General features: G+C 73.9%; 45 protein-coding genes and 1 pseudogene (2 of these 46 cut by a window edge). 29 read left to right on the forward strand and 17 right to left on the reverse strand.

All coding sequences use genetic code 11. From position 1 onward, the window contains the following. The 3 genes in view from WMF43_RS38915 to WMF43_RS38925 are tightly spaced (each overlapping or abutting the next) and all read right to left on the reverse strand, a layout consistent with a single transcriptional unit that may run on beyond the window. On the reverse strand, positions 1-317 hold the start of the coding sequence (locus WMF43_RS38915; RefSeq protein WP_437672753.1) for a hypothetical protein. Its footprint begins 1,009 nt before the window's first position; only the first 317 of its 1,326 coding nucleotides appear in the window; the start codon lies at positions 315-317; the stop codon falls past the left edge of the window. Beyond that, positions 314-2,413: a TonB-dependent receptor gene (locus WMF43_RS38920; RefSeq protein WP_437672755.1), complete on the reverse strand. Its 2,100-nt coding sequence runs from the start codon at positions 2,411-2,413 to the stop codon at positions 314-316. Before WMF43_RS38920 ends, WMF43_RS38915 begins: the two co-directional genes overlap by 4 nt. After that, a complete protein-coding gene (locus WMF43_RS38925) occupies positions 2,410-2,940 on the reverse strand; it encodes a hypothetical protein (protein ID WP_437672757.1) in 531 nt (176 codons plus the stop codon). The genes WMF43_RS38920 and WMF43_RS38925 overlap by 4 nt, the downstream gene beginning before the upstream one ends. A gap of 384 nt (positions 2,941-3,324) precedes the next feature. On the opposite strand from WMF43_RS38925, the gene cobT reads away from it, so the two are divergent. The 5 genes from cobT (at position 3,325) to mxcH (ending at position 9,975) form a co-directional block, all read left to right on the forward strand. Then, positions 3,325-4,458 (forward strand): nicotinate-nucleotide--dimethylbenzimidazole phosphoribosyltransferase, encoded by a 1,134-nt coding sequence (cobT, locus tag WMF43_RS38930; protein ID WP_437672759.1) that lies wholly within the window; start codon positions 3,325-3,327, stop codon positions 4,456-4,458. Next, positions 4,455-5,225 (forward strand): adenosylcobinamide-GDP ribazoletransferase, encoded by a 771-nt coding sequence (locus WMF43_RS38935; protein ID WP_437672760.1) that lies wholly within the window; start codon positions 4,455-4,457, stop codon positions 5,223-5,225. The genes cobT and WMF43_RS38935 overlap by 4 nt, the downstream gene beginning before the upstream one ends. A 17-nt stretch (positions 5,226-5,242) precedes the next feature. Beyond that, positions 5,243-5,866: a histidine phosphatase family protein gene (locus WMF43_RS38940; protein WP_437672762.1), complete on the forward strand. Its 624-nt coding sequence runs from the start codon at positions 5,243-5,245 to the stop codon at positions 5,864-5,866. Between the two features lie 176 nt (positions 5,867-6,042). Beyond that, positions 6,043-7,251, forward strand: a complete 1,209-nt coding sequence (locus WMF43_RS38945; protein ID WP_437672764.1) for an MxcI — start codon at positions 6,043-6,045, stop codon at positions 7,249-7,251. Positions 7,252-7,314: 63 nt separating this feature from the next. After that, positions 7,315-9,975, forward strand: coding sequence for a TonB-dependent siderophore myxochelin receptor MxcH (gene mxcH, locus WMF43_RS38950; protein ID WP_437672766.1), 2,661 nt, complete (start codon positions 7,315-7,317; stop codon positions 9,973-9,975). A 39-nt stretch (positions 9,976-10,014) separates the two neighbouring features. Here the strand turns inward: mxcH and WMF43_RS38955 are convergent, their stop codons facing one another. Continuing rightward, a complete protein-coding gene (locus tag WMF43_RS38955; protein ID WP_437672767.1) occupies positions 10,015-14,883 on the reverse strand; it encodes an nSTAND1 domain-containing NTPase in 4,869 nt (1,622 codons plus the stop codon). A 361-nt stretch (positions 14,884-15,244) separates the two neighbouring features. Here WMF43_RS38955 and WMF43_RS38960 point away from each other — a divergent pair, with 361 nt between their 5' ends. After that, entirely contained in the window at positions 15,245-15,781 is a 537-nt protein-coding gene (locus tag WMF43_RS38960) for an FHA domain-containing protein (RefSeq protein WP_437672769.1), read from the forward strand. 217 nt (positions 15,782-15,998) lie between these two features. After that, positions 15,999-17,123, forward strand: coding sequence for an arginase family protein (locus WMF43_RS38965; RefSeq protein WP_437672771.1), 1,125 nt, complete (start codon positions 15,999-16,001; stop codon positions 17,121-17,123). Positions 17,124-17,147: 24 nt separating this feature from the next. Here WMF43_RS38965 and WMF43_RS38970 read toward each other — a convergent pair whose 3' ends face one another. Continuing rightward, on the reverse strand, positions 17,148-18,728 hold the full coding sequence (locus tag WMF43_RS38970; RefSeq protein WP_437672773.1) for an ATP-binding protein: 1,581 nt from the start codon (positions 18,726-18,728) through the stop codon (positions 17,148-17,150). A gap of 104 nt (positions 18,729-18,832) precedes the next feature. After that, on the reverse strand, positions 18,833-19,708 hold the full coding sequence (locus WMF43_RS38975) for a sulfurtransferase (RefSeq protein ID WP_437672775.1): 876 nt from the start codon (positions 19,706-19,708) through the stop codon (positions 18,833-18,835). A 211-nt stretch (positions 19,709-19,919) separates the two neighbouring features. Between WMF43_RS38975 and WMF43_RS38980 the strand changes: the two genes are divergently transcribed. The 8 genes from WMF43_RS38980 to WMF43_RS39015 all read left to right on the forward strand — a co-directional run bounded on the left by WMF43_RS38980 (position 19,920) and on the right by WMF43_RS39015 (position 27,774). Continuing rightward, the gene (locus WMF43_RS38980; RefSeq protein ID WP_437684182.1) at positions 19,920-20,330 is read left to right on the forward strand and encodes a hypothetical protein; all 411 of its coding nucleotides are present in this window, start codon (positions 19,920-19,922) and stop codon (positions 20,328-20,330) included. Between the two features lie 361 nt (positions 20,331-20,691). Beyond that, positions 20,692-20,865 (forward strand): hypothetical protein, encoded by a 174-nt coding sequence (locus WMF43_RS38985; protein ID WP_437672776.1) that lies wholly within the window; start codon positions 20,692-20,694, stop codon positions 20,863-20,865. 96 nt (positions 20,866-20,961) lie between these two features. After that, positions 20,962-21,960, forward strand: a complete 999-nt coding sequence (locus WMF43_RS38990) for an MvdC/MvdD family ATP grasp protein (protein WP_437672778.1) — start codon at positions 20,962-20,964, stop codon at positions 21,958-21,960. Positions 21,961-21,984: 24 nt separating this feature from the next. After that, positions 21,985-23,055 (forward strand): TIGR04500 family putative peptide maturation system protein, encoded by a 1,071-nt coding sequence (locus WMF43_RS38995; protein WP_437672780.1) that lies wholly within the window; start codon positions 21,985-21,987, stop codon positions 23,053-23,055. Between the two features lie 39 nt (positions 23,056-23,094). Continuing rightward, the gene (locus WMF43_RS39000) at positions 23,095-24,003 is read left to right on the forward strand and encodes an efflux RND transporter periplasmic adaptor subunit (protein ID WP_437672782.1); all 909 of its coding nucleotides are present in this window, start codon (positions 23,095-23,097) and stop codon (positions 24,001-24,003) included. Between the two features lie 29 nt (positions 24,004-24,032). After that, the gene (locus WMF43_RS39005; RefSeq protein WP_437672784.1) at positions 24,033-24,980 is read left to right on the forward strand and encodes an efflux RND transporter periplasmic adaptor subunit; all 948 of its coding nucleotides are present in this window, start codon (positions 24,033-24,035) and stop codon (positions 24,978-24,980) included. A 13-nt stretch (positions 24,981-24,993) separates the two neighbouring features. Continuing rightward, positions 24,994-27,177, forward strand: coding sequence for a peptidase domain-containing ABC transporter (locus WMF43_RS39010; protein WP_437672786.1), 2,184 nt, complete (start codon positions 24,994-24,996; stop codon positions 27,175-27,177). Positions 27,178-27,363: 186 nt separating this feature from the next. Continuing rightward, positions 27,364-27,774, forward strand: a complete 411-nt coding sequence (locus WMF43_RS39015; RefSeq protein ID WP_437672788.1) for a hypothetical protein — start codon at positions 27,364-27,366, stop codon at positions 27,772-27,774. A gap of 138 nt (positions 27,775-27,912) precedes the next feature. Here the strand turns inward: WMF43_RS39015 and WMF43_RS39020 are convergent, their stop codons facing one another. Further along, on the reverse strand, positions 27,913-28,743 hold the full coding sequence (locus WMF43_RS39020) for a hypothetical protein (RefSeq protein ID WP_437672790.1): 831 nt from the start codon (positions 28,741-28,743) through the stop codon (positions 27,913-27,915). A 951-nt stretch (positions 28,744-29,694) separates the two neighbouring features. Between WMF43_RS39020 and WMF43_RS39025 the strand changes: the two genes are divergently transcribed. Continuing rightward, positions 29,695-31,239 (forward strand): helicase HerA domain-containing protein, encoded by a 1,545-nt coding sequence (locus tag WMF43_RS39025; protein ID WP_437672792.1) that lies wholly within the window; start codon positions 29,695-29,697, stop codon positions 31,237-31,239. 195 nt (positions 31,240-31,434) lie between these two features. Here the strand turns inward: WMF43_RS39025 and WMF43_RS39030 are convergent, their stop codons facing one another. The 5 genes from WMF43_RS39030 to WMF43_RS39050 all read right to left on the reverse strand — a co-directional run bounded on the left by WMF43_RS39030 (position 31,435) and on the right by WMF43_RS39050 (position 36,825). Further along, positions 31,435-32,922, reverse strand: a complete 1,488-nt coding sequence (locus WMF43_RS39030) for a serine/threonine-protein kinase (RefSeq protein ID WP_437672794.1) — start codon at positions 32,920-32,922, stop codon at positions 31,435-31,437. A 225-nt stretch (positions 32,923-33,147) separates the two neighbouring features. Beyond that, on the reverse strand, positions 33,148-34,806 hold the full coding sequence (locus WMF43_RS39035; RefSeq protein ID WP_437672795.1) for a DUF2254 family protein: 1,659 nt from the start codon (positions 34,804-34,806) through the stop codon (positions 33,148-33,150). A 93-nt stretch (positions 34,807-34,899) separates the two neighbouring features. After that, on the reverse strand, positions 34,900-36,015 hold the full coding sequence (locus WMF43_RS39040; RefSeq protein WP_437672796.1) for a hypothetical protein: 1,116 nt from the start codon (positions 36,013-36,015) through the stop codon (positions 34,900-34,902). 202 nt (positions 36,016-36,217) lie between these two features. Continuing rightward, a complete protein-coding gene (locus WMF43_RS39045; protein ID WP_437672798.1) occupies positions 36,218-36,562 on the reverse strand; it encodes a hypothetical protein in 345 nt (114 codons plus the stop codon). Continuing rightward, complete coding sequence (locus WMF43_RS39050; protein WP_437672800.1) at positions 36,550-36,825, reverse strand: hypothetical protein; 276 nt, start codon at positions 36,823-36,825, stop codon at positions 36,550-36,552. The genes WMF43_RS39045 and WMF43_RS39050 overlap by 13 nt, the downstream gene beginning before the upstream one ends. Positions 36,826-37,172: 347 nt before the next feature. On the opposite strand from WMF43_RS39050, the gene WMF43_RS39055 reads away from it, so the two are divergent. The 3 genes from WMF43_RS39055 to WMF43_RS39065 all read left to right on the forward strand — a co-directional run bounded on the left by WMF43_RS39055 (position 37,173) and on the right by WMF43_RS39065 (position 40,574). Then, the gene (locus WMF43_RS39055) at positions 37,173-37,976 is read left to right on the forward strand and encodes a tetratricopeptide repeat protein (RefSeq protein ID WP_437672802.1); all 804 of its coding nucleotides are present in this window, start codon (positions 37,173-37,175) and stop codon (positions 37,974-37,976) included. 73 nt (positions 37,977-38,049) lie between these two features. Then, positions 38,050-39,477 (forward strand): protein-disulfide reductase DsbD family protein, encoded by a 1,428-nt coding sequence (locus WMF43_RS39060; RefSeq protein WP_437672804.1) that lies wholly within the window; start codon positions 38,050-38,052, stop codon positions 39,475-39,477. 134 nt (positions 39,478-39,611) lie between these two features. Beyond that, the gene (locus tag WMF43_RS39065; protein ID WP_437672806.1) at positions 39,612-40,574 is read left to right on the forward strand and encodes a hypothetical protein; all 963 of its coding nucleotides are present in this window, start codon (positions 39,612-39,614) and stop codon (positions 40,572-40,574) included. A 40-nt stretch (positions 40,575-40,614) separates the two neighbouring features. On the opposite strand, the gene WMF43_RS39070 is transcribed toward WMF43_RS39065, so the two are convergent. Genes WMF43_RS39070 through ribF form a run of 3 tightly spaced genes read right to left on the reverse strand, consistent with a single transcriptional unit; the run spans position 40,615 to position 45,232 of the window. Next, positions 40,615-41,643 carry a hypothetical protein gene (locus WMF43_RS39070; protein ID WP_437672807.1) on the reverse strand — a complete coding sequence of 343 codons (1,029 nt, stop codon included), beginning with the start codon at positions 41,641-41,643 and terminating at the stop codon, positions 40,615-40,617. A 57-nt stretch (positions 41,644-41,700) separates the two neighbouring features. Further along, positions 41,701-44,178: a tetratricopeptide repeat protein gene (locus tag WMF43_RS39075; RefSeq protein ID WP_437672809.1), complete on the reverse strand. Its 2,478-nt coding sequence runs from the start codon at positions 44,176-44,178 to the stop codon at positions 41,701-41,703. Between the two features lie 52 nt (positions 44,179-44,230). After that, positions 44,231-45,232, reverse strand: coding sequence for a riboflavin biosynthesis protein RibF (gene ribF, locus WMF43_RS39080; protein ID WP_437672811.1), 1,002 nt, complete (start codon positions 45,230-45,232; stop codon positions 44,231-44,233). 163 nt (positions 45,233-45,395) lie between these two features. Here ribF and WMF43_RS39085 point away from each other — a divergent pair, with 163 nt between their 5' ends. The 6 genes from WMF43_RS39085 (at position 45,396) to rplI (ending at position 49,445) form a co-directional block, all read left to right on the forward strand. Further along, positions 45,396-46,340, forward strand: coding sequence for a ribose-phosphate pyrophosphokinase (locus tag WMF43_RS39085; RefSeq protein WP_437672812.1), 945 nt, complete (start codon positions 45,396-45,398; stop codon positions 46,338-46,340). A gap of 164 nt (positions 46,341-46,504) precedes the next feature. Beyond that, positions 46,505-47,212, forward strand: a complete 708-nt coding sequence (locus WMF43_RS39090; RefSeq protein ID WP_437672814.1) for a 50S ribosomal protein L25/general stress protein Ctc — start codon at positions 46,505-46,507, stop codon at positions 47,210-47,212. 124 nt (positions 47,213-47,336) lie between these two features. After that, entirely contained in the window at positions 47,337-48,008 is a 672-nt protein-coding gene (pth, locus tag WMF43_RS39095; protein WP_437672816.1) for an aminoacyl-tRNA hydrolase, read from the forward strand. Positions 48,009-48,118: 110 nt separating this feature from the next. After that, positions 48,119-48,658: a 30S ribosomal protein S6 gene (gene rpsF, locus WMF43_RS39100; protein ID WP_437672817.1), complete on the forward strand. Its 540-nt coding sequence runs from the start codon at positions 48,119-48,121 to the stop codon at positions 48,656-48,658. A 3-nt stretch (positions 48,659-48,661) separates the two neighbouring features. Beyond that, entirely contained in the window at positions 48,662-48,982 is a 321-nt protein-coding gene (gene rpsR, locus WMF43_RS39105) for a 30S ribosomal protein S18 (RefSeq protein ID WP_061611043.1), read from the forward strand. 10 nt (positions 48,983-48,992) lie between these two features. Further along, positions 48,993-49,445 carry a 50S ribosomal protein L9 gene (gene rplI, locus WMF43_RS39110; protein WP_437672819.1) on the forward strand — a complete coding sequence of 151 codons (453 nt, stop codon included), beginning with the start codon at positions 48,993-48,995 and terminating at the stop codon, positions 49,443-49,445. 35 nt (positions 49,446-49,480) lie between these two features. On the opposite strand, the gene WMF43_RS39115 is transcribed toward rplI, so the two are convergent. Next, positions 49,481-50,416 (reverse strand): carbohydrate kinase family protein, encoded by a 936-nt coding sequence (locus tag WMF43_RS39115; protein ID WP_437672821.1) that lies wholly within the window; start codon positions 50,414-50,416, stop codon positions 49,481-49,483. 454 nt (positions 50,417-50,870) lie between these two features. On the opposite strand from WMF43_RS39115, the gene dnaB reads away from it, so the two are divergent. Beyond that, a complete protein-coding gene (gene dnaB, locus WMF43_RS39120) occupies positions 50,871-52,376 on the forward strand; it encodes a replicative DNA helicase (RefSeq protein ID WP_437672823.1) in 1,506 nt (501 codons plus the stop codon). Positions 52,377-52,623: 247 nt separating this feature from the next. Further along, positions 52,624-55,470, forward strand: a complete 2,847-nt coding sequence (locus WMF43_RS39125) for a hypothetical protein (protein WP_437672825.1) — start codon at positions 52,624-52,626, stop codon at positions 55,468-55,470. Positions 55,471-55,528: 58 nt separating this feature from the next. On the opposite strand, the pseudogene WMF43_RS39130 reads toward WMF43_RS39125, so the two are convergent. Beyond that, positions 55,529-55,672 (reverse strand): annotated as a pseudogene (locus WMF43_RS39130) (AAA family ATPase); the annotation flags it as partial. A gap of 429 nt (positions 55,673-56,101) precedes the next feature. On the opposite strand from WMF43_RS39130, the gene WMF43_RS39135 reads away from it, so the two are divergent. Together WMF43_RS39135 and WMF43_RS39140 are read left to right on the forward strand one after the other, a co-directional pair. After that, on the forward strand, positions 56,102-57,034 hold the full coding sequence (locus WMF43_RS39135) for a hypothetical protein (RefSeq protein ID WP_437672826.1): 933 nt from the start codon (positions 56,102-56,104) through the stop codon (positions 57,032-57,034). Positions 57,035-57,476: 442 nt separating this feature from the next. Continuing rightward, a protein-coding gene (locus WMF43_RS39140; RefSeq protein WP_437672827.1) for an L-threonylcarbamoyladenylate synthase crosses the window boundary here: on the forward strand, positions 57,477-57,671 show its start. It continues 795 nt past the right edge of the window; 195 of the gene's 990 nt are visible here — the first part of the coding sequence; it begins with the start codon at positions 57,477-57,479; the stop codon falls past the right edge of the window.

Below are 57,671 nucleotides of genomic sequence, written 5' to 3' on the forward strand. Positions count from 1 at the left end.
GGCGTCGTCGGGGTGACGACGTCCCCCGAGAGCGGCGAGGAGAGGCCGGGCGCGATCGAGCCCGACGAGATGATCGACGCGGAGAGCACCGCGCCCTCCCAGCTCATCAGGCCGACGTCCGTGGACTGGTAGTCGCTGCTCACGACGACGGCGCCGCGCCCGCACGGCCCCTCGACGACGTCCGTGCCGCCGGTGCTCGGCGGCGGCTCAGGCGCGTTGCACCCGAGCAGCGCGGAAGCCGCCCCCGCGACGAGGATCTTCACCGAGGGAGCCGCGAGGGCGGCGCCCAGCTTGAGGTCGAACCGAGACGTCTTCACCACCACACCTCCGTCGCCGCGTGGACGCTCCGCCCGGGGAGCTCGAGGTTGAGCAGATCGAAGGTCCTCGCGGCGAAGACGTTCGTGATCGCGACGCGCGCCGACAGCCGCCGCCGGAGCGCGAGGACCGCGAGCTCGACGTCGGCCGTCGCCTGCTCCGGGAGCGGCCGGAGCCCCGCGGGGTCGCCGACGCGCGAGGCGCGGTAGAAGAGCCGCGCCGAGAGGGACGCGCGGTCGATGCCGAGCCGCGCGGGCTCCGCGTACAGCTCCACGGACGGCGCCGCGACGAGGCGCGCCTGGAACGGGATGAGGTCGTTCGCGAGCGAGCGGCCCGGCGAGGTGTCCCTCGGATCGAGCGCGGTGAGCGCGAGCCCGGCGCGGACGTGATCGAGCGCCGAGGCGGAGGCCGCGAGCTCCAGGCCGAGGACGCGCGCGCTGCCCACGTTGTAGGGCCGCAGCACGCCGACGAACGCCGGGCGGTACGCGACGAGCCCCGACGCGAAGCGCGAGAAGCCGAGGAGCTCGCAGGAGAGCTCGGCGCGCGCGCGCGGCGACGCCGCGGCGAGGCGCACCCCGAGCTCGGCGGAGAGGCCGCGCTCGGGCGCGAGCTCCGGGTTGCCGATGACGATCGGCGAGCTGCCGTGGAGCTCGCCGAGCACGGGGACACGCACGTAGCGGCCGAGGTTCCCGAAGACCGAGACGGCGCCGTCCGCGAGGCGGAGGCGGGCGCCGAGGCGGCCGCTCGGCTCGAGCGCGCTGGCCGGACCGCCGGCGCCGGCGTGGCGCGTCCGGTGGAGCTCCACGGCGCCGAGGGCGTAGCCCTCGAGCGAGGCGATCGGCGCGTAGCGCAGGCTCGCCGACGCGCGGTACGTCGCGCGCGAGGCGCGGAGCGGCGCCTTGCCCGCGCGGTCGATGGCGAGCAGCTCGCGCTCGTAGGCCGCCGAGGCGGACAGGGAGACGTGGTCGGCGGGGCGGTAACGGAGGGCGGCCTGCTCGGCGCCGCGCGCGCCGGCGCTGGCGACGACCGGCGAGAGCAGGCCGAGCTCACCCCGCGGATCGCGCACGACCTGGCGCGAGAGGATCGCCGAGCTCGTGAGCTCGAGGCGGCACCGGTCGACGCCGCCCTCGGCCGGGCGGGCGCAGGGGGTTACCGCAGAGGCCGCGCCGAGCCAGCGCTGCACGTGGGACCGCGCCGCGCGCGCCGGGGTCTCGGAGAGGCCGGTCGCGCCCTGGTCGCGCGCGAAGCCGTTCACGATCGCCGTGATGCTGCCGCCCCAGGGCAACCGGTAGCGGCCGATGCTCCAGAGGTCGTAGGCGTCGGTGTCGGCGTTCGGCCTCGGCAGCGCGCGCCCCAGGCGGCTGTCCGTATAAAGGTAGTCGTTGTCGGCGGAGCGCCGGCTGAGCGCGACCAGGGCGCCCGCGCGCTCGTCGCCGAGGCCCACCGACGCCCACGCGGAGCGCTCGCCGAAGCTGCCCGCGCCGAGCCCCACGGAGGCCCGGGGCGCGCGCGGCAGCGCCGGCTCGAAGAAGATGGCGCCGCCGATCCCGAGGCGGTCGGCGTGCTCGGGCGCGTTGCCCCGGTAGACCTCGACGCGCTGGATCATCCAGAGCGGCACCATGGAGAGATCGGCGGTGCCGGTCACGTCGTCGTTGAGCCGGACGCCCGCGAGGTACACCGGCGTCTCGGCGCTGCTCGCGCCCCGGAGGGACGCGGTCGCGAGATCCGACGAGGCGCCGGTCCGGGAGACCTGCAGGCCGGGCACGCGGCTCAGCACCGCGGGCGCCGCGGCGCCCGGCGCGCGGAGGTCGTCCTCGCGGATCACATAGGACGCCGCGGTCGGATCGCGCGCGGCGACGGTCGACGCGTGTTGCCCCGCGACGTGCACCTCGATCGCCCGCTCGCGCGGCCTCGCCCGCTCCGGTGCGGCCGGGGCGGCAGCGCGTCGCTCTCGGGGCTCGCCGCCCGCCGCTCCTTCGCGAGCGCCGGCGACCGCCGCTCCCTCGCGGTCGCCGGCGGCCGCCTCCTGGGCGCGCGCGCGCGGCGCGACGCCGGCGGCCACGAGCGCCGCGCAGGCGAGCGCCGCGGGCCGCCTCACGGACACAGCGCGTGGACGATGCCCACCGCGTCGAGGTCGAAGACGTCGGGCAAGTCGGCGCGGTCGGTGATCCGCACGAAGCGGGCGAGCGAGACGCCGATCTCGGCGAGATCGAACGGATCGCCCCCGGCCGACGACGGGTCGAGCGGGTCGATGTCGTTCTCCTCGGGGTTGGCGTGCACCGGGCGCCACCCGGCGCAGCTGCCGTACGGGGGCCCCTCGGCGGTGCACGGGAACGCCGACCAGGCGGCGCCGTCCTCGCTCACCTCGACGGTGGCGAGCTCGGCGAAGACGGTCGCGGCGTCCCCGCCGCGCGTGAAGGCGTTCTCGAACACGAGGAAATCGGCCCCGGGGCCGTCGATGATCGCGTTGCCCTCGAAGGCGAGGACGATGGAGCCGCCGTTCCCCAGCGAGAGCACGTCGAGCGAGCCGCCGCAGCAGCCCGCGCCCTTCGGCGGGCCGAGGACGATGTCCGGGAACCGGTCCTGGCCGAACACCTGCCCTGATCCGAGGCAAGCGGACACCACGCCGGTCGCGAACCGCGCGCCCGGTCCATCACACGAGGCCGGGCCTTCGCCGGGAGCTTCGCCTTGGCCGCCCGCGAGGCAGGAGCCGCCTCCTCCCCCGCCCCCGCCAGCATCTCCCTCGGAGGGGTCGTCGCGAGGGGTCTCGACACCGCCGCACCCGGACAGGACATCAGCGGAGAGACAGAGACAGACGAAGAGGAGGCGCCGCGACCTCCCGACCCCCGCCCGGACAGGCGGGCGCCGCGCGCCGGCTGCCCTGGAGGGTCTCTCTCTCCCTCTTCGATGCTCCTGCAAAAGACCTCTTCGGCGGGTGGTCGCTATCATGGGCCTCCGGGACGGTCAACGGACTTCCCGGACCTCGGGCGGGAGAGTAGAGAGCGGAGGATGGCTTTCTCGCCTACCTGGGAGTTCCCGGAACCCGACGCGCGCGCGGCGGCCGCGGCGCGCGCGCGGCAGGACACGTTGACCAAGCCGCGCGGCAGCCTCGGGACGCTCGAGGAGCTCGCCGTGGAGCTCGCCGCGATCCAGGGCGGGCCGCCCGCGAGCCGCCCGGCGGCAGCGGTGTTGTTCGCCGCCGATCACCCGGTCACGCGACACGGCGTCTCGGCCTACCCGCCCGAGGTCACCGCGGCGATGGTGGCGAACTTCGTCTCCGGCGGCGCCGCCGCGAGCGTGCTCTGCCGGCACCTCGGGGTCGAGCTGCGGATCGTGGACGTCGGCGTCGCGCACCCCTACGCGCCCGCGGCAGGCGGCGACGCCGGCGGCGGCGCCGCGCGGCTGCGGCGCGATCCGGTCGCCGACGACCCGATCGGCGACCTGCGCGTCGAGGACGCGCTCTCGGAGGCCGTCTACGAGCGCGCGCTCCGGGCCGGCGCCGCCGAGATCGACGCGCTCGGGGGCGACACGCGCGTGGTCCTCCTCGGCGAGATGGGCATCGGCAACACCACGGCCGCGGCCGCGATCGCGGCGCTCCTCCTCGATGTCCCCGCCGAGGACGTCGTCGGGGCGGGGACGGGCGTCGCGGGCGCCGCGCTGTCGCGCAAGATCGAGGTCGTGCGCGACGCGACCCAGCGCGTCGTCGCCCAGACCGCGCGGGACGCCCAGGCCGCGCGGGACGCCCAGGCCGCGCGGGGCGCCGACCCGCACCGGGTCGTGCGGTCGGTCGGCGGAAAGGAGATCGCCGCGCTCGTGGGCGCCGCGGCGCGGGCGATCGAGCGGCGCATGCTCGTGCTCGTCGACGGCTTCATCGTCTCGACGGCGGCGCTCGCGCTGGTCCGGATGGACGCGCGGGCGCGGCGGGGCATGCTCTTCGCGCACCGCTCGGCGGAGCGCGGCCACGCCCGCGTCCTCGCGGCGCTCGACGCCCGCCCGCTGCTCGACCTCGGGATGCGCCTCGGCGAGGCGAGCGCCGCGCTCGCGGCGCTGCCGCTGCTCGACGCCGCGTGCGCGCTGCACGCCGGCATGGCGACGTTCGCGAGCGCGAGCGTGCCCGATCGCGCCCCGCCCGGGACTCCATGAGGGCGCCGCCCGTCCTGCGCGGCGCCCGGGCAGCGACGACGTTCCTCACGCGCGTGCCGGTCGGCGGCTTCCCCTACGCCGAGGCGGACTGGCGCTGGGCCGCGGCCTGGTTCCCGTTCGTGGGCGCCGGCCTCGGCGCCGCGCAGGCCGCCGTGTGGCTGCTCGTCGACCGGAGCGGCGCGCTCGTGGCGGCGAGCGTGACGGTCGCGCTCGGCCTGCTCCTCACCGGCGCCTTCCACGAGGACGGCCTCGCGGACACGGCCGACGCGCTGGGCGGCGGCGCCGACCGCGCGCGGGTGTTCGAGATCCTGAAGGACAGCCGCGTCGGGTCCTTCGGCGCCGCGGCGCTCGTCGTGGTGCTCGTGTTGCGCATCGCCCTGCTCGCGCGGCTCGACGCCGCGGCGCCGGTCGCGCTCGTGCTGACGCAGTGCCTCTCGCGCACCCCGCCGATCTGGCTGATGGTCGCGCTGCCCTACGCGACCCCGAGCGCCGTCTCCCGCAGCCGGCCGGTCGCGCAGGCGGCGCTGCCGCAGGCGCTCGTCGGCTCGGTCTGGCCCGCGCTGGCGCTCGCCGCGGCGCACCTCGCCGGCGCCCTCTCCGCGGCGGAGGCGGCGGCCATGCTCGCCGGCGCCGCGGCCGTCTCCGTCGTCTGCGGCCTGCGCTTCCGCGCCCGCGTCGGCGGCATCACCGGCGATTTCCTCGGCGCGACGCAGCAGATCGCCGACTGCGCGGCGCTGCTCGCCCTCGCGATCGCGCGGGGCGGCTGAGCCGCGGGCGGGCCGCCATGGATCTCCTCGCCCACGGGCTCGTCGCGTTCCGCCACGCCCCGGTGCCGCTCGCGGGCGTCTGTTACGGCCGCCTCGACGTCGCGGCGGAGCTCTCTCCGGCCGGCGCCGCGGACGTGATCGAGCGCGCGCTCGAGGACCTCGGCCATCGGCCCGGGGTGGTCTGGTCGTCGCCGCTCTCCCGCTGCGCGCTCCCCGCGGCTGAGCTCGCGGCGCGCCTCGGGGTGCCGCACGCCGTCGACGATCGACTGCTCGAGATCGCCTACGGCGCCTGGGAGGGGCGCGCCTGGTCGGACATCGAGCGCGACGACCCGATGGCGTACGCCGCGTGGCTCGACGGCTGGGAGCGCATCGGGCCGCCCGGCGGCGAGTCGGCGATCGAGGTCGAGGCCCGGGTGCGGTCGTTCTGGCGCGCGCTCGCTTCGACGTCCGGCGCGCGCGGGCCAGCGTCCGCGGCGTCCCCGCATCTCCTGGTCGCGCACGCGGGCGTGCTGCGGGCGCTCCGCGTCGTCGCCTGCGCCGTCCCCTGGCACGAGGCGATGAGCGCGCCGGCCCCCCACCTCGCGGCCGAGCGCTTCCCCCTCCCTCCGCCCGCCGTCTCGCTGCCGGACACGGACACGTGAGGAGCGCGAGCTTCCCTGGAGACGACTCCGCAAGATCCGCGATAACGACAGTGATGACACGCACGTGAGCGACGTGGGCTTGACGTGCCCTTGTGGCACCTGATACACGAGACTGTCCTGCGCTGTTCTTGGTGGGGGAACTCAATACATCGGGTGTGGGGGCTCGAATGAAGCAGATGACGCCCAGTCTCGTCCGCGTGGCGCTCGCGGCGATCGCGCTCTCCTCGGCGCCGCTCCTCGTCGTGGGCTGCGGAGAGGCTGAAGAGGCCGCGGTCCCTGGTGTTCAGACACGTTATGTCGTGGCGAGCACGATCGTCGGAGGCGAGGAGACCACGACCTACGTGAGCTTCATGAGCTCGCTCGATGTCGAGCAGATCGATCTCGGGGACGCGCAGGAGTTCGCCGGGTGGGCCACGATCGCCACGGTCGGCGGGATGCTCTTCGTCAGCGATGGCGAGGCGCCGACCGTCACGCGTTACATGGCCGGCGCCGGCGGCGCCCTGGAGGAGGCCGGCCAGCTCAGCTTCCTCAACCACGGTATCCCGACGGCCCCCTTCTACCAGAACTACTTCGCGAGCCCGACGAAGGCTTACATGCAGGTCCAGACCAGCGAGCGGGTGATCTGGGATCCGACCGCGCTCACGCTCGGAGACACGCTGCAGATCGCCGGGCCGCCCCCGGAGCGAGATGGACTCACGCTCCGCGCGAGCCTCGATCGCGGGGTCGGCGTGCGGGAGGGGCGGGTCATCGCGCCGCTCTACTGGTCCGACAACGACTATTACCGCTTCTCGCCGGAGTCACAGCTCGCCGTGATCGACTCCGAGGCCGACAAGGTGCGCGCGGTGCTCGACGCGCCCTGCCCAGGGCTGGACGTCGCGACGGAGGACGAGGCAGGAAACCTCTACTTCAGCAACTGGATATTGAGCGTGACCGGGCCGCTCTTCGAAGAGGACGCGCCCGCGAACTGCGTGGTCCGCGTCGCCGCGGACAGCGAGACGATCGACGAGGGCTGGGCGCTGGATCTCGCCGAGCTCACCGGCGGCCGCCAGACCGCCGCGTTTCGTTACGTGTCCGACGGCGTCGCGCTCGTGGCCGTGTTCTACGACGAGCGCCTGGGCACGGATGTCCCCCCTGCGTCCGCGGCGGCCACGCCCAACTGGCGCCTCTGGCGCGTCGACATGAACCGCCGCACCGCAGAGCCGGTCGAGGGGCTCGACTTCGTCGCGGGGGGTTATTACTCGTTCCGCATCGACGGGCGCACGCTCGTGCTGGTGCCGGCCGCCGACTACTCGTCGACCACGGCCTACGAGATCGGGCCCACGGGACCGGCGCAGCCGCGCTTCTCGGTCCCGGGGTGGGCGTTCCAGATGGTCCAGCTCGACTGAGAGGGCAGCGGTCGCTCCCTGGTGCTCCACGACCGGACCTGCAAGACCAGACCTCGACGGGCCATGACGAGGACGGCCGTCGGGCTCCTCTCGCTCGGCGCGCTGATCGGCGCCGGCCCCCGCGCGGTCGCGCAGGCGCCTCCCGCGCCGCCCTCTGCGAGCCCCGGCGCGCCGGACGGCGACGCGAACGCGCCCCCCGGGCGGGTCCAGGCGCCGCGGCTGCTGGAGGGCGCCGAGGCGGCCTACCCCGACGCCGCGCGCGCGCTGCGGATCGAGGCGACGGTGGTGCTGCGGCTGACCGTCGGCGCCGACGGCGCCGTCCAGGGCGCGGAGGTGGCCAGACCCGCAGGGAACGGCTTCGATGAGGCGGCCCGCGAGGCGGCGCTCCGCCTGCGCTTCACCCCGGCGACGCGCGACGGACGGCCCATCAAGGCGCGCATCCTCTTCCGCTACGAGTTCCGGCAGCCGCCCGAGCCCGCGCCGTCCCCCGCGCCCGCCCAGGCCGCGCCCGCGCCCGCCCAGGCCGCGCCGCCCTCGCCGCCTCCCGCCACTCCCGCCACTCCCGCCAGCGCGAGGCCACCCGAGCCCCATCCCCGGCAAGCGCCTGTCGAGGTCACGGTCCGCGGACGCCCGACCGAAGCACAGCAGCTGGTGCAGTCGGCAGAGGCCGTCACCGTCGTCGACACACGCCGCGCGCAGAAACACTCCTCGGATCTGGGGGAGATCATGGCCCGCGCGCAGGGCGTCTCCGTTCGCCGCTCGGGAGGGCTCGGCTCGGTTGCGCGCTTCTCGCTGAACGGACTCCAGGACGACCAGATCCGCTTCTTCGTGGACGGCGTGCCGCTCGAGCTCGCCGGCTACCCGTCCGGCATCGCCAACATGCCGGTGAACCTCGTCGAGCGGGTCGAGATCTACCGCGGGGTCGTTCCGGCCCGCTTCGGCGCGGACGCGCTCGGCGGCGCCGTCCACCTCGTGAGCGACCGGCGCGATGACACGCGCCTCTCCGCGTCGTACCAGGTCGGCTCGTTCGGGACGCGCCGCGCGACCGCCGCCGGTCGCTACCGCCACGATCCCACCGGCCTCGTCGCGGGCGGCAGCGCGTTCTTCGACGTCGCCCGGAACGACTACGACATCCATGAGCGGAAGGTCGTCGACGATCGCGGTCGCATCCGGCTCATGACGGTCCCGCGCTTCCACGACGGCTACCGCGCCTACGGCGGCTCCGTCGAGGCCGGCGTCGCCGACAGGCCCTGGGCAAAGCGGCTGTTCCTGCGGGGGTTCGCGTCGACGTACGACAAGGAGCTCCAGCACAACGCCGTGATGGAGGTGCCGTACGGCGAGGTGACCTACGGCGAGACGATGGCCGGCGCGACGCTGCGCTACGAGCAGCCGCTCCTCCCGGGCCTGGAGCTCGACCTCATCGGCAGCTACGCGCACCGCACCACCGACTTCGTCGACAGGAGCGCGTGGGTCTACGACTGGCTCGGCCGGCGCACGAGCCGCCGCGACCCGCCCGGCGACGTCCTGCCCGGCGAGCTCGACGGGACAGCGCACGATCGGACGCAATGGCAGCACAGCGGGCTCGCGCGCGCGACGCTCACCCTTCACCTCGCGCCGGGGCACGCGCTGCGGCTCAGCGTCGCCCCGACGTTCACGACGCGCACGGGCGACGAGCGCGCCCAGCCGGATCCGGGCGAGCGCGATCCGCTCACCGCGCGGCGGGAGCTCTTCACGCTGGTGGGCGGCGTCGAGCACGAGGCCAACGCCTGGCCCATGGCGGGCACGCCGGCGGGCGAAGCGCGCGACGCGGCCCGCGACGACCGCGTGCAGAACATCCTGTTCGCCAAGGTTTACGTGATGCATGCCTCGTCGGAGGACGTGCCGCCCGGCGGCAGCGCCTTCCGGCTCCTGACGCGCGACACAGTCCATCTCGGCGCCGGAGACAGCCTGCGGTTTCGCTTCTTCGAGTGGCTCTACGCCAAGCTCTCCTACGAGCTCGCGGCGCGGCTGCCCTCGCCCGACGAGATGTTCGGCGACGGCCTGCTCGTCAAGCCGAACCTCGAGCTCCAGCCAGAGACGAGCCACAACGTGAACCTCGGCCCGCGCCTCGAGCTCCGGCGGACGCCCTTCGGCGACGTCACCGCCGAGCTCAACGGCTTCCTGCGCGAGAGCGAGCGCCTCATCTTCCGCGCCTTCATCGGGAACCAAGAGCGGCTGTACTCGTTCCAGTTCCAGGACATCGCCCGGGCGCGGGCGCTCGGCGTGGAGAGCCAGCTGGGCTGGGTGTCCCCGGGTCGCTGGGTGAGCCTCGACGGCGGCATCACGCTCCAGGACGTGCGCAACACCTCGATCGAAGGCCGGTTCGTCGCCGTCGACGGCGCCCGCCTGCCAAACCGGCCGTGGCTGTTCGCGAGCTGGGGCGCGCGCTCCCGCATCCCCCGGCTGATCGCGCGAGGCGACGAGCTCGAGCCGTTCTACGTCGGGCGCTACGTCCACGAGTTCTTCCGCGCGTGGGAGACCCGTGGCGCCAGGGAGTCGAAGGACACCATCCGTTCGCAGCTCACCCACGGCGTCGGCGTCAGCTACTCGCTGCGCGCGGGGCCCGCGCGCTTCTCGACGACCCTCGAGGTCCAGAACCTCACCGACGAGCGCGTCTACGATTTCTTCGGCGTACAGCGGCCTGGCAGGACGCTCTCTCTGAAGGTGACGGGGGAGACAGGCTGAAGAAACGTCCCACGAGGCCTCCGCGTGCCAGCCGGCCCCTCAGCGGGAGGCGCTTGCCGCCTGGGCCTTGCGCACGCGCTCCTCGCAGCGCGCAAGGTCGTCGCGGGCCACCTCCGCCGGTACGTCCAGCAGGTGCATCCGCGCCTCGACCGGCGGGCAGTAGGTGGTGGCGCTCCAGAGCCTCGGGTCGCCCGGATCGCGCAGCGGATCGAGATCGCCGCGCCACACCCACAAGGCATTGTCGTCCGACGCGGCGACGATCTGGGTGCCATCCGGGCTGAACGCCGCGGAGTTGAACTTGGAGCCCGATCCACGCAGCACCAGGGGCTCGCCGGTCCCGTCGGCGTTCCACACCCGCACCGTGAGATCCGCGGACGAGCTGACGATCCGGCGGCCGTCGGGGCTGAACGGCCTGCCCCCGCTCACGCTGGCGGCCGCCTCATGTCCGCGCAGGACGAGCGGCTCGCCCGAGCCGTCGGCGTTCCACACCCGCACCGTCCTGTCGTCTGATGCGGAAACGATGCGCCGCCCGTCGGCGCTCCACGCCGCCCAGGTGACCGTCTCGTCGTGTCCGCGCAGGACGAGCGGCGCGCCCGAGCCGTCGGCGTTCCACACCCGCACCGCCTTGTCCCACGATGCGGTCGCGATGCGACGGCCGTCGGGGCTCCACGCCGCCGAGTAGATGGCCATGGCGTCTCCGCGCATGACGAGCGGCGCGCCCGAGCCGTCGGCGTTCCACACCCGCACCGTCCCGTCGAACGCGGAGGAGGCGATGCGGCGGCCATCCGGGCTGAAGGCCGCCGACGTGGCCACCTGCTCGTGCCCGCGCAGGACGAGGGGCTCTCCTGTGCCATCGGCGTTCCACACCCGCACCGTCATATCGACGGACGAGGAGGCGACGCGGCGGCCATCCGGGCTCCACGCCGTGGAGAGGACATGCTCGGTGTGGCCGCGCAGGACGACGGGCTGCCCTGCGCCATCGGCGTCCCAGACGCGCACGGTCTTGTCCCGCGACGCAGAGGCGATGCGGCGGCCGTCGGGGCTGAACGCCGCCGAGTGCACCTGGCCGGTGTGGCCGCGCAGGAGGAGCAGATGCCCTGCGTCTCGGGCGTCCCAGAGACGCGCGGTCTTGTCCCACGACGCGGAGACGATGTGGCGGTCGTCGGGGCTGAACGCCGCCGAGAAGAGCCCACCGTCGTGTCCGCGCAGGACGCGAGGCTGTCCGGAGCCATCGGCGTTCCACACGCGCGCCGTCTTGTCGGCGGACGCGGAGACGACGAGACGGCCGTCGGAGCTGAACGCCGCCGCGTGGACCGTGTCGTCGTGACCGCGCAGGACGAGGGGCGGTCCGGAGCCATCGGCGTTCCACACCCGCGCCGTCCTGTCGTCGGAAGCCGAGACGATCCGGCGGCCGTCAGGGCTCCACCTCGCCGAGCGGAGCGGGGCGTCGTGCCCGCGCAGGACGAGGGGCTGTCCGGAGCCGTCGGCGTTCCACACCCGCACCGTCCGATCCGACGACGCCGAGACGATGCGGCGGCCGTCAGGGCTGAACGCCGCTGCGATGACGGGTGCGCCGTGCCCGCGCAGGACGAGGGGCTGTCCGGAGCCATCGGCGTTCCACACCCGCACCGTCATGTCCACGCCGGCGGACACGATACGGCGGCCGTCGGGGCTGAACCTCGGCGATAACGCGGGCCCCTCATGTCCGCGCAGGACGAGGGGCTGTCCCGAGCCATCGGCGTTCCACACCCGCGTCGTCATGTCCAGGCCGGCGGACGCGATACGGCGGCCGTCGGGGCTGAAGGAGGCCGAGACGACGATGCCGTCGTGTCCGCGCAGGACGAGGGGCTGTCCGGAACCGTCGGCGCGCCACACCCGCACGAGGTTGTCCCAGCACGCGGTGACGATGTGGCGGCCATCAGGGCTGAACTCTGCCGAAGAGACCCAGTGGTCGTGCGTGAGGACGGTCGACGCGACGCCGGCGTCGAGCGCCCCCCTCGCCAGCGCGGACCACCCTCGCGGGGCGGGGCCAGGCTCGATCTCACGCACCAGCGCGAGCACCGTGGTCGGATCGTGCTGGCGCTCGCGGGCCGCCGCGATGCGGCTGGCGTTGCGGGCGCGCGCCGCGCCGCGCTCCGTCTCTTGCTTCTGCGCGCGCGCCAGGGCGGCCTCCTGGTCCGCGCGCGCGGCTTGCTGCTTCGCCAGCGCGGCTTGCTCCTCGGCGCGGGCCGCCTCTCGCCCGGCGCGGACCGCCAGGTACGAGACGCTCAGCGCGACGACGCTGAGCGACGCGATGACGGCGGTCAGGAGCTGCTTGCGCCGCCTCCGATCGCGGCGCACGAGCGCGATGACCGCCTGGAGGAAGCGCCCCTCGGCCAGCGTGAGCTCGCCGCGGTGGCGCGCCGCGAAGCGCTGGGCCTCCTCGGCGGCGTCGCCGGTCCAGAGCAGGCCCTCGCGCTCGCCGCTGGCGCGCCACTCGCGCGCCGCGCTCCGCAGCCGGGCCAGGAAGGCCGAGTCCTCGGCGTCCTCGTCGAGCCACCGGGTGAGCGTGGGCCAGTGGGCGACGAGCGACTCGTGCACGAGCTCGACCGTGCTCTCGTCCTGATCGCTGCCCTCGACGGTGAGCAGGCGCGCCTCGATGAGCCGCCCCACCACACGCGCGAGATCCGCGGCGGCCGCGGGCCCGGAGAGCTCCCGCAGCTCGCCCAGCGTCGCGATGGCGCGCGTGCGCTCGGGCGTCACCAGGCGCAGCAGCACGGCGCGCGCCCACCTCCGTTCCGCGGGACCCATGCCGCCGAGCACCGCGTCGGCGTGGCTGGCCAGGGCGCCCGCGACGCCGCCGATCGCGCGGTAGCTGGCCTCGGTGAGCGCGCGGCGCTCGACGTCGCGCATGACCCACATCCTCGCGGCGGTGAACTGCAGGAGCGGGAGGGCGCCCGCGGTGTGCGCGAGCGCGTCGAGCATCTCCTCCACGAGCGCCGCCGACTCGAACCGGTGCTCGGCGGTCTCGGCGGGCTTGACCAGGGCGCTGCGCAGCTCCTCGCGATCCATGGGGCGGATCAGCACGGTGCCCCGGCTCATCATGTCCACGATGGAGGGGGGCGCGTCCGCCATGCGATCGAGGAAGTCGGAGCGCAGCGAGAGCATCACCCGCAGCGGAGAGTCGATGTCGTCGGCCGCGCCGGCCAGACAGGCGAGGAACGCGGCGCGCTCCTCGGCGGGCGCCAGCGTGTACAGCTCCTCGAACTGATCGATGAAGAACACGATCCGCTCGAGCCTCCGCCGGGCCCGGACGCGCATCTCTGCGCCGAGGAACCCCGGCTCGCTGCGGAGCCGCTCGCAGACGGCATCGCGCTCGCTCCGCGCGGCCGGCGCGGCGTCCTTTTCGTCCCCGGCCTCGCGCGGCGCGCCCTCGTCCTCGCGCGGCGCGCGGCTCGTGGTCTCGTGCGACGTGTCGCTGCTCTGGCTCGACTGGGTCCACGAGTGCTGCACGATCAGCTCGGCCAGCGCGGTGAGCGGCCGGGGGCCGGGGCGCACGATGAACGCCTCCCACGCGTCGCCGCCGCGCTTGAGCGCCGGGATGACGCCCGCGCGCACGAACGACGACTTGCCGGCGCCCGAGGCGCCCACGATGGCGATCAGCGGTTGCTCGGACAGGCGGGCCACCACCTGCGCAACCGCGCGCTCGCGGCCGAAGAAGCGGGGGGCGTCGCGCTCCTGGAACGAAGCGAGGCCGGCGTAGGGGCTCTGCGCCTCGACGTCGATGAAGAGCTCGGCCCGGGGGATGGCCTCGAGCTCGGCGAGCAGGAGGCGCGCCGAGCCGATGCGATCTTCCTTGCGCTTGAGCAGGCAGCGGTCGATGAGGGTGCCGAGCTTGCCGAGGTCCGAGCGCGCCTCGCGCACGCTGGGCATGGGGATCGCCAGATCGGCCACGGTCGCCAGCGCCTCGGCCGAGAGCGGGGCCAGCGGATGGCGGCCGGTGACGAGCTCGCAGAGCATGACGCCCACGGCCCATAGATCGGTGCGGTGATCCACCTCGGCCGCGCCCCATTGCTCGGGCGACATGTACGGCACCGTGCCGACCTGCGCGCCGGTCCTGGTGATCGACGCCCCGGCGACGGCGAGCGCGGCTGCGGCCGCCTCCTGCGCCGGCGCGCCCGCGCGCTCCTCGGCGTCCTGCACCAGCTTGGCGATCCCGAAGTCGAGCACCTTCACCGTGCCGCTCTCGGTCAGCATGATGTTCGACGGCTTGAGATCGCGGTGGACCAGGCCCGCGTCATGCGCGTGCACGAGCGCGCGCACGACCGGCAGCATCAGCTCGGCGGCGCGGCTCGGCGGCAGCGCGGGACCGGGCCTCGGCGCATCCAGCGGCGGGTCGTGGACGCGCGAGGCCCGCTCCTCCCGCCACTCCTTCAGCGTCTGGCCCTTGACGTACTCCAGCACCATGTACAGCGAGCCCTCGTGCTCGCCGATGTCGTAGAGGCCGACGATGTTCTCGTGGGTCAGCTGCGCCGTCGTGCGGGCCTCGGCGATGAACCGCTCTGCCCGGCTCGGCGAGGTCTCGGTGACGAACTTGAGCGCCACCAGCCGCCCCAGGCGCACGTCGCGGGCCAGGTACACCTGCCCCATGCCGCCGCGGCCGAGCGGGCGGATGATCTCATGATGTTTGATCCTGGTGCCCGCCTGGACGACCGGCGCCTGAGGACGGAAGTCGCCCGTCGTCGAGCCCGTGTACACGGTGCCGACACCCGCGCGCTCGTCCTGCGGATCGTCGTGCGCGTGAGCTGGCTCCGCCACCGTCCCCGCTCGCTCGGCGGTGCCGGCATGCTCGTCCACGCCTTCAAGCGCTCTATGCTCCGTGCGCAGGAGGCCTTCGGGGCGTGGCCCTGCCGCGTCAGGTGTGCTCACGGCGGAAGCGTACCACCGTCACCTTCCCTCCCGCAGCGTCAGCCAGGGCCGCGCGTTCCCCGTATCAGGGCACCTCGCGACGACGCGCTCGGCGCCGCCTTCCCGAAGAGATCGGCTCCAAGCCCAGAGTCCAGCGACCTGTAGCCCACGCCACATACCTATCTACGGCCAGGTAGGCAGGTTCGTCGGTCAGGCAGACAGGCAGGAGGGTGGGCGCCGGTATCATGGGCGGTCTCCTCGCCAGGACGGCCTTGACGTGATGGAGGAATTGCGATTCCCTATCCTCTCAGGGGTTGGAGATGCAATGACGGGGGGCGAGGAACCGCCGGCGTCCGGGCACATCCGGCGCTGGTATTCAGAGGTGCAGCGAGGATCGGCCGCCGATTTCGTCGCTCGACATCGGGGGTTCTTCTTTCTCGTCGACCAGACGAGCAGCGAGCTGGACAAGGTCGATTTCCGGACGTGCGAAGTGAGGTCCCGTCTGGCGCCAGCGGAGGACGCCGCGCGCTTCGAGCAGGGCGAGCTCTGCGTGATCCCGATCGAGAAGTCGTCGCGCAATCCCTACAAAGACAGGATCTCCCTCGGCCGCGCGCGCAATTGCGACGTCGTGATACGTCATCCCTCCATCTCCAAGCTTCACGCTCACATCCGCGTACACGAAGACAAGAGTTATACGATCGTGGACCTCGGCTCCCACAACGGGACGAGCGTCGACGCTCGCCCTCTCAAGCCGAACGTGGCGGAGCCGCTATGTGCTGGCAGCGTGGTCGTCCTCGGGACGGTCGTCCTGCGCGTGCTGGACGCCGAGGGGCTGCGCCGGGAGCTCCTGCGACGGCTCACCTCATCGAGCGCCCCGGGTTCGAGCTCGCCGGACCTGTCGCCGCCTTCGCGCCGATGAGCCCCGGCCAGCCCTAGCGCGTTTTCCCCCCCGCTCTGGTACCTGCGTCCCAGAGCGGCGGTCACCCGCACAGGAGACGGGCCCAGATCGGCGTTTTCGGCGCGCAAGCGCACTCCTGTGCGCTGAGCACCGAAAACGTCGAGATGGGCCCGTATCCGAAGCGGGTGACCGCCGCTCTAGCTGGCGGACCCCTGATCCGGGCGTACCCTCGTCCTGCATGACCCCGCAAGAAGAGCTCGCGGTCCTGCTGCGTCCGGCGGCTGGGGGCCTCTACCTCGTGTCGACCGGGCGCGCGCAGCAGCTCGAGGTCCAGCGGCGGATCTACGGCGCCGCCTCGGACGCGGACGTGCAGGCGCGCTTCCGCGCGTCGCTCGACCGGATCGCCGGCGCGCGCGCGATCCTGCTCGGCATCCCGTCCGACGTCGGCGCCGGCTTCCTCCGCGGATCCAACATGGGCCCGCAGGCGATCCGCACCGCGCTGCTCGACGCGCTCCCGGACTTCCCCGAGCGGGCGCGGGACCTCGGCCTCGTCGATATCGGCGACGTGTTCGTGGTGCCGCAGCTCTTGCACGACGACATGCTCTCGGAGGACCAGAAGGCCGCGTCGCGCCGCGCCCTCTACCCCGGCGTGCCCGAGCCCGCGGCGTCCCGGCTGCCGGTCTCCCCGCTCTCCATCGCCGAGCGCGCGCTCGATCTCGTCTTCTCGATCAACCCGTCGGTCGCGCCCATCGTGCTCGGCGGCGACCACTCCACGGCCCTGCCGGTCGCGCGCGCGCTCGCCCGCGCGCGGAAGCGGCCGTGGGGCATCGTCCAGCCCGACGCCCACACCGACCTGCTCGAGGAGCGGCTCGGGGTCCGGGACTGCTTCGCCACGTGGTCGTACCACGCGAACGAGCTGGTCGGCCGCGGCGGCCGGCTCACCCAGGTGGGGATCCGCGCCTCGCAGCGGCCGCGCGAGCACTGGGAGGGCCGCTACGGCGTGCGGCAGTTCTGGGCGGCCGAGTGCCGCGCCGATCCCGAGGCGGCGCTCGACGCGATCGTCGCGCACGTGAAGAGCACCGGCGTCGAGGGCGTCTACTTCTCGAACGACATCGACGGCACGGACGCCGCGTACGCCGACGCGACCGGCACGCCGGAGCCGGACGGCCTGTCGCCGGAGTTCGTCGTCGCGCTCATCCGCCGCCTCGGGCGCGAGGTCGGCCTGATCGGCGGCGACGTCATGGAGGTCGCGCCGGCGCTGCAGCCGACGCCGGAGAGCTCGGCCCGCACGCTCGCGCTCGCGGTGAGTTACCTGCTCGAGACGATCTCGGCCGTCGTCGGCGCCCGCGGCGAGCCCGCCTGACGCCGGATCCCGCCCGCCGCCCCGTCACGCCCAGAGCAGCGTCACCCGCCGCCCAGCGGGCGTCTCCGCCTCCTCGAACCGCGTGCGCTCCTCGATCTCGCCCGCCGCCCTCCGGCGGTCGAAGATCACGAGCACGCCCTCGTCGAGCCCGAGCTGGGCGAGGTACCCGTCGAGCTGCGCGAGCCCCTTCGGCAGCGGGCTCTTCTCCCCCTCGCGCCAGACCTTGAGCTCCAGCGCGGCGCGCTGCACGGCGCGCCGCCCCTCGGCGTCGCGGTACGGCCAGCGCACGAGCAGGTCGATCCGCCCTCGCCCGAGGCCGTACTCGCGGTCGATCGTCCCGCCGCCGTTCACCACCCGCTGCAGAAAGGCCATGAGCACGATCTGCGGCGCGACCTCGTGGTAGCCCAGGTTCCCGGCGAGCGCCTCGCCGTGCTCCCGCCAGAACGCGGCGAACTCCTCGAGCAGCCGCGACACGTCGAGCCTGCCGTCCGGCAGCACGAAGCGCCCCGGCTCGGCCAGGATGACCGGCTCGACGTCGCCGGCGAGCACCCGGGCGATGACCTCGCGGTAGATGGGGTTCGCGATGCGCGCGGGGTTGTCCGGCGCGAGCAGCCCGAGATCGCGAGCGTACTGGAGATCGTCCTGGTACGTGTCGCCGGCGATCGTGAGCGCGCCTGCGAGGAGCGGCTCGATCACACGCCGGATCCGCGGCTCGTGCAGGCGCGCGACGAGCGAGTCGAGGTGGGTCGCGCGCGCGAGGATGAGCCGCTCCTTCGCCTCCTCGACATGGGCCGCTGTGATCGGCTCGTCCGCCGGCACGGCGAGCTTCTCCACGACCTCGCGGGCGAGCGCGTTGACCAGCCACGGCTGGCCGGCCGTCAGCGCGAAGGCGCGCTCGATGATCTCCTCCGTGAACACCTGGCCCGTCTCGGCGGTGTGCTGGGCGTACAGGTCGCGCACGTCGTCGCGATCGAAGTCGCCGATCCTGAGCGACTCAATCTTGATGTTGAACGGGCTCGCCGTGCCCAGCCGGCCCGGGTCGCCCCCGCTCGCCGCCTTGTACTCGCGCACGTCGCGCAGGCCGCACAGCACCACGGACGCCGGAAAATCGGCTGGGCGGCTCCCGAACCCGGCCCGGAGCTGGCGCAGCACGCTGATCAGGCTCTGGCCCCGGAGCGCGTCGATCTCGTCGAAGAACAGCGCGAGCGGCCGCGGGCACACGCGCGCCCACGCAGACAGCTTCGCCCGGAGCAGCCCCTCGTCCCCCGCGAGCGAACTCGGGGGCGGCCTGAGCTCCTCCGGCAGCTCCACCTCCGCTTGCAGATCCATCTCCCGGAGGATCGCCCGCTGCGCCGAGCCGATGTCGTCGCCCCACGCCTCACCCTCCTCGCACGAGAAGAGCAGCGCCGCGAAGCGACCGGAAGCTGTGAGCCGCCGCGAGAGCGCCCGGAGCGCCGTCGTCTTGCCCGTCTGCCGCGGCGCGTGCACCACGAAATGGCCCATCTGCTCCACGAGGCCGAGCGCTTCGGGCAAGCGCCGCTCCGCCGGGATCATGTAGTGCCAGTCGGGGCGGCAAGGCCCGGCCGTGTTAAAGCGGCGCGCCATGCGACCACGTTGCGATCCGATGCCGCCCGGCCGCAAGCGCCGCGGGTCTGGATCGGCCGCCGTCGGCGCGCGCAGCGAGCTCGCCAGACGCCGCTCGGCGCCGCTCAGGGATCGGGCCCCTTCGCCGCGGGCAGGGCGGCGTCGCGGGCCCAGTCGCTCCACGACCCCTCGTAAAGGATCACGTCCGCGCGGCCGAGCGTCGCCAGCGCGAGCAGGTCGTGGCAGGCCGTGACGCCGGAGCCGCAGTAGCAGACCACGGCGCGCCCCTCGTCGAGCGCGCCGAGCTCGCGGTACCGCCGCTCGAGATCGGCGCGGTCGCGGAACGCTCCGCCCGGCGCGCGGAGGTTCTCGGCGAACGGCGCCGAGCGCGCCCCGGGGATGTGGCCCGGGCGCGCGTCGATGGGCTCGCTCTGCCCCTCGTAGCGCTCGCGCGCGCGCGCATCGAGGATCAGCGCCGAGGGGTCCTGGCGCAGCCGGTCGACCGCCGCCTTGTCCACGACCGGCGCGCCCCCGGGGGTGAGCTCGAGCGCGGGCGCCGGCGCGATCGCGGGCGCCTCGGTCGAGAGCGGGCGCCCCGCCGCGGTCCACGCCTGGAGGCCGCCGTCGAGCACGCGCCCGCCCGGGTGGCCGAAGTAGCGCAGCAGCCACCAGAGCCGCGCCGCGATGGCGCCGCCCGCGTCGTCGTAGCCGACGACCAGCGTCTCCGGGCCGACCCCGATCCGCGCGAGCACACGCGCGAACGCCGCCGGCTCGGGCAGCGGGTGGCGCCCCGGTCCCGCCTGCGCCGGACCGGAGAGGTCGTCGTCCACGTCGAGGTGCACGGCGCCCGGGATGTGCCCGCGGGCGTACTCGTCGGCCCCGCGGCGCCCGCCGAGGTACCAGCGGCAGTCGACCACGCGGACGTGGTCGTCGCCGGCGTGCGCGGCGAGCCAGGGGACATCGACGAGGGGACCGGTGGGTAGGGAGAGCGGGTCGCGCATGCGGGCGAGGGTAGCAGCGCGCGGGGTCGCTGCGCGCGGGGTCGCTGCGCGCGCCCGCGGGAACAGCAGGGGACGCCAGGGCGCGCGAGCTCCGCGCCCTGCGGCCGGCGACTGCCCTTCATGACGAAGCTCCTGGGCCGCTCTCCTCACGGGGGGCGCTGACAACACCACGCGGCTGTGGGAAACGAGCACGGGTGCGCTGCTCAAGACCCTGGAAGGGCATGAGCCCCGCAACAACGGCCCCTGGTCGACCGCGGTGCTGTGGGTGGCCTTCTCGCCGGACGGCGGCGTGCTCGCGTCCGCCGGGCTCGACGGGTCGACCGTGCTCTTTCGCGTCTCCGATGGCGCCCAGCTCGCCGCGCTCCGCGCCGTCAAGGCGAAGGACGCTGCCTATGTCCTGGCCGCCGCGCACATCGACATCACAGGCGCCGACCGCTGCGCAGCCCGCAAGTATCCCCTCTGCCGCTTCGGTCCCTTGAGTTTTCCTTTCGAGCTCTGCGAGGAGCGCTTCTACGTCAAGGACCTGCTCGAGAAGGTCCAGTCCGGCGACACCTCGTATGCCGAGCCGGAGGCCGCGGCAGATCCGCTGCCGTGCGGCGCCGATCACGTCGCGGCGAAGTGACCCGAGCGCCAGGGCGGCGCTGAGGGCAGCTCGGACAGACCCGGAAGGGCACCACCTCGCCCCCTGATCCGCCCTCGCTCGCGGTTGCGCAGATCCTCGCGCAACACCTCCGCATTTCTGCGCAACGAGGCGCGGCCCTCGCTCAACACACGACCTCTGCTCCTCCGCTCGACGCCGGATCTCGCGTTTCCGGGCCGCGTTTCACCGCGCGGCGGTGCTTCCGGACGCCCCCCAGCGCGCGCGGCACGTCGGTTGCTGAAGGTGAGTGACGTTCGCGCCGGTGATGGAGCGCAGTCGGCTCATCGCGGCGGCGAGATGGCATCCACGATGCCGAGACCCTCAGCCATAGGAAGGTAGACCCATGAACAAGCGCACCGAGATCAAGGACATCACCGCGGAGAGCAAGCTGAACGACAAGCAGCACACGGAGGAGCTGGGCGACGAGGAGCTCGCGCTCGTCGCGGGGGGTCGGCCGCTGCTCGATGTCTGCACCGCGCCCAACACCTGCACCCCGTGTGGCGAGGACGACCGCTGACGCGGTGACGTCGATCCGCGGGAACAGACGTTGATCGGGGACGGGGGAGCAGCACACGGCCGCTCTCCCGTTCCCACGTTCCTCCAGAGGTGGCGCATGATCCTCGTTCTCACCGGCCCCCAGGACGTCCACGCCGACGCCGTCATCGAGCGGCTCGCGCGGCGCGGCATCGAGCACCTCCGGCTCGACCAGGCCGATTTTCCGGTCCGGGCGAGGGTGTCCTTCGCTTGCTCGGCGGACGGCCGCACGTCGGCGACGCTCGACACGCAAGGCCGCAGCGTCGACCTCCAGCGCGTCTCCGCCGTCTGGTTGCGGCGCCCCTCGCCGCCCGTCGCGCACGCCGAGATCGGAGACCCGACGCTCCGGAGCTACGCAGAGGCGGAGTGCGCTGGTTTCCTGGACGGCGTCTGGTGCACGCTGCCGGCCCGGTGGGTGCCCGCGATGGCGCCGGTGATCGACCGCGCCGCCGAGAAGCCCACGCAGCTCAGGCTCGCGGGCGAGCTCGGCCTCGAGCTGCCGCCGACGCTCATCACGAACGATCCGGAGCGGTTCCTCGAGTTCTACGACAGGCACGACGGCAACCTCGTGAGCAAGCTCCCCGGCCCGGCGCTGACCCGGACGCTGGGGCGCTCCGGGGTCGCCCGCTACACGCAGCAGGTCACCCGGCGCGACGTGGGGTATGCCGATTCCATCCGGTACGCGCCCGTGATCTTCCAGGCGTACGTGCCGAAGCGCGTCGAGCTGCGCATCACCGTGGTCGGAGAGCAGGTGTTCGCGGCCGAGATCCACTCGCAGAAGGCCAATCGCACCCGGCTCGACTGGCGGCGCTACGACATGGAGCACACGCCGCATCACCCGCACGTGCTGCCCGACGGCGTACGGCAGCGCTGCGTGGAGCTCGTGCGGCGGCTCGGGCTCTGCTTCGGCGCCATCGACATGGTGCTGACGCCCGACGGCCGTTACGTGTTCCTCGAGATCAACCCGAACGGCCAGTTCCTCTGGATCGAGCGGGCCACCGGGCTGCCGATCTGCGACGCGATCTGCGACCTCTTGAGCGCCGATCGCCCGAGCGAGTCCGAGCGCCGCGCCGCGTGACGCGTGAACGCAGGAGAGAGAGCCATGAACAGCGAAGTTCGCCAGACGACGATCCATGTGCTTGATGAGCTGGTCCGCCTCTCCGAGGAGCGCGTCGCCCCGCGCGAGGGCGCTGCCCGCCTGAAGCAGCTGGCGCGAGGGCGCGCCGAGCCCGGAGCGGCCGTGAAGCTCGACGTCCTCTGGGAGGAGGAATCGGGCGGCGGCGCCGTGCACTACGACGCGCTCATCCGTCTCCCCGGCTGGGGCGCGGTGTCGGTCGGGTACTGCCCCGACCGCGGGCTCCCGTGGGCAATGCGCGGCACGTTCCGCTGGAGCGAGATGGACATGCTCCGCGTCAACCACCGTTATATCCGCGTCGACGAGGTCGTGGCGCAGCTCGACTTCCTCTGGACGGAGCCGTCGCTCGCCAGGCAGCTGGTCGATGCGGCGCTGATCGCGGAGGCGCTGGAGGAGGACCCCGACGTGTACGCCCCGTCGGACGAGGAGCTCCAGGTGGCCATGGATTCGTACCGCAGGAGGCGCAATCTCCTCACGGCCGCGGCGACGGAGCGATGGCTCGAGCAGCAGGGCATGACCCACCGCAGCTTCGAGGGCCGCATCGACGCGATCGTCCGGGGCGACAAGCTCCGGAGGCGTGTGGTCGGTGGGCGGGAAGAGGCCTATTTCGCCAGCCACGAGGGCGAGCTCGACACCGCGGTGCTCGCGCGGATCGCGCTGGCGGACCTCGAGGGCGCGCGCGCCCTCGGCGACCGGCTGCGATCCGGCGAGCTCGACCTGCTCGGCGCGGCCGCGGAGGCGCTGCGGCAGCGGCGGCCGGCCGCCTCGCGCTGGGAGGGGCCGCCCCCGTTGCTCTCGCGGGTGCGCCGGTGGGAGCTGCCGCCCGAGCGGCGCGCGGCCGTCTTCGACGCCTCGCCCGGCGCCGTGCTCGGCCCCGTCGAGACGGAGGCGGGCCTCGAGATCCAGCAGCTCGTGGCCGTCGAGCCTGCGGTGCTCGACGCGGCCACGCGGGCCGCCATCCGCGATCGGCTGTTCGAGGAGTGGCTCGCGGAGCGCCGCGCCGCCGCCGACGTGGCGTGGCTCTGGGGCAGGTCCTGATCCGCCGCGCGGCGGCGCGTTTGTTCCCGGAGCGAGACCATGGCGCTTCATCGCTGGTTCGTGCTCGGCAGCGCCCTCGCGGGCGCCGGCCTCGGCCTCGCCGGGCTCCGCGACGCCCGCGGCAGGCCGGAGGGGGCTCGGCCCGCGGCCTCTGCGCCGGCGGCCCCGCGGCCGGCGCCGCCGCGCCCCCGCGAGCGCTTCGTGGGCGTCCTCGTCGCCGATCAGGCGGTGACGCTCGCCGCGGCGACGGAGGGGACCGTGGAGAGCGTCCGCGTGCGGCCCGGCGACGCCGTCCGCCGGGGCGAGGTCATCGCGGCGCTCGACACGCGCGCCGCGCGGCGCGAGGTCGCGGTCGTTGAGGCGAGCGCTCGCTCGGCCGAGGCCGAGGTCGAGCGCGCGTCGGTCGACCTCGCCGAGGCGCGGGACGCGCTCGCCCGTCGGGAGGCGCTCCACGCGCAGGGCCTCTCGTCCGGCGAGGATCTCGCGAAGGCATCCTTCGCGCAGCGGAGCGCGGCGGCCCGGGTCGACGTCGCCCGGGCGCGCGCCGCGGAGGCCCGCGCGCGCGTCGAGGCGCTGCGCGGCGCGATCCGCGACGCGGCGCTCACCGCGCCGTTCGACGGGACCGTCGCTGCCCGCTTCGTGGATCCGGGCGCGACGGTGCTGCGCGCGTCGCCCGTCGTCCGCGTGATCGGCGGCGGCGAGCCCCGGCTGCGCGTCGGCGTCAGGCCGGCCGTCGCCGCGCGGATCGCGCCCGGCGCCCCGGTCCGGGCCGAGATCGGCGGCGCGGGCGTCGTGCTCGAGGGCTCCGTCGAGGCGATCGCGCCCGAGATCGACGCCTCGGCCCGCCTGATCCTGGTCGAGGCCCGGCTTCGCCCCGAGGACGCGGCGCGGGCGCGCGCGCTCGCGGGCGAGTCGGCCCGCGTCGAGATCCCGGGCGCGGCCGATTGACGATCGACGAGACGAGGAGCGAACGACCCATGAGCACCGAGCCCCCCACAGCGCCGCTTTTCCGGGAAGAAGCGCTCCGCCATCACGCCGCGGGGCAGGCCGCCGAGGGCGAGATCCTCCGCGTGTCGCCCGTGTGGGCCGAGCGGTGTTATCGCCTCCTCGTCGCCGCGATCGCGGCGGCCGCGCTCTACGCCGTCCTCGGCACGGTCGGCGAGTACACGAGCGGCCCCGCGGTGGTGCGCATGGCGGGTCGGACGGAGCTCCACGCGCCGAGCGCGGGGATCGTGCGGTCGGTCGAGGTGCAGCCGGGGCAGCCCGTCGAGGCGGGCGCCGTCCTGGTCCGGCTGAACGACGCGGAGCCGAGGGCGGAGCTCGCGCGCGCCGAGCAGGAGTTCGAGCTGCAGCTCGTGCGCATGATGCGCGACCCCTCGGACGAGGCGGCGCGCACCGCGCTGACCGCGCTGCGCGCCCAGCGCGATCTCGCGGCGGCCCGCCTGGAGGAGCTCGCGATCCGCGCGCCGCGCGCGGGCGTCGTCGCCGACGTGCGCGTCGGCGACGGCGCGCGGGTCGCGCCGGGCGACCCGCTGCTCTCGCTCACCGCGCGCGGCGAGGGCTGCTCGCTCGTCGTGATCCTGCCGGGCCACGCGGCGCCGCAGATCGGCCCCGGCACGCCGCTCCGCTTCGAGGTCGCCGGCCACCCGTACGTGTACCAGGACCTCGCCGTCGAATCGATCGGGGCCCAGGTGCTCGGGCCCGCCGAGGTGCGCCGCTCCCTCGGGCCCGACGTCGCCGACGCGCTCGTCATCGAGGGCCCGGCGCTGCTCGTGGAGGCGCGCCCCGCCTCCTGCACGTTCACGTCGGGCGGCGTCGCGCTCCCGTACGTCGACGGCATGATCGGCCGGGCCGAGGCGCGGCTCGACGCCGAGAGCATCCTCTTCACCCTCGTTCCCGGCCTGAAGGCGCTCCGGGAGCTCTGAGAGCGGTCGACCCATGGACAGATCCCTCCTCCTCCGCTTCCCCGCGATCCGCCACCTCGGCGCCGACCGGCTGCTGCGGCGCATCCCCGCGCTGCGCCAGCTGAGCGCCACCGAGTGCGGCGCCGTCTGCCTGGCGATGGTCCTCGGTTACCACGGCAGGAGGGTGCGCCTCGACGAGGTGCGCGAGGTGGTCGGCGTGGGCCGCGACGGCACGACGGCGCGCGACCTCGTGCGCGCCGCGCGCAGCTTCGGGCTGCTCGCCCGCGGCGTCCGGATCGACGTCGACGATCTCGGCTCCCTCGAGCCCGCGACGATCCTGCACTGGCAGTTCAACCATTTCGTCGTCTTCGACCGCGTCCGCGACGGGCATGTCGAGATCGTCGATCCCGGCGCCGGGCGCCGGCGCGTCCGGATGGAGGAGTTCCGCCGCTCGTTCACGGGGATCGCCATCCACCTCTCGCCGCGCGAGGACTTCCAGCGGGGTGGATCGCGCGAGCTCACCGCCCTCCGTTGCTCGCAGGTCCTGCTCGCCGATCCGGCGAGCACGCGGATCCTGGTGACCACGGTGATGCTGCAGCTGCTCGGCCTCTCGGTCCCGGCGGTCACGGGCACGCTGGTGGACCGGGTCGTCCCGCGCAGCGATCACCACCTGTTCGTGGTGCTCGGCGTCGGCGTCGCCGGGATCGTCGGCTTCCATTTCGCGGCGTCGCTCGTCCGGTCGCACCTGCTCCTCCACCTCCGGAGCCGGCTCGACGCGCGGATGGCGCTCACGTTCTTCGCGCACCTGATGGATCTGCCCTACGCGTTCTTCCAGCAGCGCTCCGTCGGCGACCTCGCGATGCGGATCAACAGCATCGGGCTCATCCGCGAGATCCTCAGCTCCGCGACGCTCTCGACGCTGGTCGACGGGGGGTTCGCGGCCGCCTCGATCGCGGTGCTGCTCGTCGCGCACCCCGCGATGGGCGCGCTCACCATCGCGCTGTGCGCCTGCCAGTGTGTGGTCTTCCTGGCCAGCCGCAGCCGCCAGCGGGAGCTGCTCGGCGAGGATCTCGAGAAGCAGTCGAGGGCGCAGGCGTGCCAGGTGGAGGTGCTCTCCAGCATGCAGACGCTCAAGGCGATGGGGTGCGAGGATCGCGCGGAGGAGCAGTGGTCGCACCTTTACGTGGACGTGCTCAACGCGACGCTGGCGAGGGGCCGCGTCTCGGCCCTGGCGGACGCCCTCTCGGGCACGTTGCGGCTCGCGGCGCCCCTCGTGCTCCTCGGTTACGGCGTGTGGGCGGTGCTCCACGGCGAGCTCTCGCTCGGCGCCATGCTCGCGCTCTGCGCGCTCGCCGCCGGGGTGCTCGGCCCGGCCGCGGGCCTCGTCGGCGTGGCGACGCAGCTCCAGATGTTGACCCTCTTCGCCGAGCGGCTCGCGGACGTGCTCGAGGCGCCGCGCGAGCAGGGCGAGTCGCGCCCCCCGGCCGGCGCGCTGAAGGGCCGCGTGGAGCTCGACGGCGTGAGCTTCCGTTACGGGGCGCACGCGCCGTGGGTGGTGCAGGACGTCTCGGTCGCGATCGAGCCCGGGATGTTCGTGGCGATCGTGGGCCCCTCGGGCTCCGGCAAGTCGACGCTGGCGCGCCTCCTGCTCGGGCTGCACGCGCCCACGGCGGGCGTCGTGCGCTACGACGGGATCGATCTGGAGCGGCTCGATCGCCGCTCGGTGCGCCGGCAGATCGGGCTCGTCCCCCAGGAGGCGCACCTGTTCGCCGGCTCGATCCGGTCGAACATCGCCCTCGCGGCCCCGGACGCCTCGCTCGGGGCGGTGCGGCGCGCGGCGGAGATCGCGTGTATCGACGGCGAGATCGCCGCGCTCCCGATGGGCTACGAGACGCTGCTCGCGGACGGCGGAGCGGGCCTGTCGGGCGGCCAGCGCCAGCGCGTCGCGCTCGCGAGGGCGCTCGTGCGCGACCCCGCGGTGCTGCTCCTCGACGAGGCGACGAGCGCGCTGGACGCCGCGACGGAGGCCCAGGTCAAGGCGCGCCTCTCCTCGTTCGGGCGCACGCGGATCGTGATCGCCCACCGGCTCAGCACGATCTCCGAGGCGGACCTCATCCTGGTGATGGAGAATGGCCGCCTCGTCGAGCAGGGGAGGCACGCGGAGCTCCTGTCGCGGGAAGGTGCCTATGCGCGGCTCGTGAGGGCGCAGCTCGGCTGAGGCGCCCTCGCCGCCTACAACGCACGCGTACAAGGCGCGCTTACAAATACACGTCATGTTGGGCCCGAGCTGGCCCCGGCCCACACGCGCGGGCGAACACAGCGGTAGATGGTGAGCGGCGACGGGCGAGCCATCGATTGCTCACCTGCGCACGGACGCCTAGGATGGTCGTCCTGGGAGGCGGCCTTGATTCACTTCGACGAGCGCTGGATCACCATCTCTTGGGACCCTTACATCGAGGCCGTGATCGCGGAGTGGAAGGGGTACGCCGAGAGCAAGGACTTCCGCGCGGGGCTCGAGGCCGGGCTCGAGCTTGCCCGCCAGAAGCGGGCGAGGCGTTGGCTCGCGGACACCCTCCGTGGCCCGCCCAGCACGCAAGCCGATCAGCGGTGGACGAGCGAGATCTGGTTTCCCCGGGTGATCGCGGCGGGGGTGCGCTGGATGGCCCTGGTGGTGCCGCAGTCGGCCATCACGCGCATGTCGCTGAGGGGCATCATGTCCAAGGTCACCACCGAGAGCCTCACGCAGGCGCACTTCGAGGACGCCGCGTCCGCCCGCAGCTGGCTCTCGTCCACGCCGCGTTTCGGCCCGGGTTGACCTCATCGGCCCGGTCGTTCTGCCCCGTACGGAGCGGTCCCCCTCGGTCTATCGGGTCGCTCGTCGAGATCCATCGGCGCGTGGCTCTGTCCTCTCGCCGCGTGCTCTGTGGCTGCCTGGCGCCGGTGCGTTGAAGCGTCAGTCGATCGGCGCCTGTTCAGGCTCGCTCGGCGGCTGCGCCGGCGCCGCGGCCGGGGCCGGCGCGGCGGGCTCGTCCTCGCCCGTCTCCGGGTTCACGTCCGCGATCGCGCGCCGGGAGCGCAGGTACTGCCCGATGGCCTCGTTTTGCTGGAGGATCGGCGCGAGCAGCGCGAGCCGGGCCGCCGTCCCCTCGCGCGTGCGTTGGTGATGTTTGCCCAGGATGATGGCGACGGCCTCCAGGAGGAGGCCCTGGCCCTCCGCGCGCGCGGCGCGCACCCGGCCCCAGTCGATGAGCGACGGCGGCGGGGCTTCGAGCGCCTCGCGGTACTGCACCGCGAGATCGGCGAGGCGGGTGACCAGGCGGCCGAGGCCAAACTCCTTCACGGCCGGGGCGAGCTCCCCCTTGAGCAGGGCGACGATATCGTCGACAGCCGCGAGCTCATCGATGTACGGGAGCGAGGTGATCGCCTGAACGCTCACGGGGAAGATTGGCTTGAGGAACGACGCCACGTCCTTGTGAATCGGATCGTCCGGCGCGGCGCCCTGCGTCTGCGCGACGACGTGATCGCGGATCGCGCCGAGGGTGCGGTCGACGAGCACGTCGATGCGCTGGGCGGCCGGGTTCGCGCCAGAGGCCACGGGCTCGCCGGCCCAGCGGCGCTCCAGCGCGCGCGTGGCGAGGTCGTGCTCGACGGCGGCGTCGCAGTGCTTCACGAGCTCCGTGAAGCGCTGCTCCTTGGCGAGCGCGCGGACCTTCTGGAGGGCGAAGAGCCGGCGACCGGTGGTGAAGACGTACAGGTTGAAGATCGATTCGAGGGTGGCATCCATGCAATCCTCCCTTTGGGGGAAGGGGGGAACATACTCTGGGGGTGGAGATGGGCGCCAAGAGGAAAGTGAGTAATGGTGAGGGGATAGCACGGAGCCGACGCTGACCCGAGCTGGTGGGGGCCGTCTTGCGTATTTCGTCGGCGTCGGCGTCGGCGTCGGCGTCGGCGTTTGCCTGTGCGCTATGTTGAGCATGTTGGAATCGAAGCTGGATCTGTCCATGAGCTCAAGGACTTCGATTCGAGGGCATGGCTCGCATCGATGGTCGCGCGCACGCTAACGAGCACGAGCACGAGCACGAGCACGAGCACGAGCACGAGCACGAGCACGAGCACGAGCACGAGGAGGGCAGACGAGAGACGAGAGACGAGAGACGAGAGACGAGGGATGCCCGGAATCTGGGCCGTGAAGTTTTACGAAGCTGATCGCAAGCACCCATAGATGCTGGACACGGCGGGTCATCGATCGCGCTCCTGGTTGCGGGGGGTTCGACCCCCGGTCAGCCTGGCCTCCTGCCTGGTCGCATGAGGTTCGACCCCCGGTCAGCCTGGCCTCCTGCCTGGTCGCATGAAGTTCGACCCCCGGTCAGCCTGGCCTTCTGCCCGGTCGCCGGGGGGTTCGACCCCCGGTCAGCCTGGCCTCCTGCCCGGTCGCCGGGGGGTTCGACCCCCGGTCAGCCTGGCCTTCTGCCCGGTCGCCGGGGGGTTCGACCCCCGGTCAGCCTGGCCCCCAACCTGGTTGCGGGGGGGTTCGACCCCCGGTCAGCCTGGCCTCCTGCCTGGTCGCGAGGGGTTCGACCCCCGGTCAACCTGGACCCTAACCTGGTTGCGGGGGGTTCGCCTGGATCATCACTTTCCTGCTGCGCCGCCTCCTCGACTCACCGGCGCTGCCCCGCTCGCCTACAGTCCACCCTCGCGCCCGGCCGCCCCTCCTTCCCCGGCGCGGCGCGATCCCGTGAGCCCCATCCTCTCCCTCTGCGACGGCTACCGACTCGACCTGTCCCGCTACGCGCGCACCGGGCTGCGTGTCGGCATCTGGGCCTCCTCCGGGCGGGGCAAGAGCTTCGGCGTCGGGGTCCTCTGCGAGGAGCTGCTCGCGAGCGGGATCCCCGTCATCGCGCTCGATCCCGAAGGCGAGCTCCACACGCTCCGGGAGCGGTTCCGCGTCCTCGTCCTCGGAGGCCCCCGCGGCGACCTTCCCCTGCCGTCCGGCGAGCGCGCCGCGGCGCTCGCGCTCGCGAGGGTGCTCGAGGAAGGGCTCGGCCTCGTCATCGATCTGTCCGATCAGCCGACGAACCGCGCCCAGCAGGAGGCAGCGCTCCCGTTCCTCGAGCGGCTCTGGGTCCTCCTTTCCGAGCGCCGCGCCCCGGCCGCCCTCGTGGTCGAGGAGGTGCACATCTTCGCCCCTCAATCCGGCGCGTCGCTCACCTCGGACATCCTCCACCGGTTCGCCAAGCAGGGCAGGAAGCGCGGCGTCCTCCTCGCCGTCGCGAGCCAGCGCACGCAGGCCGTCTCGAAGGAGCTCATGAGCCAGCTCAACTTCCCGGTGATCGGCGGCTTCGAGATCGAGCGCGACTACGACGCGGTGAAGGCGCTCGTCGACGGGCACACGTTCGAGGATTTCCGCAAGCTGCCGGCCGGCGAGTTCTTCCTGCCCGCCGCCGGGCGCTTCGAGCGCTGGCGCGCCCGCCTCACCACGCACGGCGGCGACGCGCCGAGCTGGACCGGCGACGCCGGCGGCGCGCTGCGGCCTCCGGACGCGAGGCTGAGCACGCTCCTCGACGAGCTGCGCGAGGCGCTCGCGCAGGAGATCACGCCCCAGGCGGCGCCGGATCCGAGCGCCGCGCTGCGCGCCGAGATCCGCCGCCTCAAGCAGCAACTCGAGCAGGCCGAGGAGGCGCGCAGGGCCGCCGAAGCCGAGGCCGAGCGGCTGCGCGTCGCGCTGCAGGTGGCCGGCGTCGTCAAGGTCGTGATCCAGAACGAGGTCGTGGCGCAGGCCGGCCACGGCACCCCCGCGCGCTCGCCCGCCGTCCCCCCGCGCGCCGCCCCGAGCGGCCGCGCCGCGGAGGCCGCGCCACCGCCGGCGCCGCGCGCCCCGGCGCCGCGCGCCCCATCCGCGCCCGCGACCGCGCCGGGCGGCGCGGCCATGCAGGTCGTCGCGAGGCCGGCTCCGCCGTCGCTCCGGGATCTCGCCATGCCGGCCGAGGTGATGCTCGCGGCGCGCGGCGTCCGGCGCATGGTGAGCGCCGCGAGGAGCCACGCGCGCCGGCGATCGCCCCGATCGGTGGCGCACGTCGCCTTGGCCGTGAAGCTGCTCGCCCGCGGTGCGGCGCTGACCGCGGAGGAGCTCGCCGCGCGCGGCGGCTCGCGCAGCCAGGTCGAGATCCGCCGCGCCGCGCACGCCCTCGCCGCGCTGGCCCGCGCGGGCTTCGCGTCAATCCAGAGCAACCGCCACGCGCTGAACGAGGCGGCCGTGCTCCGCGCGATCCAGATCGGCTGACCGGAGCCCCCGGGGCGCCTCTCCTAGGGCACGATCGACGTTGATCGAGCGAGAAATCAAGCGCCGAGGACGCCAAGGCGCCAAGGACGCCAAGATATTTTCTTCTTCTTGGCGTCCTTGGCGCCCTTGGCGCCCTTGGCGTCCTCGGCGCTTCGAATTCTGCTCGTTTCAGGCTGGTTCAACCCGTTTGCCGCTCTAGCAGCTCGCCAGGCTGATCAGCCGGCTCGCCGCGATCGCCGCCAGCACGAACAGCCCCGCGAAGAAGATCCTCCGCTTGCGCCGCTGCTGCTCGTCGCTGAGCTCCTCGTCCTCCGGCTCCGCGCCGTCCCCTTCCCCGGCGCCTTCGGCGGGCGCCGCCGCGGCGCCCTTGCCGCTCCCGCTCGCGCGGTCCCCCGCCGCCCCGCTGCGCTGCAGCTCGCTCTCCGGCAGCCGCGCCACGATCTGCGAGCGCACCGGCGCGTCCTCCGGCCCGTCGAAGTCGAGGTAGTGCACCGACAGCGAGCTTCTCGCGCCGGGCGCCCGCGGGGCGCCGCTGCCGCGCGACGGCGGCGCGCTCCCCCGCACATCGTCCGGCAGCAGCAGCCGCCCGGCCGGCGTCGACGTGGCCGGCGCCCCGGACGGCGCCGACCTCCGCACCCCGCCGACCGGCGTCTGCGTCGGCGCGAGCGCGTGCGGGAGCGACGGCGGGCGCAGCGAGCCGGAGCCGCTCGCCGGCCCGGTCCTCGCGATGTACGCCTCGACCTTCTCCTTCAGCTCGTTCCGCGCCTCCCGCTCGGCGCCCTGGCCCATCTCGAGCAGCACCCGCTCCAGATCGGCGGCGAGCTGACCGGCGCTCGGCGTCCGCTTCGCGGCGTTGAACTCGGTGGCCGCGTCGAGCACGTCCGCGAGCGACGCGAGCAGGTCCGGCGCGAGATCGCGCGCGCGCGGGATCGGCGCTGACGCCACGCCGAGGATCAGCTGCGCCTGGGTGTCGGCCTTGCGCACCCGGCTGCCGAGCAGCGCCTCCAGCAGCGTGATCCCGAGGGAGAACACGTCCGCCCGCCCGTCGAACGGCTCGCCGCGCGCCTGCTCCGGCGGCATGTACGGGAGCTTCCCCTTGAACACCCCGCTGTCGGTCTGCTCGTCCGCGAGGCCCGGCATCCGCGCGACCCCGAAGTCCGTCAGCCGCACGCGGCCGTCGCGCGCGATCAGGATGTTCGAGGGCGACACGTCGCGGTGGACGACCGCGTAGCTGCGCCCCTCGTCGTCGCACAGGTTGTGCACGGCATCGAGCGCCCTCGCCATCTCCCGGCCGATGTACGCCACGGCGCGCGGCGAGAACGCGCCGACCTTCCTGAGCACGCGATCGATCGCGGGGCCGTCCACGTAATCGAGCGCGAGGTACACCGAGCCCTCGCAGGTCCCGAGCTCGATCAGCCGGATCACGTTCGGGTGGTCGAGCCGCGCGATCACCTGCGCCTCGGCGAAGAACGACTCCCTCGCGTAGTCGCCGACCCCGGGCCTCGGCGCGAGCCGCTTCAGCGCGACGCGGCGCCGGAAGTCGCGGGGCCCCTCCTCCTCGGCGAGCCACACCTCGCCCATCGCGCCCTTGCCGATCATCCGGATGAGCCGGTACTTGCCGGCGAACAGCTCCGGCGGCGCGACGGACTCGGGGTTCTTTTGGCGCGGGCGTGAGGCGGGCATCTCGTGGTGTGCGGCGCTCGATCGCGGCGTTCGTCGAGCTGCCCCTCCTGCTCGAGTGCGAGGAGCTTCGGGCGAAGCTGCCCTCATCCTATCGCCGCCCGCGCGCCGCCGGAATCGCCACGTCCACGCGCGGCGCGGATCGATGCGGATCGGCGCGGGTGGTTGCGGGTCGTTGACGGACACCTCCGCGCCTGCGCACCTACCCCGGCGCAGGTTGCGCGCCCCTCACTCCTGCGTCTGCTCCTCGCGGATCGGCTCCCGCATGGCCGTCGACGGGAACCACTCGAAGAAGCGGTGGATGAACTGCCGCCGCTCGGGCTCGATGTACTCGAACACGGCGCCGCGGTCGTTGATCTCCCAGAACTCGTTGCTGGTCACGGCGAGGAGCTCCGCGCGGATCGAGCGCAGCCGGTCGGGCCGCTCGTCGCGCATGTCGCGGTAGATCTTCCGCGCGAGCGCCTCCTCGCCCTTCTGGAGGTAGTACGTCGCGAGCTTGACCTGCGCCTTGCGGACGCCGCGCAGCGAGCGCTCCTGCTGGTCGAGCTCGGCTTCCTTGTCCACGTCGAGGAAGATCCGGAGCAGCTCGTCGCGCGCGGGCGCGTGGAGGTCGTACGCGCGCTCGTTGACCACGCACAGGTCGAACGCGACCGTCTCCGTGAGGAACGCGAGCCCCATCGCGTGCGCCGTCTGCGCGTAGTACTTGAAGTAACGCGCGATCTCGAGGACCTGATCCCCCCAGCCCGCCTTGAGCAGCTCCTCCGCGAGGTAGCGGTACTGGTTCAGGTTGTTGTAGGCCGCGGCGATGTCCTTCGCGTTGAGCGACCTGCGCATGTAGGTGTTGAAGAACTTCACGACGACCTCGACGGCCGCGCGGTCCCCGGACGCGATGGCGGTCTGCCCGATGTAGCGCGTGTCGATCGCGATGCGCGTGATGAGGTCGGGCATCGCGGTGAGCGCCTCGCGGTAGACCATCAAGAACTGGCGGAGCGCCTTGTACTCGAGCCACGTCCGCGCGGTCGACAGCTTGTCGAGCGCCTCGGCGTTCATGCTCACGAAGTCCGTGTCCCTGGCGAGCCGGTCGCGGATCTGGAACCACCGCGGGTCGAGCGACTTCTTGTGCGGCAGGTACGACACGACGAGCTCCGACAGCGAGTCGACGGTCTTCGACGCGATGCCCTTGTCCTTCTGGTCGAGCGCGTTCAGCGCCACGTCCGCGAGCTGCTCCAGCGACGAGAGCGCCGCGACCCGCCGCTCGTCGACCTCGCCGTCGCTCTCCCCGCCCGCCGGGCGCAGCGCCTGCTCGACGCCGTTCTTCTTGATCCGCCCGACGACGTTGTCCGGCTCGAGGAAGTCGAACACGTACATGAAGTAGGGCGCCATCATGAGCAGGCTCACGGTGAGCAGCCCCATGGTGATGAGGACGCCGTAGTGCGGGACGAAGGGCACGAAGGACGGCCCGCTCCCGCCGGTGCGGATCGAGAAGTTGATCCACAGCGAGAACACCGCGCTCACGACGAAGAAGCTGATCACGAGCATGTTCTTCCGATCGCGGAAGAACATGTCGGTGATCCGGGGCGTGTACCGGTTCGCCGCGAGCTGCACGATGATCGAGGCGACCGTGATCACGATGCCGAGGATGGCGGCGATCACCTCGCCGATGCCGCCCATGATGTTCTCGGCGTCGACCGGCGACATGCCCCCGAACACCTGCCAGGGCGAGCGCAGCGCGTCCCCTTGCCGCGCGAGGTCGAGCAGGTAGACGACGGAGAGCGCCGCCATGCTCACGCCGAGCAGGTACGAGAGCGGCCGCAGCCAGATGCGGACGATGGCCGCGCCGCCGCGCCGCTTCCCCTCGGCGTCGTCTCCGGCCCGGTCCAGCCTCATGAGGAGGCCGCCCAGGGATCGACGCTCGTTATGTTCCCCCGCTCCCGTCACGTACGCCCGCCACGCCCCGCGCCACGCCAGGCAACAGCCCGGCTATTTCTTCTCCGACGGGCTGTCGAGATCCTCCGCGAGGTAGCTGAGGATCACCTCGTCCAGCGACTTCTCGCTGATCAGGTCGTCGCCGAAGATCGAGGCGCCCTCCGCCGGCCGGTTGTGGGCGAAGATGCTGGCCGGGCGCGAGGCCGCGTAGCGGCCGGAGCCGGGGGCGCCCGGGTAGTGCTCGACCGCGACCGAGGGCGCGGGCGGGACGGGCTGCTCCGGGTGCACGTTGCTGTAGACGCCGGCGCCCGAGGCCGCGGCCTCCGCGCGCCGCCCGATGACGGACGCGGGCGGCGGCGGCAGGTCCTGGATCTGCTGGAAGAACGGCGTCTGCGCCTCGGCCGCGGCGCGCTCCAGCGCGTCGAGGTCGAGATCGATGGACGGCTCGGACTTGATCTGCTGGGGCGCCGCAGGGCGCACCGCCCTGCCGGGCAGCGGGCTGACCCCGCGCGTGTTGCCGAGCTGCTGGAGCCCCACGGGATCGAGCTCGAGCCGGGGGCGCGAGCTCCCCGCCGCGGGCGCCGGCTCGCCCGCCGGCGCGCGCGGCGGCGGCGTGGCGACGGCGGCCGGCTTGACCTGCGCGGCGGGCCTCGGGGGCGGCGTCGGCGCGGGCGCCGGCGGCGTCGCCGCGACCGGGGGCGCCGCCGCGGCGACCGGCGCCGCTGCGACCGGCGCCGGCGTGGCGGCCTTCGGGCGCGGCGCCGGCTCGGCGACCGCCGGCCGGGAGGGCGGGGGCTGCGGCTTCGGCGCGCCGCCGAGCTCGGGCGACGACGGCGTCCGCGGGGCCTTGCTCGGGTCCAGCGCGCCCCCGCTCGCGGGCGGGGCGGCCGCGTCGTCGAAGAGGTAGTCGAAGTGGCCGTCGCGCAAGGCGATGAACATCGCCTTGTGCTGCTCCTTCATCATGCCGCGCACCGTCTCCGCGAGCGACGCTTGACCCACGTGCTCCGCGTAGGAGGTCTTCGTGGTCTTGAGGATGCGTCCGCCGTCGGCGAAGAGATGGGTGATGATGTGAGGATGGCGAACGCCCGAGTCCTCGGTCTGTATATGGAACAACCGACCCTTGTGCCGGACGTTGTTGTTGAAGCCGAGCAAAGGCGACGGGGCTTTCACGACGGGCAATCCGGGGGTGCGAGGGAGGAGAGCGCGCCGGAAAGGAACGCTCGCCACGGCCGAGACTATCACAGCGCGGCGCGCTCGGAACGATTCGCTACACCCCACGGTTCCCGCACCCTGGGGGCGCATGTCGGAGCTCACCCCCGGGGGAGGCGCCGGGCGTCGTCGGTCTCTGGCAGCGCGCGCGAGCGCTCGTCCCTCAGGGGAGGCACCGCTCCAGATCGTCCGCGTTGCCCGCCTGGAGGGCGCACGCCACCTCGGCCTGCGTGAGCTCCGCCTCGCAGCGGACGAAGCCCCGCTCGCCGGCGGCTTCCCGCGCGAGCGCCTGCCTCTCGGCGATCACGGACGGAGCGGGCTCAGGCGTGGCGGCGCGCAGGACGAGCTCCACGTAGCGCTCGAGGAGCGCGCTGCACGCCTCGGCGGTGGGCCGCGGGGCGAGGCCGCGGAGCGCGGCGCGCCCGGCGACGACGGAGACGACGAGCAGCACGATCGCCAGCGTCGCGAGGACGTCGGCGCGCGTCGCCGGCCGCGTCACTCCAGGCACCGGTCGACCTGCTCCGGGGTCGTCGCCTGGCGGACGCACGAGAGCGCCGCGTCCGTGATGCGCCTGCCGACGCAGCGGTCGATGAGCTCGTTGCCGCGGGCGCTCCGCACCGCCGCGGTGCGCTCCTCGACGAGCTTGGGATCGACGATGTTCTGGGCCCGGAGCTCGATCTCCGCGCTCCGCTTGAAGATGGCCTCGCACTCGTCGCGGCTCGCGGGGTGCCCGCACCCCGCCGCGAGCGGCGCGCCGCCGAGCAGGAGCACCCACGCCGCGCCCCAGAGGGCGGAGCCCCGAGCGGCGCTGCTGGAGACGGAATGCCGCCTTGCGGGGAGCGAGGTTCCGCGGGTGTGGGGGCGGGGGCTGGAACAGCCAGGCCGGCGAGGCATGGCGGCGACGATGGCGCCACGCCAGCGAGGGCGCAACCGGGACCCGCCTCGGCCGGCGGCCGAGGGACCATGGAAAGGTCGCGTCTTGCTGGAACGCCTGTGCAGGTCTGTTAGGATTGCTTTCTGTGCGCAAGGCGAGCGAGCACGGTGACAGCGGGGGCGGCGCTCGATCTGTCCCTACGGGCTCCGGGGGTGCGCGGCGGCGCACGAAAACGGCGCCGTCTGTGGTGGACAGCGGCGGGGGAGCCGGGCGGGAGGGAGCGCCACGAAAGAAGCGGCCGAGCGTCGCGCCGCGGCGCACGCCGGCGGCCGCGCTGACCGCGGAGGAGATGCTGCGGCGCGCGCTGGGCGCGGCGACGCCGCGATCGCGCGCGCTGTGGGCGCGGCGGGGGCTGTCGCTCCGGGGGCCGCTGGATCGGACGACGCAGGCGATGCTGCTGCGGCAGCTGTACCTCGCGTATTTCGAGACGCGCCGCTTCGAGCGGGCGGCCGAGGTGGCGGAGCAGGCCCTCTCGCTCGGGGTGCTGAGCGACGTCGCCCACCAGGACGCGGCGCGGGCGAAGCAGGCGCTCGGGGACATCGACGGGGCGGTGGGGCACCTCCGCCTGGCGGCGCGCACGGGGCCGGCGAGCCGCAGGGCGTTCCACTGGTGGACGCTGGGCAGCGTGTACCACCTGGCGCGCCGGTACGACGAGGCGATCGGCGCGCTCACGCGCGCGGCGCGCTGGGGCACGCGGGACAAGCCGCTCTACCAGGGGCACCTCGCCGTGGTGCAGTGCGAGGCGGGCATGACGGTCGAGGGGCTCGGCGCGCTGATCGACCGGCTCGCCGAGGTGCCGGCGGGCCAGGGCTACGGCCGGTTCGTGCTCGGGCAGATGGCCTACTTCGACCGGCGCTGGGACGAGGCCAGGAATTATCTGGAAGCCTTCGTACAGCGGAGCACCTCGGGGCGGGTCGCGGTCGCGATCGCGCTCGGGGGCGAGATCGAGGCGGCGCGCCAGACGCTGGCATCCCTCCCGAAGCGCTGATCCCGGCGTAACCGGCGTGGACACACGGCGGCGCGCCGCACGACGGCGATCGCTTTGCTATAGAACCTCTGTCATGACCGCTTCGACTCGTTTCCATGGAAGCGCCGTCGCCGTGCCGGGCGGCCGGCTGCGCGGCGCGCGCACCGACGTACGGGGCGCGCTGCGCGTGCTGGTCGCGCTGGCGGCGCTCTCCGCGCTCGCGTCCCCGGCGACGGCCCTGGCCGCCGGGGAGGAGCGGGACCTCTTCACCCGCGGCCTCGAGGCGGGCCCGCTCTTCGCGGCGCTCGCGGCGCTCGCCGGCGGCCTGCTCACGTGCCTGACGCCGTGCGTGTACCCGATGATCGCCATCACGGTGAGCATCTTCGGGGCGCGCGAGGCGAAGTCCCGGCGCGAGGCGATGCTGCTCTCGACGAGCTTCGTGCTCGGGATCGTCGTGCTCTTCACGACGATGCTCGTGGCCGCGGCGCTCAGCGGCAGCCTGTTCGGCGCGGCGCTGTCGAACCGGTGGGTCATCGTCGGCATCGCGGTGGTGTTCATCGCGCTCTCGCTGTCGATGTTCGGGGCGTTCGACATGGCGCTGCCCGACAGCCTGATGCAGCGGCTCTCGCAGGTCGGCGGCATCGGCTACGGCGGCGCCTTCCTGCTCGGGCTCGTGAGCGGCCTCGTGGCGGCGCCGTGCACCGGGCCCGTCCTCACGGGCATCATCCTCTGGATCGGCAAGACGCAGAGCGTCGGCCTCGGCGCGCTGGTCGGCGCCACCTTCTCGATCGGGCTCGGCCTCCCGTTCTGGCTCGTCGGCACGTTCGCGGTCGCGCTCCCGAAGGGCGGCAAGTGGATGCTCGGCGTGAAGTCGTTCTTCGGGATCGTGATGCTGATCGTCGCGCTCTACTTCCTGAAGACGTCGTTCCCGGCGCTGTCGTCGCTCGCGCAGCCGACGACGCCGTTCATGGCCGTCATGGCCGGCCTGGTCGTGGTCGGCCTCCTGCTCGGCGCGGTGCACCTGTCCTGGGACGAGGGCGGCGCCGGGGTGAAGGTCAGGAAGGGGCTCGGCATCGCGCTCACGGTGGCCTGCGGGTTCCTGCTCGTCGCGAGCCTGAGCCTGCCGCGGCTCTCGTCGCCCGTCCCGGCGGCGGTGGCCGGCGAGCCCGCGGCGCGGCGGCTCACGTGGCTCCACGAGGAGGCCGCGGCCGTCTCGAAGGCGAAGGCCGAGAAGCGGCCGCTGCTCGTCGATTTCACCGCGGAGTGGTGCGGCGCCTGCAAGCAGCTCGACAAGGACACCTTCTCGGATCCGCGTGTCATGGCCAAGGCGGCTCACTTTGTCGCGGTGAAGGTCGACGCCACGGACGACGAGGATCCGCAGGTGGACGCGGTGAAGGGCAAGTACAAGGTCGTCGGCCTGCCGACGGTGGTGATCTACGACTCCACCGGGGCCGAGCGGAAGCGCTTCAACGACTTCGTCGGGCCCGAGGTGTTCCTGGCCGCGCTCGAGGGAATCCAGTAGCCCGGCGCGCGGACGGTCGCGCCTGCCGCCTCGTCCCCGGCGCGCCCGCCGGCGCGCCGGTTGCTTCTCACCGGAGACCGAACGCCGCGGAGACGGCGCGCCCTGCGCCTCTTCCTCGCGCGGCCAGGCCGCCCATGACCATGCGCTCCTCCTCCCTGCGCCGTTTCCTGTTCGCCGCGCTCACGCTCTGCTTGCTGGCGCTCGCCGGCTGCGTCGCTCCTGCTGGACCGACCACCGGCACCGTCGTCGTGGGGGTCACGAGCGAGCTGCGCGTCGGCCCTGACGTCGAGCGGCTCCGCGTGGTGATGCGCGCCGGCGGCGAGGTGCTCAGCGACGTGGTGCTGACGCAGCGGAGCGGGCAGCTGTTCTTCCCGAAGGAGTTCTCGTTCGGCGAGCTCGCGGGCGGCACGGCGGTGGACGTCCTGCTCGAGGCGTTCGGCGCCGGCGACGGGGCGCGGCCGCGGCTCACCCGCGCCGCGTCGACCACGGTGATCGGCGGGCGCGCGCTGCTGCTCCGCGTGCGCCTCGAGGCGGAGTGTGTCGTCGCGCCCGGGGGCGAGACGTGCCCGGCGTCGCAGACCTGCGTGGCCGGCGGCTGCAGCACGCCCGACGTGGATCCCCTGCGGCTCGAGCCGTACGACCGCTCCTGGGCGGCGGAGGCGACGACGTCGGAGCCCGACGTCTGCAAGCCGGCGGGCGCGGGGGATCCGATCGTGATCGTCGGGGAGGGGCAGGCCGACTACTTCCCGCTCGACGATCTCGACGAGGTCCAGGTCGAGGCGGGACCGCAGGGCGGCTACCACATCTTCGTGGCCATCCGGCTCAAGAACCTCCGCCGCTCCGGCTCGATCACCACGGTCAGCGGCGCCGTGGCCGAGCTCGACTACACCATCGACCCGCTCCGGACGATCTTCACGTTCGACCAGGATGAAGGCGGCTTCTGCAAGCTCTCGGGGCTGCGGTTCCGGCTGGACGGCGAGCGCCGCATCGAGGAGCTGCTCGGGAAGGTCGTGGACGTCGAGGTGACGGTCACCGACAGCGACGGCGACGTCGGGACCGGCACGCGCAAGGTGACGCTCTCCGAGACCATCCTGTAGCCGCGGCGCCGGCGCGCCGGCGCGCCGGCGCGGGGCGCCCTCACTCGCGCGCGGCGCGCCAGCGCGTCACCCAGCCGCCGGTGAGCAGGTCGAGCGAGGCCTCGGCTTCGAGCGCCGAGAGCGTCGCGGCGCGGCGCTCCTCGGGGCCCTGGCCCGGCTCCGCCGAGAGCGAGAGGGCGCGCTGCCACGCGAAGAGCAGCTCGAGCGCGCGCGCCATGAGCTTCGCCTGCAGCTCCGCGCGCTCGCGGCGCAGGCGCTCCAGGGCGATCTCGTCGTCGGCGAACACCAGGCGATCGAGCCGCCAGGTCGCGCGCGCCTCGAGCCAGAGGCTGGTGCCGCCGGACGCCGTCCTGCGCGCCGGATCGTACTCGGTGGGGGCCAGGTTCTCCGCCTCGTCGACGAGGCGCGAGACGCGGAGCCGGAGCTCCGGGAGCAGCGACGACGTCCGGGCGCGCGACGCGATGGCGTCGATGCGCGCCTCGGGATCGAGGAGGCGCGCGTGCCGGAGCGCGGCGTCGACGACCGCGCGGGCCATCTCCGGGGTGACCCGGACCGGCAGCGGGAGCGGCGGCGCGCGCTCGGCGAGCGGCGCGTCGGGAGGCGCCTCGGGCGGCGCTCCCGGCAGCTCCGGCGGCGGCGCCGCGGGCGCTCCCGGCAGCTCCGGCGGCGGCGCCGCGCGGGGCGAGCGCGGGGCCGCGGGGGCCGGCTTCAGCCGGGGCGCTGCCGCCTCGGCCAGGACGGCGGCCGGGCGCGGCGGCGCGCCGGCGGGTTCGGTCAGCCGCTCGAGGGGGACGCTCGCGAGCAGCATCCCGCTGAGGGAGCGCTCTCCGCTCTCGAGCCGCGCGATCCCGAGCTGGACCGCGATCCAGAGCGGCTGCGCGCGGCCCGTGGGGGCAGCCCAGAGCTCGTGGGGCGCGGCGTCGAGCCGGTCCGCGCGCGAGGTGAGCGCCGACGGCTCATCGTCGGGGAGGAGCTCGGCGCGGGCCGCTGGCGCGGAGAGCACACACGCGAGCGCGCTGAGGAGGAGGAGGAGAACGGAGCCGGTGGTGGATCGTTGGTTCGGGTTCACGCGAGCTGGGTCGACCGCGGCGCGGCGCCAGTTGCGTGCGCGGACCGCGCGGGCTGCTCAGCGGCCCGGCGACGGCGGGCGCGCCAGGCCGGCGGGGTCGCGCCAGCTGATCCAGAGCTCGCCGTCGCGGCTCGGAGGTCGCGGGGGCTCGACGTGGCCGCGCAGAAACGCGTCGCTGCTCATCGCTTGACCGCTGGGGCCGAGCCCGCCGCCCGGCCGGCCAAGCTCGCTGGACCCGCCGCGGGGCGCTGCGAACATCGCCTGACCGCCGGGCCCGAGCCCGCCGCCCGGCCGGCCAAGCTCGCTGGACCCGCCGCGGGGCGCTGCGAACATCGCCTGACCGCCGGGCCCGAGCCCGCCGCCCGGCCGGCCAAGCTCGCTGGACCCGCCGCGGGTCGCCGCGACCGCCTGGGCGATCGCCTCCGGGGTCGGCACCGTTCCCGACGGGAAACGCGGCGGTCCTTGAGGCGACGCGGCGAAGTCGCTGGACCCGCCGCGGGTCGCCGCGACTGCCTGGGAGATCGCCTCCGGGGTCGGCACCGTTCCCGACGGGAAACGCGGTGGTCCTTGAGGCGACACGGCGAAGGGCGCCGGCTGCGCGGCCGCGGCGGCCCCGTGCGCCGGCGCGACGGGCGCGATCGCTGCGGGATCTGGGACGCTGCTCACCGCCAGCGCCGCAGCTGCGGGATCTGCGGCGCTGCTGGCCGCGGGTGCGACCAGCTCGGCAGCAGGAACGTCGCGCAATGCAGGCGCGACCGCTCCGGGAGCGGGACCGCTGCTCACCGCGGGCGCGACCGTCTCGGCAGCGGGGACGCTGCCCCTCGCAGGCGCGATCGCCCCGGGCGCTGGCGTGGTCGCGGAGCCCGCGCTCGCGGCGTGCGCGACCGCCGCGGGCTTCTCCTCCCCGATCGCGCCGGGAGGTGTGCTCGGCGCCGGAGGCGCGTCGCTCGCGAAGGGCGCTGACGAGGGTACACCTTCCGCAGCGGCCTCGCTGCGCGGCGCCCCGGCGGGGCTGCGCAGCGCCCCGGCGGGGCTGCGCAGCGGCCCCTCGTCCTGAGGCGGCGTCGGCGCGGGCTCGACAGGCGCAGGCGCCGATGCTGCGGGCGCCGCCGGTCCGACCGACGCGAGCGCCGCCGAGGGCGGCCTCGGGGCCACCGGCAATGCGCGTGGCGAAACGACCTCGAGCCCGACCGCGAAGGGCTCGAACGAGTCGCCGGCGAGCCAGCCGGTGCACATCCGCAGGTGCGCGCCGGAGGGGACATCGCGCACGAACATGTCCCCGAAGAGCGCGTCGATCGCGAGATCCCGCTGCTCGATGATCGGGCTCTCCCAGTCCGGGAGCGCCGCGACCAAGCGGATCGCGAGCTGCCCGTCCGGGCGTCGCGAGCGCGCGCGCGCGAGCGTCCTGGGACGCACCTCCCAGTAGAGGTAGAGCGTCTCCGGATCGACCGCGATGCCGACGATCTCATCGACGTCGTAGCGTGCGGGCAGCTCCGCTCGCTCGTCCTGCGAGGCCGCCGCGAGGTTCAGCGCTGCGCTCGCGGCGCCGTCGCCTGCGGCAACCGGCGACGCCTGCGCCGGCGGCCCTTCGGGCGACGCCTCCCGCGGCGGTTCGGCCGGCGCGTCGTCCGGAGGGCCGGCGACGGCTTCCGGCTTCCGATCCGGTTCGAGCGCGGGCTCGGCCGCGGCCGCCTCGCCCTGAGAGCTGGCTTCCTGTTCGCCCGTGGGCTTGGCCGAGGCCGCGTCGTCCTGCGGGCCGGCCTCCTCGACCGCGGACTCGGCCGCGACCGCCTCGCCTTGCGGGCCGGCCTCCTGCTCGAGCGCGGACTCGGCCGCGGCCGCCTCGCCCTGCGGGCCGGCCTCCTGCTCGACGGTGTCCGGCGCGCTGCTGTCCTCCTCGTCCTCGCCGTCCTCGTCCTCGTCGCCTTCCTCGTCCTCGTCGCCTTCCGACCGGGCGCCCTCCGCGTGCTCTCCGCCCGCGCGCTGCGCCTCCTCGATCAGCTGCGCGCGCAGCCGCCGCGCCTCCTCGTCCTGCGGGCTCTGCTCGAGGAGCTCGTCCAGGATCGCAATGGCGCGCCTCGTGTGCCCCTGCGCCGCGTAGATCCCGGCCAGCGTGACGGTGGGCAGCGGCGGACGAGGCTGCGACCGCTCCGCCTGCGGCCGCTCCGGCGGCTGCGGCCGCTCCGCCTGCGGCCGCTCCGCCTGCGTACGCTCCGGCGGCGTACGCTCCGGCGGCGTACGCTCCGCCTGCGTACGTTCCGGTGGCGTACGCTCCGGCGGCGGCGGCTCGCCGCGCAGCGCTCGCGCGGCCTCCGGAAGGTGCAGGCCGCGCTCGACCACGCGCGAGAGCAGGTCCCGCGCCCGCCCGAGGAAGCCGCGCACGCGGGTCCGCTCCGGCTCGCTCTGCGCGGTGCGCGCCAGGATCTCGTCGACGAGCTCGGCCTTCGTGAGCACGCGCGGCCGCGCCACCCCGAGCTCCTCGGCGCGCGCTATCAGCTCCTCCCGCGTCAGCCCGTCGAGCTCCCGGCGCTCCATCGGCGTGGACGCTACCACATCCGCCGCGCGCCCACCGTCGCGCGGGCGCCGCTCAGCGGAAGGCGCCGCCCGCCGCGGGATCCTCGGCGAGCTCCGACAGCCGCGCGCGCGCGGCCTCGGCGTCGCGCGCGATCTGCGCCTTGAGCTCCGGGAGCCCCGAGAACCGCCGCTCCTCGCGCAGCCGGGCGATCAAGTGCACGCGCAGCTCCGCGCCGTACAGATCCTCGTCGACGTCGAAGAGGTGCACCTCGAGGTTCGGCCGCGCCGCCTGCGACGCCTCCACGGTCGGCCGCACCCCGAGGTTCGCGACGCCGCGCGCGAGCGCGACCGCGCGGCCCGACGCCGTCACCCGGTCGACGAGCGTCGCGTACACGCCGTGCGGCGGCAGCGCCTCGCGGAGCTCGTCGAGGTTGCAGGTGGGGAAGCCGATCGTCCGGCCCCGCTTCGCCCCCTGCGCCACGACGCCGGACAGCATGTGCGGGCGCGACAGCATGCGCTCGGCCGCGTCCAGATCCCCGCGCGTGATGGCCGCGCGGATCCGCGTGCTCGACCACGGCCCCTCGGCGTCGCCGACCAGCGGGTGCGAGCGCGTCTCGAAGCCGAGCTCCTCCCCGAGGCGCCCGAGCGTCGTGAAGTCCCCGGCGCGCCCCTGGCCGAACCGGAAGTTCGCGCCGACCAGGACGACGCGCGCGGCGAGCCGATCGAGCAGCACGCTCCGGACGAACTCCTCCGGCGTCTGGGCCGCGAACGCGCGATCGAACGTCACCACGTCCGCCCGGATCGCCGGCTGCACGCGCCGGATCAGCTCGACCTTGCGCGGCAGCGCGGTGAGCGTCGGCGGCGGGGTGCGGCCAAGGACGCTCGCCGGATGCGGCGCGAAGGTCAGCGCCACCGGGTCGAGCCCGCGCCGCTCGGCGTCGAGCGCCGCGTCCGCCAGCAGGGCCTGGTGCCCCCGATGGACGCCGTCGAAGTTGCCGATGATCACCAGGCTGCCCCGCGGCCCGGCCGCGGCGCCCCCACCCTGCCCGCTCGCGGCGGCGGCGAAATGCTCCACGACCGCTACCTAACCCGAAGCCGCACCGGACGAAAAGCGGCTGGACAGAGGACCCGAGGGGCACGATACGCCTGTGCAGCCGCGCGGCCGGCGCAGAGAGCCGCTTGACGGGTCGGTGACAGGCTGTTAGAGCCGCGCTCCCAAAACGGGCTGGAGGCGCGTTGTGTTCAAGAGAGTAAGTATCTTCTCCGGCAACGCGAATTTCGCGCTCACCCAGGAAATCTGTCAGGTCCTGGAGCAACCGATGGGGAAGTCGCGGGTGTCGCGCTTCTCCGATGGAGAGACGTTCTGCGTCATCCAGGAGAACGTCCGCGGCGTCGACACGTACGTCGTGCAGCCGACGTGCTCCCCGGTGAACGACAGCGTGATGGAGCTCCTCATCATGGTCGACGCGCTCCGCCGCGCCTCGGCCGGCTCGATCACGGCCGTCATCCCCTACTACGGCTACGCGCGGCAGGACCGGAAGGTGGCGCCGCGGACGCCGATCACGTCGAAGCTCGTCGCCGACCTCATCGTCGCCGCCGGGGTGAACCGGATCGTCGCGCTGGATCTGCACGCCGGGCAGATCCAGGGCTTCTTCAACATCCCGTTCGACCACCTGTTCGCGATGCCGGCGCTGCTCGAGCAGCACCTCCGCGAGCACTACGGCAAGGACGTGGTCATCGTCTCGCCGGACGCGGGCGGCGTCGAGCGGGCCCGCGCCTACTCGAAGCGCCTCCAGGGCACGCTCGCGATCATCGACAAGCGCCGCGAGCGCGCGAACGAGAGCGAGGTCATGAACATCATCGGCGAGGTGGCCGGCAAGCAGTGCCTCATCCTCGACGACCTCATCGACACCGCCGGCACCCTGGTGAACGCGGCCAACGCGCTGATGAAGCAGGGCGCCAAGAGCGTCGCCGCCTGCGCCACGCACCCGGTCCTGTCCGGCCCGGCGGTCGAGCGCATCAAGGACTCGCCCCTCACCGAGGTGGTCGTGACGAACTCGATCCCGCTCTCGGACGAGGCGCGGGCCTCGGGCAAGTTCAAGGTCGTCTCGGTGGCGCGCCTGCTCGCCGAGGCGATCCGCCGCATCCACCACTCGGACTCGGTGAGCTCGCTCTTCGTCTGAGCGCGACGAGCGCGACAAACGCAACGAGCACACACGACGACAAAAACGTCGCCTCCCGTCGACAAACCTCGACTTCTCTCTCCCTTTTCTGCTATAGCGCCGCACCCTACGCCCGGAGCCGCCCCCGCATCGCGGGCCTCCGGATCACTTCTGGAGCCGTCGTCATGGAGATCATCAAGCTCAACGCCACGAGGCGCGAGGAGAGCGGCAAGAGCGCGTCGAGCCGCCTGCGCCGCGCCGGACAGATTCCCGCCATCGCCTACGGGCGCGAGCTCGCGCCGCTCTCGGTGGCCATCTCGCCGAAGGCGCTCCTTCAGGTGCTCGGCTCCGACCACGGGCAGAACTCCGTGGTCGAGCTCGCCGTCGAGAACGGCGAGACGCTCACCGTCATGGTGCGCGACTACGACTACCACCCGATCTCGCGCGAGCTCGTCCACGCGGACTTCGTCCAGGTGAAGCTCGACCAGCCGGTCGACGTCCACATCCCCTTCCGCACCGTGGGCAAGCCGAAGGGCGTGATCACCGGCGGCGTGCTCCAGCAGATCTTCCGCACCATCCCGGTGCGCTGCCTGCCCGAGAAGATCCCGTCCTTCATCGAGATCGACGTGACCGAGCTCGACCTGGGCGAGTCGTACAAGGCCAGCGGGCTGAAGCTGCCCGAGGGCGTGAAGGTCCTGCTCGCCGAGGACCAGACGATCGCCGTGGTCAACGCGCCCGAGAAGGGTGGGGCCGACGAGGAGGCCAAGCCCGCCGCCGGCGCGCCGGCCGCTGCCGCGGCTCCGGCCGGCGGCGCGGCCGCGCCCGCGAAGGGTGCAGCGGCGCCTGCGAAGGGCGCGGCCCCCGCGGGCGGCGACAAGAAGGACAAGAAGTAACCCCGGCGCGGGTCGCCGCGCGCGCGCGCCGTCGAGCGCGCCGCGGAGCGCGCGCGGCCCGCCCTGCCCTGCTCGCCGGGGCCTCGCCTCCCCTGCGGAACGGACTCAGCAGAACCGCCTCGCCATGCTGCTCGTGGTCGGCCTGGGGAACCCGGGCAAGGAATACGCCGCTCACCGGCACAACGTCGGCTTCATGGCCGTCGATGCGCTGGCCGACGAGGTCCGGGCCGATCCGTTTCGCGAGAAGTTCTCGGGCATGCACGCGAAGGCGGAGATCGCGGGAAACCCCGCGATCTTGCTCAAGCCCATGACGTACATGAACGAGTCGGGGCGCAGCGTGCAGCCGGCGATGGCCTTCTTCAAGATCGCGCCGTCCGGGCTCATCGTGCTGCACGACGAGCTCGACCTGCCGTACGGCACCGTCCGTCTCAAGGTCGGCGGCGGGCACGCCGGGCACAACGGGCTGCGCTCGATCATGGCGCACTGCGGGACGGGCAACTTCGGCCGCGTCCGCCTCGGCGTCGGCCGGCCGCCGCCGGGCTTCCGGGGCGAGGTCGCGGACTACGTCCTGTCCGGCTTCGACTCGGTCGAGCGCGCGGGCCTGCCCGACTGCTTGAAGCAAGCCGTGCAAAGTGTGCTAGAAGTCGCCGCCCGCGGCTTCGACGCCGCGATGAACGTAAGAAACACCCGGCCCAGGCCGGGCAAGAGGCAGAAGGGCGAAGGGGACGGGTCGGCAGATCCTTCTCCCGACGCGAAGGAAGGGAGGGCTCCCCTCCCCCCGTCGCAGAAGCCCTGAGCCTCGCCGGAGCCAGCGCGCCGAGCTCGCCCGTGCGCCGCTCGACGCGCTGCTCCTTTCCTCGCTCCGGGGCGCCGCCCCGGGGCCATTGGCCGAGAGGGAATCACTGAATGAGCCGACAGGTAACGGCGCCCGGGCGCGCCAGAGAGTACGAAACCATCTACATCCTGCGACCTGACATCGACGCCGACGGCGCCGAGCGGATCGGGTCGCGCCTCGCCGAGGTCGTCAGCCGCGAGGCCGGCCGGCTGACCAAGGTCGAGACGTGGGGGCGCCGCCGCCTCGCGTACGACATCGCGAAGCACCGCCGCGGCGTGTACGTCTACCTGAAGTACCTCGGGGGCGGGAAGGTCGTCGCCGAGATCGAGCGCAACCTGCGCCTGTCCGACGGCGTGCTGAAGTACCAGACGGTGCTCGTGCGCAACGACGTCGAGGTCCAGGGCGTCACGATCGCCGACGAGGACGTGAAGTTCGAGCGCCTGGAGCTCGCCCCGCTCGAGGACGACCGCGACGACTCGCGCGAGCGGCAGCTCGGCCTGCTCGAGCCCGAGCGGCGCGTCGACCGGAGCTCCGAGGCGGCTCCGGCGAGCGACATCGACGACGGCGAAGAGGGCGAGGCGGAAGGCGCCACCGACGAGGAGGAGAGCTGATCCATGAACGGCCGCAACAACGACATGGGCCGCAACGGCGGCGGTGACTACGACGATCGCGACTTCGGGCGCACGCCCGACCTGAACGCGGACGCCCCCGGGCGCCGCCGCACCGGCCGGAAGCGCGTCTGCCGCTACTGCGCGGACAAGGCCCTGGTCATCGACTACAAGGACCCGCAGGCGCTCAAGTACTTCATCTCGGAGCGCGGCAAGGTCGTCCCGCGCCGCATCAGCGGCAACTGCGCGCGCCACCAGCGCAAGGTGACGCTCTCGATCAAGCGCGCGCGCAACATCGCGCTCTTGCCGTTCACCGTGACGGCGTAGGAGGTCGATCATGGCAACCCACATCCATGTGGTCCTCACGGAGGACCTCCACAACGTCGGCAAGAGCGGCGAGCTCGTGAAGGTCCGCCCCGGGTTCGCGCGCAACTACCTCATCCCGCGCGGCCTCGCGGTCGGCGCCACCGCCGAGAACGTGTCGCGCATCGAGCACGAGAAGCGGGTCGCCGAGTCGCGCGCCGCGAAGACGCGCTCCGAGGCGGAGCAGCTCGCGGGCAAGCTCGGGCAGGTCAAGCTGACCATCAGCCGCCCGGTCGGCGAGGGCGACAAGCTGTACGGCTCGGTCACCGCCCGCGACATCGAGGAGGCGCTCGCCGCGCAGGGCTTCAGCGTCGACCGGCGCCGCATCGAGACCGACACGATCAAGACGCTCGGCGCGCACCCCGTCGTGATCCGCCTCGCCCCGTCCATCACGGCCACGGTCGAGGTCACGGTCGCCGCGAAGTAGCGCCGGCTAGCGCCGGCTCACCCCCGGCGCTCGCCTCACCCCCGCTTCCGCCTCACCCACGCCCGCGCGACGTCGTGCCCGCGCGCCACCGCGCGCAGCATGAGCGCCGCGTCCCCCCAGCGCTCGCGGCCCTGCCACACGAGGGCCGCGAGCATCCCCGCGCAGAACGCGTCCCCCGCGCCCGTCGGAGCGATCGCCCGCGCCGGGCGCGGCGCGACCGCGCGCTCGCCGCCCGGGCCGAGCACCAGCGCGTCGCGCGCGCCGTCCGTGACGACCAGCGTCGCCTCGGCGCGCAGGCGCTCGCGCAGCGCGCGGGCGGTCGTCCCCAGCACGGCGAGATCGCCGGCGCTGCACTTCACGAGGTCCGCCTGCTCGAAGAGCCGGAAGCAGCCGCGCACGCCGGCGTCGTCGCGCGCGCTCGACGTATGGCCGGGCAGGCGGCGCGCGCGGTCGGGCAGGTCGCGGCCGCCATCGACGTGCGCGGCGCGCGGCCACATCCGCGGGCGCGCGTTGACGTCCACCGACACCGCGCACCCCTCGCGCCGGGCGCGCGCGGCCGCCCGCGCGAGCGCGGAGGTCGCGCCGCGCACCGGCGCGATCCCGGTGAAGTGGACGACCCGGGCCTGCCACCGCGCGGGCAGCGCGGCGGCGAGCGCGCGCGCCTCGAGCTCCGCCTGCCGGTAGCCCTGGAAGCGCGCCTCGCCGCGCTCGACCGCCACGAGCACGAGGCCCGTGCGCGCCGTCCCCAGCGCGAGCCGGCCCACGTCGACGCCGGCCGCGGCGAGCTCGTCCCGCAGCCCGCGGCCCATCGCGTCGTCGCCCAGCGCGGCGCACAGCCCCGACGGCACGCCGAGCCGGGCGAGCGCCGTCGCGGTGTTCACCGCGCCGCCCCCCGGCACCCGGCGCAGCAATTTCGCCCGCTCGAGGGGAATGCCCGCGGGCGCGTGCAGATCCCACAGCGCCTCACCCACGCAGACGACCTCGGTGGGTGCACTCCTTGTTTGACGCGTTTTGTGATCCACAATGTGCGGCTCCCGTGAGGGGTCATGGCCGGGCGCGGAGCGCCATCGCACCTGAGTCAAGCGCGAAGGGAAATCACGATGAGACCGGCGTTGCCCGATTTCCATGGCGCGCGCCGGGCAGCGCCCCGCCCCGCGCAGCAGATCCTTCGCAAGTTTTGGGGCGTTCCCCGGAAGCCTTCAGCGACACCGTACGCAGAGCCTGCATTGGGATGCTCACCGCACGAACGCTCACTGCACTACAAACAGAAACCCTTCTCAGGGTCGCCCAGGTTCTGATAGACGGAACGCGACCCTGCACCCGACGCCCTGAAGGACCGCTGCGCCTTCGGGGCGTCGCCCATTTCGGCGCCTGTGGAAAAACTCGGGGCGAGATGGGGGGAATCGGTGGGAAGGAGATGCACGGATGATGAGAATGATGGAGCAGCGGCGCGGACAGCGGCCGCAGAGGATCGAGCCTCCCATCGTCGCAGGACGTGTCCCGCCGCATGATCTGGACGCGGAGGCGGCGGTGCTCTCAGCCATCCTGCTGCACCGCGACGCGCTCGACCGGGTGCTCGAGATCCTGAAGGCGGAGCATTTTTACAGCGAGGCGAACAGCCGCATCTACGAGGGCGCTCAGGAGCTCGCGGCCGCCGGCACGCCCATTGACATCGTCTCGGTCGCGTCGTGGCTGCGCGATCGCGAGCGCCTCGCGCAGGTGGGCGGCGCCGCGTACCTGGCGCAGCTCGCGGACGCGACGCCGGCGGTCGCGCACGTCGCCGCGCACGCGCGGGTCGTCTACGAGAAGTGGCGCGTGCGCCAGCTCATCGCGACGTGCCAGCGCGTCGCGGCCGAGGGCTACGGCGACGTCGGGGTGGTGCAGGACTTCATCGACGGCGCGGAGCAGGCGGTCTACCAGCTCGCGCGCACGCCGCAGGGCACGTCGACCCAGCCGATCGCGCAGGTGCTCAAGGCCGCGTTCGAGCAGATCACCGCGGCCGCGGAGCGCGGCGACCGGATCACCGGCATCTCGACCGGCTACGAGAAGCTCGACGCCAAGACGGCCGGCCTGCACGACGGCGACCTCTCGATCATCGCGGCCCGCCCCGGCATGGGCAAGACGTCGTTCGTCCTCAACCTCGCCGTGAACGTGGCCTCGCCGCGCACCGTGAGCTCCCCCGGCCCGGACGAGGCGGGGCACGGCGTCGAGCGGCACGAGCCCGGCTTCGGCGCCGCCATCTTCTCGCTCGAGATGCCGCGCGAGCAGCTCGCGACCCGTATGGTCTGCTGCGAGGGGCGCGTCGATCTCGGCCGGCTCCGCCAGGGCTTCCTGCAGCCCGACGACTGGCGCCGCCTGACCGAGGCGGCGTCCTTCCTGTCCACGCTCCCCATCTGGGTCGACGACACGCCCGCGATCACGCTGCTCGAGCTGCGCGCCAAGGTGCGGCGCATCCAGGCCGAGTACGATCGGCCCCCCGCGAACGGCAGCGCGGGGCGGCGCGTCGGGCTGGTCGTCATCGACTACCTGCAGCTCATGAAGGGCCGGGACGGCGTGAACAGCCGCGAGCAGGAGATCAGCGAGATCTCCCGCGGGCTCAAGCAGCTCGCGAAGGAGCTCAAGGTGGCGGTCATCGCGCTCTCGCAGCTGAACCGCGCGGTCGAGACGCGCACCACCAAGGACAAGCGCCCTCAGCTCTCCGACCTCCGCGAGTCGGGCGCGATCGAGCAGGACGCCGACAACATCATGTTCATCTACCGCGACGAGTACTACAACCCGGAGACGACCAACCATAAGGGCATCGCGGAGATCATCGTCGCCAAGCAGCGCAACGGGCCGACGGGCAAGGTGCTCACGCGGTTCACCGCCTCGTGCACCCGGTTCGACAACCTCGCGCCCGGCGACTACCCGGAGATGGTCGACGACGAGTGACCGCGCGGTCCGCGCGAGCCGGCCGCGCGGTCAGCGTGCTCCGGCCGCGCGGTCAGCGCGGTCCGCGCGGACCAGGGGAGATCCGCCGGCAGTCGTACTACCGTGCGCGGCATGTCCGTCTGGTACATCCCCGCCCTCCTCGCCGCCGTCTGATCGGCGTCTGCCTGGGGCTCGCTTCCCTCCTCGTCCTCGCCACCGAGCGCGCCTGACCCAAGCGGCGCGGCGGTCGCGCATCGGAACAGGACCGATGATCCACTCGCCCGAGAGGCCCCTCCCTCCCCGCCCCGGCCTGGCGCGCGCGCGTCGCGCCGCGCAGCGCGCGCTGCGCCACGCAGCCCGCGTCGGCCTCGCGGCGCTCTCGCTCGCCGCGTCGACCTGCGCGCCGCCCCTGCAGAGCGGCAGCGTCGTCGTGTCCTCCGGCGCGGCCGAGCGCCTCGGCATGCTCTGCCGCTGGGGCCACGAGGGCGCGGGCGACGACGCGGTCTGCCCGGCCGCGGACGCAGCCCCGCCGGCGCGTGTCCGGCGGATCACGGGGCCGGCCGACGCGCTCACCGGCCCGCTCGCGGCGGGCCGGCCGGGCGACTACGTGCTCGAGAACGGCGAGATCGCCGTGGTCGTCGAGCAGCTGGGCCCCGGGATCGGCCTCGCCGAGGGCGGCGGCAACCTCATCGACGCGGCCGACGCGCGCGCTCGGCGCGACGAGCTCGGCCAGATCCTCACGCGCGTCGGCGCCACGCCGCGGCAGGTGATCTACGGCGAGCTCGCGACGGGGGTCGACGAGGACGGCACCGCGTGGATCGAGGTGCGCGGCCGCGACGGCGCGGAGGGCGCGCTCTCCGTCGTGACCCGCTACGCGCTCGGGCCGCGCGGCCGGGCGCTCCTCCTCGCGACGTCGCTCCGGAACGACGGTCGCCGCCCGATCGAGGCGCTCGACCTCGGCGACGTCGTGCACTGGGGCGCGGCGGAGCGGGTCGCGCCGGGCGGCGCGCCGGGGCTCGGCGGCGAGGTCGAGGCCCCCTACCTGGCCGGCGTCGGGGCCGGCGTCGCGTACGCGCTCGCCCCGGCGGACGGGGCGCCGCTCGTCGCGCGCAGCGGCGCCGGCTTCAGCGACGCGGCGTGGGGTCGACCCGCCGCGCTGCCGCCCGGCGGGCGCGCCGAGTACCAGCGCGTCCTTGTCGTCGCGCCCCGCGGCGACCCGTTCGCCGTGGCGACGGAGCTCTTCTTCCTCGGCGGCGGCGCGCCCGGCGGCGTCGCGCTGTCGCTCGTGGACGCCCGCGGCGCGCCGCTCCCGCCCGTCGCCGGCAGGGCGACGCTGACCCCGATCGCCGAGCACGGCGCCGCGCCGACGGCCGGCGCGCTCGATCTCTGGCTGCGCACCGGCACCGACGCGCCGCTCGCCGCCGAGGCGCCGCCGGGCCTCTACCTGGTCGGCTTCGAGGGGAGCGGCCGCCGCGCGATCGAGCGCGCGCGGGTAAGGATCCGCGCCGGCGAGGTCGCCCCCGCGCGGCTCGCGCTCTCCGGCGCCGGCCGGCTCACGATCTCGGTGCGCGAGCGCGACGTGTCGGCGCCTGCCGCGGGCGCGCCGTCAGCGCCTGCCGCGGGCGCGCCGCCGACCGGGCGACCGACGCCGGCGAAGATCAGCCTCTTCGACGCGGCCACCGGCAAGGCCGTGTCGCCGCCCTGGTTCACGCGCTCGGGCGACCTCGAGATCCCGCTGCCGCCGGGGCAGCTCCGGGTCGTCGCCTCGCGCGGGCCGGAGTTCTCGATCGCCGAGGCCACGGTCGACATCGCCGACGGCGGCGCGTCGCGGCTCGACCTCGCGATCGCGCGCGTGGTCGACACCTCGGGCTACGTCGCCTGCGACCTCCGGCAGCACACGGCGCGGGGCGCCGACGCCGGCGTCTCCGCCGCCGAGCGGGTGCTCTCCAGCGCGGCGGAGGGGGTGGAGTGTGCGGTGGCGAGCGAGCACAACCTCGTCGCCGATCTCGCGCCGGCCGTGGCCGAGCTCCAGCTCGAAGGGCGGCTGCGGTCGATCCCGGGCGTGGAGCTCACGAGCGGCCGGAGCGGCGCCGCGCCCGGGAGCGTGAGCGTCTTCCCGATCGAGCCCGGCGCGGCCGCGCTCGCACCGCGCGGCGCGCTGCGATGGCGCGGCCAGAGCGCGCGCGAGCTCGTCGACGAGGTGCGCGCGTTGCCCGGCGAGCGCGTCATCCAGGTGAGCCTGCCGCACGGCGGCGCGCCCGCGCTGCATGCGTTCGCCCCCCCGCTGCACGCGTCCGCGGCGCCGCAAGGCGCGCCCGCGCCGGGCCCGAGCCTGCTCGCGCAGCTCGGCGGCGCCGCGGACGCCGTCGAGGTCTGGACCGGGCGCGACGCCGCCGGCCGCGACCGCGCCCTCGAGGAGCTCTGGGCGCTGCTCCGCGCGCCCCGCCCGGTCACCCCGACGGCGACCAGCGACACGCACGGGCTGCTCGGCGCGGAGCCGGGCTACCCGCGCACGTACATCGCCGTCGCCAGCGACGACCCGGCCCGGCTCGACGTGGGTGACCTCGTCGCGGGCCTGCGTCGCCGGCGCGACGTCGTGATCACGAACGGGCCGTTCGTGACGATGCACCTCGGCGACACGCGCCAGGGCGGCGTCGCCTCGACGCAGCGCGGGTCCCGCGGCGGGCCGCTGTCGCTCACGATCCGCGTCGAGCGCGCCCCCTGGGTCGACGCGCGCGAGCTCCACGTGCTCGTCGGCGGCGTCGCGACCGGCGCGCCGATCCCCCTGGAAGGCGCGCGCACCACCGCCGCGGGCGCGCTGCTCGACGAGATCGCGATCCCCGTCGTCCTCGGCGCCAGCGGCGGCCGACGACCGCCGCGGCCCGACGCCCGCGCCGGTGGATCTCTCGGCGAGCGCCGGCCCGGGCAGACCGCGCGCGACGCGATCTCCGTCACCGAGGACACCTTCGTCGTCGCGATCGTCCGTGGGCGGCGGCCGCTCGAGCCGGTGCTCGCCGGCGACCCGGGCGAGATCCTGCCCTTCGCGATGACGGCGCCGCTCTGGATCGACGCCGACGGCGACGGCCGCTCGCTCGGCCGCGCCGCGGCGCCATGATCAGCCGCACCCGCAGCGTCATCCGCACCGGGCCTGTGCTGCGCTGGCCGGCCCAGAGCACAGACGGCATGCCCCCCTCCTCGGCCAGGGTGCGCGCAAAGCTCCCGCGCGCCGCGGAGCCGAGCAGCACCATGGTGCGATAGAGGTTGGTCTTGCCGACGCCGTTCGGTCCGACGATGACATTGACGCTTCGCAGAGACACACGGTCGACGCGTACAACACCGGCCGACCGCCAGCCACGATAGGGCCTATTCCAACGGAACCACCCACAACACCAGTCCGGACGGGTCCGGATAACGGTGGGGAATCGATGCAACCGAAAATGGGAGGTCGATGTCTCTCGCGGCCTCAAGCGGAGTCAAGAGCAACCCGCGCTCCGCCGAGACGCTGATCGCGAGCTTCAGGTAGCGACGCAAGAGGAGGAGTGGCGGAAAGCGCCCTCGCACGTACCAGCGTTCGTGGCGTGCCCTGGCGTCGGGGCGCACGCAGGTCACACGGCGTGACGACTCGCGGGAGCTGCCCGGAACTGAAGAGGTGGAGACGGTTGCTCCGGCCCCTGCGGCCCGTACGCATGGGCCTGGCGCGCCGCTTGAGGAGTCAGCATGGCTGCAATCACCCGAGAGACTACCCGATGCCCTCAGTAACCCATGAAGCCCTGGTGGAGCTGTTCAAGAACCGGCCGACGCTGGCCGCCGAGATGCTGCAGGACGCCCTCGGCCAGCCGGTCCCTCCCTTCACGGAGGCGCGTGTCGAGTCCTCCGATCTTGCCGAGATCGTTCCCTCGGACCGCCGGGCGGACGCCATCATCGTGCTGCTGGTCGGCGAGCAGCAGCGGCCCGCGATGGCGATCGTCGTCGAGGTCCAGCTCGGCGTGGATCTGGACAAGCCTTACGTCTGGCCGGTGTACGTCGCCCAGACGAGGGCCCGGCACCGCTGTCCTACCCGGCTGCTGGCCGTGACGATCGAGCCGACGATGGCGCGGTGGTGCTCGCAGCCGATCGACACAGGCCACCCGGGCTGGATCCTGACGCCGCTGGTGCTCGGGCCCGCGGGCGTCCCGGTCGTCACCGACGCCGAGCAGGCGAAGGCGGCGCCCGAGGTGGTCGTGCTCTCGGCCATGGCGCACGGGCAGGAGGAGGTGGGGGAGGCGATCGGCGTGGCGTTCCTGGCGGCGGCAGCCGGGCTCGATGAGGAGCGGCGCGCCGTGTACGGGGACCTGGTGCTATCCTCGCTGAACGCAGCGGCGAGGCGGACGTTGGAGGAGATGATGAAGAGCGGATACGAGTTTCAGAGTGACTTCGCGCGCAGCTACGTGGCCAAGGGCGTGGAGAAGGGCATGGAGAAGGGCATGGAGAAGGGCCGGGAGCAGGGACGGCAGGAGGGGAGCCGCGAAGCGAAGGCGCAGGCCGTGCTCGCCTTCCTCGAGGCCCGCGGGCTGGAGGTCCCTGCCGAGGTCCGGGAGCGCGTGCTCGCGAGCACCGATCTGGCCGAGCTGGACCGCTGGATCCGCCGCGCTGCCGCCGTCGGCGACGCCCGGGAGCTGCTCGCGACGGCCGGTTCCTGAGCGCGCACGGCCCCGGCGCGGCAGGCCGATCGAACGGGCAGCGCACCGGCTGCCGAGATCTCCAACGAATCCATCAGGGTTCCTATGCACCCCGCGACGCTCGTCCGTTCCTCGGCGGTGTCTACAGGGCGGAATCGAGAGCACTCAACTGGCATCTTGTCACGCTCTGTGTTGCGCGCCGGCTCGTGCACCTGAACCCCATAGAGACCTGTCATCCCTGCATTGCGCCGCCGCCGTTGCCGCCGCGAGGGGTCTTCCGGCTAGGAGCGCCGAAGCTCGAGCAACGGGGTGGTGAACCGCGCTCGCCCAGCGATCCGCTGCGCCGCGACGGTTCCTCTTGACCACGGCGGCGGCGCCGTTCTCGCGCGGCGAGCTCGTCCCGCCGCGCCCCCGTCGGTTTTCGTTTGCCTCCCGGGCGCCCGGGCAACATGGACGGCGGCGCATGCGAACCGAGCGGCTCGCCGCGGACGCGGCATCCATCACACGGGCTGCCGAGATCCTCCGGCGCGGAGGGCTCGTCGCCTTCCCCACCGAGACGGTCTACGGGCTCGGCGCGCGCGCGGACGACGGCCGCGCGGCGCGCGGCATCTTCGCGGCGAAGGGCAGGCCGCCCGGCAACCCGCTCATCGTCCATGTG

Origin of the sequence: Sorangium sp. So ce131 (genome assembly GCF_051519095.1) — a bacterium.
Classification (GTDB): domain Bacteria; phylum Myxococcota_A; class Polyangia; order Polyangiales; family Polyangiaceae; genus Sorangium.

What these genes read in the sequence shown, in the direction of transcription:
- cobT (WP_437672759.1), top strand. Translation starts at nt 3,325, where the DNA reads ATGGCTTTCTCGCCTACCTGGGAGTTCCCGGAACCCGACGCGCGCGCG.
- WMF43_RS38935 (WP_437672760.1), top strand. Translation starts at nt 4,455, where the DNA reads ATGAGGGCGCCGCCCGTCCTGCGCGGCGCCCGGGCAGCGACGACGTTC.
- WMF43_RS38940 (WP_437672762.1), top strand. Translation starts at nt 5,243, where the DNA reads ATGGATCTCCTCGCCCACGGGCTCGTCGCGTTCCGCCACGCCCCGGTG.
- WMF43_RS38945 (WP_437672764.1), top strand. Translation starts at nt 6,043, where the DNA reads ATGACGCCCAGTCTCGTCCGCGTGGCGCTCGCGGCGATCGCGCTCTCC.
- mxcH (WP_437672766.1), top strand. Translation starts at nt 7,315, where the DNA reads ATGACGAGGACGGCCGTCGGGCTCCTCTCGCTCGGCGCGCTGATCGGC.
- WMF43_RS38965 (WP_437672771.1), top strand. Translation starts at nt 15,999, where the DNA reads ATGACCCCGCAAGAAGAGCTCGCGGTCCTGCTGCGTCCGGCGGCTGGG.
- WMF43_RS38970 (WP_437672773.1), bottom strand. Translation starts at nt 18,728, where the DNA reads ATGGCGCGCCGCTTTAACACGGCCGGGCCTTGCCGCCCCGACTGGCAC.
- WMF43_RS38975 (WP_437672775.1), bottom strand. Translation starts at nt 19,708, where the DNA reads ATGCGCGACCCGCTCTCCCTACCCACCGGTCCCCTCGTCGATGTCCCC.
- WMF43_RS38985 (WP_437672776.1), top strand. Translation starts at nt 20,692, where the DNA reads ATGAACAAGCGCACCGAGATCAAGGACATCACCGCGGAGAGCAAGCTG.
- WMF43_RS38990 (WP_437672778.1), top strand. Translation starts at nt 20,962, where the DNA reads ATGATCCTCGTTCTCACCGGCCCCCAGGACGTCCACGCCGACGCCGTC.
- WMF43_RS38995 (WP_437672780.1), top strand. Translation starts at nt 21,985, where the DNA reads ATGAACAGCGAAGTTCGCCAGACGACGATCCATGTGCTTGATGAGCTG.
- WMF43_RS39000 (WP_437672782.1), top strand. Translation starts at nt 23,095, where the DNA reads ATGGCGCTTCATCGCTGGTTCGTGCTCGGCAGCGCCCTCGCGGGCGCC.
- WMF43_RS39005 (WP_437672784.1), top strand. Translation starts at nt 24,033, where the DNA reads ATGAGCACCGAGCCCCCCACAGCGCCGCTTTTCCGGGAAGAAGCGCTC.
- WMF43_RS39010 (WP_437672786.1), top strand. Translation starts at nt 24,994, where the DNA reads ATGGACAGATCCCTCCTCCTCCGCTTCCCCGCGATCCGCCACCTCGGC.
- WMF43_RS39020 (WP_437672790.1), bottom strand. Translation starts at nt 28,743, where the DNA reads ATGGATGCCACCCTCGAATCGATCTTCAACCTGTACGTCTTCACCACC.
- WMF43_RS39030 (WP_437672794.1), bottom strand. Translation starts at nt 32,922, where the DNA reads ATGCCCGCCTCACGCCCGCGCCAAAAGAACCCCGAGTCCGTCGCGCCG.
- WMF43_RS39035 (WP_437672795.1), bottom strand. Translation starts at nt 34,806, where the DNA reads ATGAGGCTGGACCGGGCCGGAGACGACGCCGAGGGGAAGCGGCGCGGC.
- WMF43_RS39060 (WP_437672804.1), top strand. Translation starts at nt 38,050, where the DNA reads ATGACCGCTTCGACTCGTTTCCATGGAAGCGCCGTCGCCGTGCCGGGC.
- WMF43_RS39065 (WP_437672806.1), top strand. Translation starts at nt 39,612, where the DNA reads ATGACCATGCGCTCCTCCTCCCTGCGCCGTTTCCTGTTCGCCGCGCTC.
- WMF43_RS39075 (WP_437672809.1), bottom strand. Translation starts at nt 44,178, where the DNA reads ATGGAGCGCCGGGAGCTCGACGGGCTGACGCGGGAGGAGCTGATAGCG.
- WMF43_RS39090 (WP_437672814.1), top strand. Translation starts at nt 46,505, where the DNA reads ATGGAGATCATCAAGCTCAACGCCACGAGGCGCGAGGAGAGCGGCAAG.
- pth (WP_437672816.1), top strand. Translation starts at nt 47,337, where the DNA reads ATGCTGCTCGTGGTCGGCCTGGGGAACCCGGGCAAGGAATACGCCGCT.
- rpsF (WP_437672817.1), top strand. Translation starts at nt 48,119, where the DNA reads ATGAGCCGACAGGTAACGGCGCCCGGGCGCGCCAGAGAGTACGAAACC.
- rpsR (WP_061611043.1), top strand. Translation starts at nt 48,662, where the DNA reads ATGAACGGCCGCAACAACGACATGGGCCGCAACGGCGGCGGTGACTAC.
- rplI (WP_437672819.1), top strand. Translation starts at nt 48,993, where the DNA reads ATGGCAACCCACATCCATGTGGTCCTCACGGAGGACCTCCACAACGTC.
- dnaB (WP_437672823.1), top strand. Translation starts at nt 50,871, where the DNA reads ATGATGAGAATGATGGAGCAGCGGCGCGGACAGCGGCCGCAGAGGATC.
- WMF43_RS39125 (WP_437672825.1), top strand. Translation starts at nt 52,624, where the DNA reads ATGATCCACTCGCCCGAGAGGCCCCTCCCTCCCCGCCCCGGCCTGGCG.
- WMF43_RS39135 (WP_437672826.1), top strand. Translation starts at nt 56,102, where the DNA reads ATGCCCTCAGTAACCCATGAAGCCCTGGTGGAGCTGTTCAAGAACCGG.